55 protein-coding genes (2 of these 55 running past the window's edge) are annotated in these 56,038 nt (G+C 62.5%); 26 read left to right on the forward strand and 29 right to left on the reverse strand.

Annotated features, from left to right (window positions below):
* The 4 genes from ACIROY_RS23510 to ACIROY_RS23525 all read left to right on the forward strand — a co-directional run.
* Positions 1-456: the end of an acetyl/propionyl/methylcrotonyl-CoA carboxylase subunit alpha gene (locus tag ACIROY_RS23510; RefSeq protein ID WP_402278899.1), read on the forward strand. It extends 1,566 nt beyond the left edge of the window; 456 of the gene's 2,022 nt are visible here — the last part of the coding sequence; its start codon lies off the left edge, out of view; the stop codon is at positions 454-456.
* A gap of 24 nt (positions 457-480) precedes the next feature.
* Positions 481-1,416, forward strand: a complete 936-nt coding sequence (locus ACIROY_RS23515) for an MBL fold metallo-hydrolase (protein ID WP_402344587.1) — start codon at positions 481-483, stop codon at positions 1,414-1,416.
* A 65-nt stretch (positions 1,417-1,481) separates the two neighbouring features.
* Positions 1,482-2,411, forward strand: a complete 930-nt coding sequence (locus tag ACIROY_RS23520) for a 2-hydroxyacid dehydrogenase (protein WP_402344590.1) — start codon at positions 1,482-1,484, stop codon at positions 2,409-2,411.
* A gap of 78 nt (positions 2,412-2,489) precedes the next feature.
* Positions 2,490-3,398: a hydroxymethylglutaryl-CoA lyase gene (locus ACIROY_RS23525; RefSeq protein ID WP_402344592.1), complete on the forward strand. Its 909-nt coding sequence runs from the start codon at positions 2,490-2,492 to the stop codon at positions 3,396-3,398.
* A gap of 76 nt (positions 3,399-3,474) precedes the next feature.
* Here the strand turns inward: ACIROY_RS23525 and ACIROY_RS23530 are convergent, their stop codons facing one another.
* Positions 3,475-5,310 carry a methyl-accepting chemotaxis protein gene (locus tag ACIROY_RS23530; protein WP_402344595.1) on the reverse strand — a complete coding sequence of 612 codons (1,836 nt, stop codon included), beginning with the start codon at positions 5,308-5,310 and terminating at the stop codon, positions 3,475-3,477.
* A gap of 115 nt (positions 5,311-5,425) precedes the next feature.
* A complete protein-coding gene (locus tag ACIROY_RS23535; RefSeq protein WP_402278890.1) occupies positions 5,426-5,548 on the reverse strand; it encodes a hypothetical protein in 123 nt (40 codons plus the stop codon).
* Positions 5,549-5,790: 242 nt separating this feature from the next.
* Here ACIROY_RS23535 and ACIROY_RS23540 point away from each other — a divergent pair, with 242 nt between their 5' ends.
* Entirely contained in the window at positions 5,791-6,762 is a 972-nt protein-coding gene (locus ACIROY_RS23540) for an NAD(P)H-dependent flavin oxidoreductase (protein WP_402344598.1), read from the forward strand.
* A gap of 152 nt (positions 6,763-6,914) precedes the next feature.
* Positions 6,915-7,181, forward strand: coding sequence for a hypothetical protein (locus ACIROY_RS23545; protein ID WP_116435977.1), 267 nt, complete (start codon positions 6,915-6,917; stop codon positions 7,179-7,181).
* A gap of 194 nt (positions 7,182-7,375) precedes the next feature.
* Here the strand turns inward: ACIROY_RS23545 and ACIROY_RS23550 are convergent, their stop codons facing one another.
* Genes ACIROY_RS23550 through ACIROY_RS23560 form a run of 3 tightly spaced genes read right to left on the reverse strand, consistent with a single transcriptional unit; the run spans position 7,376 to position 9,752 of the window.
* Positions 7,376-8,071 (reverse strand): alpha/beta fold hydrolase, encoded by a 696-nt coding sequence (locus ACIROY_RS23550; RefSeq protein ID WP_402278885.1) that lies wholly within the window; start codon positions 8,069-8,071, stop codon positions 7,376-7,378.
* A gap of 27 nt (positions 8,072-8,098) precedes the next feature.
* Positions 8,099-8,551: an META domain-containing protein gene (locus ACIROY_RS23555; RefSeq protein WP_402344601.1), complete on the reverse strand. Its 453-nt coding sequence runs from the start codon at positions 8,549-8,551 to the stop codon at positions 8,099-8,101.
* A 22-nt stretch (positions 8,552-8,573) separates the two neighbouring features.
* Positions 8,574-9,752: an MFS transporter gene (locus ACIROY_RS23560; protein ID WP_402344604.1), complete on the reverse strand. Its 1,179-nt coding sequence runs from the start codon at positions 9,750-9,752 to the stop codon at positions 8,574-8,576.
* Between the two features lie 103 nt (positions 9,753-9,855).
* On the opposite strand from ACIROY_RS23560, the gene ACIROY_RS23565 reads away from it, so the two are divergent.
* Positions 9,856-10,443, forward strand: a complete 588-nt coding sequence (locus ACIROY_RS23565) for an HD-GYP domain-containing protein (RefSeq protein WP_402344607.1) — start codon at positions 9,856-9,858, stop codon at positions 10,441-10,443.
* 106 nt (positions 10,444-10,549) lie between these two features.
* Positions 10,550-11,770, forward strand: coding sequence for a YbfB/YjiJ family MFS transporter (locus tag ACIROY_RS23570; protein ID WP_402344610.1), 1,221 nt, complete (start codon positions 10,550-10,552; stop codon positions 11,768-11,770).
* Here the strand turns inward: ACIROY_RS23570 and ACIROY_RS23575 are convergent.
* Positions 11,767-12,222 (reverse strand): carboxymuconolactone decarboxylase family protein, encoded by a 456-nt coding sequence (locus ACIROY_RS23575; protein ID WP_402278876.1) that lies wholly within the window; start codon positions 12,220-12,222, stop codon positions 11,767-11,769. The two genes, ACIROY_RS23570 and ACIROY_RS23575, sit on opposite strands and share 4 nt — an antisense overlap.
* Positions 12,223-12,326: 104 nt before the next feature.
* Here ACIROY_RS23575 and ACIROY_RS23580 point away from each other — a divergent pair, with 104 nt between their 5' ends.
* The 3 genes from ACIROY_RS23580 (at position 12,327) to ACIROY_RS23590 (ending at position 16,041) form a co-directional block, all read left to right on the forward strand.
* Entirely contained in the window at positions 12,327-13,229 is a 903-nt protein-coding gene (locus tag ACIROY_RS23580) for a LysR family transcriptional regulator (RefSeq protein ID WP_402344613.1), read from the forward strand.
* A 120-nt stretch (positions 13,230-13,349) separates the two neighbouring features.
* Positions 13,350-13,961 (forward strand): glutathione S-transferase family protein, encoded by a 612-nt coding sequence (locus tag ACIROY_RS23585; protein WP_402344616.1) that lies wholly within the window; start codon positions 13,350-13,352, stop codon positions 13,959-13,961.
* A 25-nt stretch (positions 13,962-13,986) separates the two neighbouring features.
* Positions 13,987-16,041 (forward strand): pyridoxamine 5'-phosphate oxidase family protein, encoded by a 2,055-nt coding sequence (locus ACIROY_RS23590; protein ID WP_402344619.1) that lies wholly within the window; start codon positions 13,987-13,989, stop codon positions 16,039-16,041.
* Between the two features lie 36 nt (positions 16,042-16,077).
* Here the strand turns inward: ACIROY_RS23590 and hisC are convergent, their stop codons facing one another.
* Positions 16,078-17,145, reverse strand: coding sequence for a histidinol-phosphate transaminase (gene hisC, locus ACIROY_RS23595; protein ID WP_402344622.1), 1,068 nt, complete (start codon positions 17,143-17,145; stop codon positions 16,078-16,080).
* A gap of 216 nt (positions 17,146-17,361) precedes the next feature.
* Here hisC and ACIROY_RS23600 point away from each other — a divergent pair, with 216 nt between their 5' ends.
* Positions 17,362-17,940, forward strand: coding sequence for a DUF4337 domain-containing protein (locus ACIROY_RS23600; protein ID WP_402278867.1), 579 nt, complete (start codon positions 17,362-17,364; stop codon positions 17,938-17,940).
* A gap of 44 nt (positions 17,941-17,984) precedes the next feature.
* Here the strand turns inward: ACIROY_RS23600 and ACIROY_RS23605 are convergent, their stop codons facing one another.
* The 15 genes from ACIROY_RS23605 to ACIROY_RS23675 all read right to left on the reverse strand — a co-directional run bounded on the left by ACIROY_RS23605 (position 17,985) and on the right by ACIROY_RS23675 (position 34,134).
* Positions 17,985-18,572 carry a molybdopterin-dependent oxidoreductase gene (locus ACIROY_RS23605; RefSeq protein WP_402344625.1) on the reverse strand — a complete coding sequence of 196 codons (588 nt, stop codon included), beginning with the start codon at positions 18,570-18,572 and terminating at the stop codon, positions 17,985-17,987.
* A 116-nt stretch (positions 18,573-18,688) separates the two neighbouring features.
* On the reverse strand, positions 18,689-19,609 hold the full coding sequence (locus ACIROY_RS23610) for a bile acid:sodium symporter family protein (RefSeq protein WP_402278864.1): 921 nt from the start codon (positions 19,607-19,609) through the stop codon (positions 18,689-18,691).
* Positions 19,610-19,852: 243 nt separating this feature from the next.
* Positions 19,853-20,146 (reverse strand): hypothetical protein, encoded by a 294-nt coding sequence (locus ACIROY_RS23615; protein ID WP_402278862.1) that lies wholly within the window; start codon positions 20,144-20,146, stop codon positions 19,853-19,855.
* A gap of 121 nt (positions 20,147-20,267) precedes the next feature.
* Positions 20,268-21,425: a branched-chain amino acid ABC transporter substrate-binding protein gene (locus ACIROY_RS23620; protein WP_402344628.1), complete on the reverse strand. Its 1,158-nt coding sequence runs from the start codon at positions 21,423-21,425 to the stop codon at positions 20,268-20,270.
* Positions 21,426-21,634: 209 nt separating this feature from the next.
* Positions 21,635-23,302 (reverse strand): energy-dependent translational throttle protein EttA, encoded by a 1,668-nt coding sequence (gene ettA, locus ACIROY_RS23625; protein WP_402278858.1) that lies wholly within the window; start codon positions 23,300-23,302, stop codon positions 21,635-21,637.
* Positions 23,303-23,361: 59 nt separating this feature from the next.
* A complete protein-coding gene (gene rarD / locus ACIROY_RS23630) occupies positions 23,362-24,240 on the reverse strand; it encodes an EamA family transporter RarD (protein WP_402344631.1) in 879 nt (292 codons plus the stop codon).
* Between the two features lie 136 nt (positions 24,241-24,376).
* The gene (locus tag ACIROY_RS23635) at positions 24,377-24,901 is read right to left on the reverse strand and encodes an ureidoglycolate lyase (RefSeq protein ID WP_402344634.1); all 525 of its coding nucleotides are present in this window, start codon (positions 24,899-24,901) and stop codon (positions 24,377-24,379) included.
* Positions 24,888-26,099 (reverse strand): amidase, encoded by a 1,212-nt coding sequence (locus ACIROY_RS23640; RefSeq protein WP_402344637.1) that lies wholly within the window; start codon positions 26,097-26,099, stop codon positions 24,888-24,890. Before ACIROY_RS23640 ends, ACIROY_RS23635 begins: the two co-directional genes overlap by 14 nt.
* 61 nt (positions 26,100-26,160) lie before the next feature.
* Positions 26,161-27,165, reverse strand: coding sequence for an ABC transporter ATP-binding protein (locus ACIROY_RS23645; protein ID WP_402344640.1), 1,005 nt, complete (start codon positions 27,163-27,165; stop codon positions 26,161-26,163).
* Positions 27,158-28,207, reverse strand: a complete 1,050-nt coding sequence (locus ACIROY_RS23650) for an ABC transporter ATP-binding protein (protein ID WP_402344643.1) — start codon at positions 28,205-28,207, stop codon at positions 27,158-27,160. The genes ACIROY_RS23645 and ACIROY_RS23650 overlap by 8 nt, the downstream gene beginning before the upstream one ends.
* A complete protein-coding gene (locus ACIROY_RS23655) occupies positions 28,204-29,118 on the reverse strand; it encodes an ABC transporter permease (RefSeq protein WP_402344646.1) in 915 nt (304 codons plus the stop codon). Before ACIROY_RS23655 ends, ACIROY_RS23650 begins: the two co-directional genes overlap by 4 nt.
* Positions 29,115-30,068 carry an ABC transporter permease gene (locus tag ACIROY_RS23660; RefSeq protein WP_265215763.1) on the reverse strand — a complete coding sequence of 318 codons (954 nt, stop codon included), beginning with the start codon at positions 30,066-30,068 and terminating at the stop codon, positions 29,115-29,117. Before ACIROY_RS23660 ends, ACIROY_RS23655 begins: the two co-directional genes overlap by 4 nt.
* Before the next feature lie 98 nt (positions 30,069-30,166).
* The gene (locus ACIROY_RS23665) at positions 30,167-31,819 is read right to left on the reverse strand and encodes an ABC transporter substrate-binding protein (protein ID WP_402278843.1); all 1,653 of its coding nucleotides are present in this window, start codon (positions 31,817-31,819) and stop codon (positions 30,167-30,169) included.
* Between the two features lie 85 nt (positions 31,820-31,904).
* Complete coding sequence (locus tag ACIROY_RS23670; protein ID WP_402344649.1) at positions 31,905-32,591, reverse strand: FadR/GntR family transcriptional regulator; 687 nt, start codon at positions 32,589-32,591, stop codon at positions 31,905-31,907.
* A gap of 319 nt (positions 32,592-32,910) precedes the next feature.
* Positions 32,911-34,134 (reverse strand): Bcr/CflA family multidrug efflux MFS transporter, encoded by a 1,224-nt coding sequence (locus tag ACIROY_RS23675; RefSeq protein WP_402278839.1) that lies wholly within the window; start codon positions 34,132-34,134, stop codon positions 32,911-32,913.
* Between the two features lie 96 nt (positions 34,135-34,230).
* Between ACIROY_RS23675 and ACIROY_RS23680 the strand changes: the two genes are divergently transcribed.
* The 4 genes from ACIROY_RS23680 (at position 34,231) to ACIROY_RS23695 (ending at position 39,581) form a co-directional block, all read left to right on the forward strand.
* Entirely contained in the window at positions 34,231-34,419 is a 189-nt protein-coding gene (locus ACIROY_RS23680; protein ID WP_402344652.1) for a hypothetical protein, read from the forward strand.
* 112 nt (positions 34,420-34,531) lie between these two features.
* Positions 34,532-35,854, forward strand: coding sequence for an ABC transporter substrate-binding protein (locus ACIROY_RS23685; RefSeq protein WP_402344655.1), 1,323 nt, complete (start codon positions 34,532-34,534; stop codon positions 35,852-35,854).
* A gap of 47 nt (positions 35,855-35,901) precedes the next feature.
* Positions 35,902-37,629 carry a diguanylate cyclase gene (locus ACIROY_RS23690; RefSeq protein WP_402344658.1) on the forward strand — a complete coding sequence of 576 codons (1,728 nt, stop codon included), beginning with the start codon at positions 35,902-35,904 and terminating at the stop codon, positions 37,627-37,629.
* 224 nt (positions 37,630-37,853) lie between these two features.
* Complete coding sequence (locus tag ACIROY_RS23695) at positions 37,854-39,581, forward strand: methyl-accepting chemotaxis protein (RefSeq protein ID WP_402344661.1); 1,728 nt, start codon at positions 37,854-37,856, stop codon at positions 39,579-39,581.
* A 91-nt stretch (positions 39,582-39,672) separates the two neighbouring features.
* Here the strand turns inward: ACIROY_RS23695 and ACIROY_RS23700 are convergent, their stop codons facing one another.
* The 4 genes from ACIROY_RS23700 to ACIROY_RS23715 form a co-directional block, all read right to left on the reverse strand.
* Positions 39,673-41,217: a methyl-accepting chemotaxis protein gene (locus ACIROY_RS23700; protein ID WP_402278831.1), complete on the reverse strand. Its 1,545-nt coding sequence runs from the start codon at positions 41,215-41,217 to the stop codon at positions 39,673-39,675.
* 156 nt (positions 41,218-41,373) lie between these two features.
* Positions 41,374-41,919: a chlorite dismutase family protein gene (locus ACIROY_RS23705; protein WP_402344664.1), complete on the reverse strand. Its 546-nt coding sequence runs from the start codon at positions 41,917-41,919 to the stop codon at positions 41,374-41,376.
* Positions 41,920-42,001: 82 nt separating this feature from the next.
* Positions 42,002-43,048: an oxidoreductase gene (locus tag ACIROY_RS23710; protein ID WP_402344667.1), complete on the reverse strand. Its 1,047-nt coding sequence runs from the start codon at positions 43,046-43,048 to the stop codon at positions 42,002-42,004.
* A gap of 25 nt (positions 43,049-43,073) precedes the next feature.
* Positions 43,074-43,415, reverse strand: a complete 342-nt coding sequence (locus tag ACIROY_RS23715; protein WP_402278825.1) for a zinc ribbon domain-containing protein YjdM — start codon at positions 43,413-43,415, stop codon at positions 43,074-43,076.
* A gap of 142 nt (positions 43,416-43,557) precedes the next feature.
* Here ACIROY_RS23715 and ACIROY_RS23720 point away from each other — a divergent pair, with 142 nt between their 5' ends.
* The 3 genes from ACIROY_RS23720 to ACIROY_RS23730 all read left to right on the forward strand — a co-directional run bounded on the left by ACIROY_RS23720 (position 43,558) and on the right by ACIROY_RS23730 (position 46,409).
* Entirely contained in the window at positions 43,558-43,989 is a 432-nt protein-coding gene (locus tag ACIROY_RS23720; protein WP_402278824.1) for a hypothetical protein, read from the forward strand.
* Positions 43,990-44,111: 122 nt separating this feature from the next.
* A complete protein-coding gene (locus ACIROY_RS23725; RefSeq protein ID WP_402344670.1) occupies positions 44,112-45,095 on the forward strand; it encodes a sulfonate ABC transporter substrate-binding protein in 984 nt (327 codons plus the stop codon).
* A 9-nt stretch (positions 45,096-45,104) separates the two neighbouring features.
* Complete coding sequence (locus ACIROY_RS23730; protein WP_402344673.1) at positions 45,105-46,409, forward strand: LLM class flavin-dependent oxidoreductase; 1,305 nt, start codon at positions 45,105-45,107, stop codon at positions 46,407-46,409.
* Between the two features lie 79 nt (positions 46,410-46,488).
* On the opposite strand, the gene ACIROY_RS23735 is transcribed toward ACIROY_RS23730, so the two are convergent.
* Together ACIROY_RS23735 and ACIROY_RS23740 are read right to left on the reverse strand one after the other, a co-directional pair.
* The gene (locus ACIROY_RS23735) at positions 46,489-49,173 is read right to left on the reverse strand and encodes a DbpA RNA binding domain-containing protein (RefSeq protein ID WP_402278818.1); all 2,685 of its coding nucleotides are present in this window, start codon (positions 49,171-49,173) and stop codon (positions 46,489-46,491) included.
* A gap of 239 nt (positions 49,174-49,412) precedes the next feature.
* Positions 49,413-49,667 carry a hypothetical protein gene (locus ACIROY_RS23740; protein ID WP_402278816.1) on the reverse strand — a complete coding sequence of 85 codons (255 nt, stop codon included), beginning with the start codon at positions 49,665-49,667 and terminating at the stop codon, positions 49,413-49,415.
* Positions 49,668-50,140: 473 nt separating this feature from the next.
* Between ACIROY_RS23740 and infA the strand changes: the two genes are divergently transcribed.
* The 5 genes from infA (at position 50,141) to dapA (ending at position 53,284) form a co-directional block, all read left to right on the forward strand.
* Positions 50,141-50,404 (forward strand): translation initiation factor IF-1, encoded by a 264-nt coding sequence (gene infA, locus ACIROY_RS23745; RefSeq protein WP_007881321.1) that lies wholly within the window; start codon positions 50,141-50,143, stop codon positions 50,402-50,404.
* A gap of 25 nt (positions 50,405-50,429) precedes the next feature.
* The gene (locus ACIROY_RS23750; RefSeq protein ID WP_402278813.1) at positions 50,430-50,741 is read left to right on the forward strand and encodes a hypothetical protein; all 312 of its coding nucleotides are present in this window, start codon (positions 50,430-50,432) and stop codon (positions 50,739-50,741) included.
* A gap of 231 nt (positions 50,742-50,972) precedes the next feature.
* Complete coding sequence (locus ACIROY_RS23755) at positions 50,973-51,185, forward strand: cold-shock protein (protein ID WP_016836527.1); 213 nt, start codon at positions 50,973-50,975, stop codon at positions 51,183-51,185.
* Between the two features lie 217 nt (positions 51,186-51,402).
* The gene (locus tag ACIROY_RS23760) at positions 51,403-52,089 is read left to right on the forward strand and encodes an HD domain-containing protein (RefSeq protein WP_402344676.1); all 687 of its coding nucleotides are present in this window, start codon (positions 51,403-51,405) and stop codon (positions 52,087-52,089) included.
* Positions 52,090-52,414: 325 nt separating this feature from the next.
* Positions 52,415-53,284 carry a 4-hydroxy-tetrahydrodipicolinate synthase gene (dapA, locus tag ACIROY_RS23765; RefSeq protein WP_402344679.1) on the forward strand — a complete coding sequence of 290 codons (870 nt, stop codon included), beginning with the start codon at positions 52,415-52,417 and terminating at the stop codon, positions 53,282-53,284.
* An 8-nt stretch (positions 53,285-53,292) separates the two neighbouring features.
* Here the strand turns inward: dapA and ACIROY_RS23770 are convergent, their stop codons facing one another.
* Positions 53,293-54,231 carry a LysR family transcriptional regulator gene (locus tag ACIROY_RS23770; RefSeq protein WP_402278807.1) on the reverse strand — a complete coding sequence of 313 codons (939 nt, stop codon included), beginning with the start codon at positions 54,229-54,231 and terminating at the stop codon, positions 53,293-53,295.
* Between the two features lie 109 nt (positions 54,232-54,340).
* On the opposite strand from ACIROY_RS23770, the gene ACIROY_RS23775 reads away from it, so the two are divergent.
* Together ACIROY_RS23775 and ACIROY_RS23780 are read left to right on the forward strand one after the other, a co-directional pair.
* Positions 54,341-55,588: an MFS transporter gene (locus ACIROY_RS23775; protein WP_402278805.1), complete on the forward strand. Its 1,248-nt coding sequence runs from the start codon at positions 54,341-54,343 to the stop codon at positions 55,586-55,588.
* 103 nt (positions 55,589-55,691) lie between these two features.
* Positions 55,692-56,038, forward strand: the beginning of a protein-coding gene (locus ACIROY_RS23780) for a ferritin-like domain-containing protein (protein WP_402344694.1). 490 nt of this gene lie beyond the right edge of the window; the window shows 347 of its 837 coding nt (coding positions 1-347); it begins with the start codon at positions 55,692-55,694; the stop codon falls past the right edge of the window.

Raw genomic sequence — 56,038 nt, forward strand, 5'->3', positions numbered from 1 at the left:
CGGATCGGCGTCGAGTATCGCAGCGAAAAACAATGGATCCTGCATCGCGACGGCGTACAGCATGCCCTGCACTTTGAACGCCAGGGCGACACCGGCCTGCGCGTGACATTGGACGATCAGATCATCGCCGGCAACGTGGTGCGCGACGGCGACATTTTCCACGCCTTCCACCAGGGCCGGCATGCCTTGCTGACCTGGGATGATCCGCTGGCGCACGCCGGTCATGTCGAAAGCGAAGGCGGCCGCCTCACCGCGCCGATGCCGGGCAAGATCGTCGCGGTGCTGGTCGGAAAAGGAGACAGCGTGACCAAAGGCGCGCCGCTGCTGATCATGGAAGCGATGAAGATGGAGCACACGATTGCCGCACCGGCCGACGGCGTCATCGATGAGCTGCTGTACGCAGTCGGCGACCAGGTGACGGAAGGCGCACAGTTGCTGGCGTTTACGCCGGGCTGAGCGGTCACTGATCACTGATCCCCGATGAGAGCCCATCCTTACGGTTTGCCATCCAGCGTGTATGTGTTGGAACGCGGCTGGTTGTCTTCCAACAACGTGCTGTTTCTGGGCACGCACGAGACCGCGCTGGTCGACACCGGCTACGTCACCCATGCGGCGCAGACCCTGGCGCTGGTCGACCACGTCCTCAACGAAAAAGGTCGCGCGCCGCAACTTGACCGCGTGATCAACACCCATCTGCATTCCGATCATTGCGGCGGCAACGCCGCCTTGCAGGCGCGTTATGCCTGCCGCACCAGCATTCCGCACGCCGATGCCGACAAGGTGACGCGGTGGGATGAAGATGCACTGAGCTATCGCGCCACCGGCCAGCAATGTCCGCGCTTCGCTTTCGACGACACTTTGCAGGACGGCGATACGCTGATGCTGGGCGATCTGGAATGGTCTGCGCTGGCCGCGCCGGGACACGATCCGCATTCGCTGATCCTGCATTGTGCGCACGAGGGCATCCTGATTTCAGCCGATGCGCTGTGGCAAAACGGCTTCGGCGTGATCTTCCCCGAACTGGAAGGCGAATCCGGTTTTGCCGAGGAACGGGCGACGCTGGATCTGATATCGGGACTTGATGTGCGCGTGGTGATTCCCGGTCATGGCGCGCCGTTCACGGACGTGAAGCAGGCGCTGGCGACGGCGTATTCGCGCCTCGATTATCTGCAGGCGGAACCGATGCGCAACGCGCAGAACTGCGTCAAGGTGATGCTCAAGTTCCTGCTGCTGGAAAGACAGGAGATTCCCCTGCCCGAGGTGGCGGCGCTGATGGCTGGCGTTCCCTTGCTGGCGCTGTGCAACCGTCGCTATTTCCATCTCTCCGACGATGCACTGGCGCAGTGGGCGAGCGCGCAACTGATCAAGGCTGGCGCAGCGAGCAGCGACGGCGTCTCGCTGCTGAACGCCGGCTGACGACGACCGGTTTGCGTTGCAGGTAAAATCACCGGCTTACTCCACTCACTCCCCAGCCCGCTCCGATGCGCATCCTTTTCCAGACCGCCGATCCCACCAACCAGGACGCCTGGCTGCACGACCTTCGCGCGGCCCTGCCGCATGCCGAGATTCGCATCTGGCAATCCGGCGACACCGCACCGGCCGATTACGCCATCGTGTGGAAACCGCCCTTCGAGATGCTGCAAGGCCGTCCTGATCTGAAGGCGGTATTCAATCTCGGCGCCGGCGTCGACGCCATCCTGAAGTTGAACGTGGTGCCGGACCATCTGCCCCTGGTCCGCATCGACGACGGCGGCATGGCGGTGCAGATGGCGGAGTTCGCCACGCATGCGGTGCTGCGCTATTACCGTCGCCTGGATCAATACGAACGGCAGGCGCGCCTTGGCCAGTGGAAGCCGCTGCCGCCGTTCGAGCGCGCCGACTTCGGTATCGGCGTGCTGGGTCTGGGCGTGCTTGGACAATGCATCTGCGAGAGCCTGCAGCATTTCGGGTTTCAAGTCAGCGGCTGGAGCCGCAGTCCGAAAGCGCTGCCCGGCGTGAAGGCCTACGCCGGCAGTGAGCAGCTCGACCAATTCCTGCGCGGCGCGCGCGTGCTGATCTGCATGTTGCCGCTGACACCCGACACCGCCGGCATCCTCAATCGCGAGACCTTGTCGCACTTGCCGCGCGGCGCCTATCTGGTCAACCTGGCGCGCGGCGGCCATCTGGTGGAGGCGGACCTGCCGCCCTTGCTGGACAGCGGCCAGATCGCCGGCGCCACGCTGGACGTGTTCCAGGAAGAACCGTTGCCGCCGCACCATCCGTTCTGGCAAGATCCGCGCATCGCCATCACGCCACATATTTCGGCACTGACCGTGCGTAGTGAAGCCGCACGGCAGATCGCCGAAAAGATCGTCGCCTTGCAGCGCGGCGAACCGGTGGTCGGACTGGTCGATCGCAGCAGAGGTTATTGAACGGCGTCAGCCGACGCGAAGAACTCAAACTGATATCATCAAAAAAGCCGCCAGGCAGATACGTCGAGGAGACAACCCATGAGCTTGCCCAAGAAAGTCAAAATCGTTGAAGTCGGTCCGCGCGACGGCTTGCAGAACGAGAAGGAAACCATTTCAGCCGAGGTGAAGATCGAGCTGGTCAATCGCCTGACTTCGGCCGGTTTCGTCAACGTCGAAGCGGCGTCATTTGTTTCGCCGAAATGGGTACCGCAAATGGCGACCTCCGGCGAAGTCATGCGCGGCATCGCCCGCAAACCCGGCGTACTCTATTCAGCGCTGACGCCGAACATGAAGGGCTTCGAAGCGGCACTTGAAGCCGGCGCGGACGAGGTGGTGATTTTTGGTGCGGCCTCGGAAGCGTTTTCGCAAAAGAACATCAACTGTTCCATCGCCGAATCGATTGAACGCTTTCGTGAAGTCGCTCTGGCGGCCAAGCAGCACAAGATTCGTTTGCGTGCGGCGGTCAGCTGCGCGTTCGGCTGTCCATACCAGGGTGAGGTGCCGCTGTCGTCGGTGTCTGATGTGGTGGGCCGTTTTCGCGATCTTGGCTGCGATGAAATCGACATCGCCGACACCATTGGCGTAGCCACGCCCAACAAGGTGGCGCCGGTGATGCAGGCGGCGATCCGTGAATTCAACATCGACGGCTTGTCGGGACATTTCCACGACACCTACGGCCAGGCGCTGGCGAACATTTACGCCAGCCTGGAAGTCGGCATCACGATTTACCACTCGTCCGTGGCCGGTCTGGGCGGCTGCCCTTACGCCAAGGGCGCGACCGGCAACGTCGCCTCGGAAGACGTGCTGTACATGATGCAAGGCCTGGGTATCGAGACTGGCGTCGATCTCGACATCGTGGTCGACGCCGGCCAGTTCATTTCCCAGCATCTCGGCCGCAAGGCCGTCAGCCGCGCAGGCAACGCCATCGCGGCGAAACGGTTGGGATAGCCGGAAAGACACTGGTCGTAAAAAAGCGGCATGATCGGTGCGCGATCATGCCGCTTTTTTCATGTCACGGCCGGCGTCAGAACTCTTCCCAGGAATTGCCGTCATCCGCACCTGCCGCAGCCGGCTTGAGAGCGCCAGACGATGCCGATGCTTTGCTCTGCGTCAGTTTTGGCGCCGACGTCGGCGCCTTCACAGGTTTGGCTGCAGGCGCCGGTGTGAATTTCCGCGCTGCAGGCGATGCCTTTGCTGCGGCGGCAACCGGAGCGGAGTGCCTGACCGGCTGCACATGACCATGGCCATGATCGCTCCCGGACAGCTTGAAGACACTGACGGCCTTCGCCAGCAAGTCGGCCTGTTCCTGCAGACTCTCGGCAGCAGCAGCGGCCTGCTCCACCAGCGCGGCATTCTGCTGCGTGATTTCATCCATCTGCGTGATGGCGCGATTGACTTCCTCGATGCCCGTGCTCTGCTCCTGGCTGGCGGCGGTGATCTCGCCCATGATGTCGGCCACGTGTTTGACCGACGTCACGATCTCGCCCATGGTGGCGCCCGCTTCGTCGACCAGCTTGCCGCCGGCGTCGACCTTTCCGACCGAGTCGCTGATCAATTCCTTGATCTCTTTCGCCGCTGACGCCGAGCGTTGCGCCAGGCTGCGCACTTCACTTGCCACCACGGCAAAGCCGCGGCCCTGCTCGCCGGCGCGCGCCGCTTCCACCGCTGCATTCAGGGCCAGGATGTTGGTCTGGAAGGCGATGCCGTCAATCACACTGATGATGTCGACGATCTTGCTCGAGCTTTCCTTGATCGAACCCATGGTGTGCACCACGTCGCCGACCACCTTGCCGCCCTTGACGGCAAGTTCGGAGGCCGAAGTTACCAGCGAGTTGGCCTGCCGGGCATTGTCGGCGTTCTGGCGTACGGTCGAGGTCAACTCTTCCATGGAGCTGGCGGTTTCTTCAAGGCTGGAGGCCTGCGATTCGGTGCGGTTGGACAGGTCGGCGTTGCCGGTGGCGATTTCGCGCGAGGCGACATTGATGGTTTCCGTACCGGTGCGTACATTGCCCACTACGCTGGCCAGTCCCTCTCCGATACCGTTGATGGCACCCATCAGGCGGCCGATTTCGTCGTCGCGTTCGACTTCCAGTTCGGCAGTGAGATCTCCGGTGGCGAGACGTTCAGCAACCGCGAGGCTGCGGTCGAGCTGCTTCTTGATCAGTACGTACAGCGCATACAGCACGGCGACCGAAATCACCACCGTCAAGGCCAGCATGGCCAAACCGACGGCGTAGGCAATGCTGCCGTCGCGGCGCGCCTTGTCGAGTTCGCCGTTGGTGCGCTGATCCATCAGTTTTTCAAAGTCGTTGATCGGGCGCATGATGGCGGCAGCGTTCTTTTCATAGACGTCGTCGTGCACCAGCTTGCGTGCCTTTTCGAGATCGGGCGCATCCTTTTTGGTGAACTTCCCTGCGCCGTCGTCATACTCGCCCTTGACGGCGTGCATGGCGATCTCTTCCGTCTTGATCAGCGCGGTGGAGAGCGATTGCGCCTCATTGAGCTTGGCGAATTCCTGGTCGGTGAAGCCGGCCTGTTTCATGAGATCCGTCATCGAGACGGTGCGGCCGTCGGCGCGCGGTTTCTTACCGGTACTGATGGCGACGATGTCCCAATAGATCGCTTCGTAGCGGGGATCGCCGGTGACTACATAGCTGCGTACTGACTGGGTCAGGTGTTCGGAGTTGCTGCGTACTTCATTGGCCAGTTTGTAGGACTCGTAGCGCGAGTCGCCGGCTCTTTCGATTTCGTGTTGCGCTCGCAAGATCATCTGCAATGCGCCGAACATCAGCAGCGATAACGCCGCAAGGATGATGAAGAAGAAGAAAAAACTCCGCTTTAGCGTAAACAATTTGCGCATTGCCGTTCCCCTATTTCCGTGAGAAATCCCGCCCGTAAAAAGTACAGGCGTGTGAAGGCATCGTGGCGCCGTGCGAGACGGCGCCACGTGTCAGATGGCGATCAGATGAAAAGCGTCAGTGTTTGTAGCGACTGCGGGTGCGCACGTGTCGGAGGCGCGCCTGCAGATGGCGACTATGAATGGTCGCTGCGACGATGAGTCCGCCGGCGATGGCGGCCACGATCAGGAAGGTATCCATATATCCCCCTAGGAAAAGATTACCTTTTATAGGCCAGAACGGCACTGCTACGCACCTGTGGATAGGCATGACATACGGATGCGTAGAACTGTCTTCGACTGGCTTGTAGAAAACATAACATGTTTACAAAATAATATGTCTCGGCAAAAGTAAAAAATATTCTAAGCAACAACATAAAAAGCACGGTCGTAATATTTTATGTCCTATAATCTTTCGATTACCTACAACAATGAGACGCCGCCATGCCTACTTCCGCCCTTCCAGCCGTGCTGCAGAACCTGCGCCTTCCCGTGATCGCTTCGCCGATGTTCATCGCCAGCAGCCCGGCGCTGGTGGCGGCGCAGTGCAAGGTGGGGATTGTCGGCTCTTTCCCGGCCCTCAACGCGCGCCCGGCAGAACAACTCGACGTCTGGCTGACGCAATTGCAGACCGAACTGGCGGCGTACAAGGGGGCTCATCCCGACGCCATCATCGGTCCGATTGCGGTCAACCAGATCGTGCACCAGTCCAATGACCGCCTTGCCCACGATGTGGAAGTGTGCGTGAAGCATCGCGTGCCGATCATCATTTCCAGCCTGCGCGCGCCACCGAAGGAAATGCTCGATGCCATCCACAGCTACGGCGGCATCGTGCTGCATGACGTAATCTCGATCCGTCATGCACAGAAGGCGCTGGAAGCCGGCGTCGACGGTCTGATCCTGGTGGCCGCCGGCGCCGGCGGCCATGCCGGTGCGCTGTCGCCGTTCGCGCTGGTGGGCGAGGTGCGCAAGTTCTTCAAGGGTCCGCTGATCCTGTCCGGCGCCATCGCCACTGGCGACGCCATCCTGTCGGCGCAGGCCATGGGTGCCGACCTGGCCTACATCGGCTCACGCTGGCTGGCGACCCAGGAAGCCAACGTCAGCGACGAGTATCGCCAGGCCATCGTCGACTCCAGTGCAGCCGATGTGGTCTACACGAATCTGTTCACGGGCGTGCACGGGAACTACCTGAAGAAGTCCATCGTCAACGCCGGGCTCGATCCGGACAATCTGCCGGAAGCGGACAAGACCAAGATGAACTTCGGTTCCGGCGGCGACACCAAGGCCAAGGCCTGGCGCGACATCTGGGGCGCCGGCCAGGCGGTCGGCCTGATGGACGACGTGCCGACCGTGGCGCAGATGGTCGATCGTCTGGAAGCGGAGTATGCGGCGGCGCGACAACGCTTGGCGCTGTAGTTCAACTGTAGTTCAACGACGGTTTCGAAGCCGCTCCGACAGACAGGTTCTGTCGGACAACGCCGCTATTTGCAAATGACTTTGTAACTAATGGCACTTCTCACGCACTTGTATGTCGTACGGTCTCAGACACCATACAACGTGAGGACTTTATGACCAGCTTTCTGCGCACCAGAAAAGATCGCCATCCAAAACCGGAAAACAAGGCGCGTCTGCCCCATGAGCATGACCAGTCCGGTGACAGCCAGCGCAGCGATGTCGACCAGAAGGAAATGCGACGCGCCTATCAGGACATCCGCGAAGGCCAGGTGGACACCGATCTGCGCGGCAGCGGCGGTCTCGACGAGATGAACAAGGGTCCCGGCAAACGCGCCAGCGAAGCACCGCGCAAGGATGACCCGTTCGACAAGTCACATTGAACCTTGCGCATGCATCGGACGTACTCAGCAGCGCGGAACAGCGCGCATTGACAGAAAATCAAGAGACGAAATTTTCCGGTAAATTGGCCTGAACAGGCTGCCATGCCGCCAAACGATACGCCGCTGATCAGCGGCGTATTGCATTTGGGCGGTCCGTTTTTGCCGGGCCCGGCGCGGTAACGCCGCAGCGTCAGTCAAAGCCGGGAAGCGGCAATCCAGTCGCGGATGATGGTGAATAATTCCTGCGGCTTTTCCATCGGCGTCATGTGGCCGCAATCGCGGACGATTTCAAAATGCGCTGCCGGAATGCGCTGCGCCATTTCTTCCGACTCTTCCACCGTACGCAAACGGTCGGCATCGCTGGCCACGATCAGCGCCGGGCAATCGATGCGGTGCAGGTCGGCATAGCTGCCGTCGCGCAGCGTCGACAACTGGCGCAGGAATACTTCCTTGCCGTTTTTCAGCGCCATCGCTTGCAGGCGTTGCAACAGCGCAGCGTCGCCGGCACGGTCGGGATGCAGCGACGACGCCAGCGCACGCGAAGTCAGCCCCTTGAACGGCGCCTTCTCCGCCAATGCAATCTGCGCCAGCGTAGCGGCCGATTCCTGCGCGCTTTGCGGACGCGACGAAGTATTCAGCAAACCCAGGCCGAGCACCCGCTCCGGCGCTTTCAGCGCAATCGCCTGGGCCACGAAACCACCCATCGAAAATCCGAACAGCACAAATTGTTCCGGCGCATTGGCCAGCACCCGATCAGCCATGGCGTCCAACGAATTGTCCTGGCCGAGGTCGCCGAAATGCAGCGTGCCGAGCGTGGCCAGATCGCTGCGCATGTCGTCCCACAAGGACGCGTTGAGCATGAAGCCCGGTAGAAAAACCAGATCCCGCATGTTGTTGTTCTCTTCCCAATCAGCTGATTATTTTGGCATCGCCGGTTTCTCGCGCGCCTGCAACGTCATGACATCGCCGTCCGCAGCAAACAGCTCGAGCGTGCGGCCGGTGATCTTGTAGCGCTCCAGCGCCTGCAGCCAGTCGAGGAAAGTCGCCTCGAATTCCATGGCCTTGCCCGGACAGGCCATGCGTGTTGCCGCGGCATGCCCGATAGTCAGGCGACCGCCGTCGCGCAGCACGTATGGGGCGTTAAACGGATTGCACCAGGCGCGGCCGCTGACACTTGCCTGGGCGCCGTCGTCCTGGAAGCTCAGGATCACCGGCGCGCTGCCCTCGCCGCCGCGCGGGATCTCATGGCCCGGCCAGCTGGTCAGTTCCCAGCGCACGCTGGTCAATGCGGCGCCGTCGGCACCGCTCGGTTGCGAAGCGCAGCCTGCCAGTCCAAGCAGCGCCGCCAGCATTGCAATATATCTTTTCATGATGCCCTCTCCATGGTGAAAATCATTCCAGCCATTTGGCCCGGCTGGCCGCCAGCGCCACCGCGATGCACAGCGTGCCGATGAATGCCAGGCCCGCCTGCAGGCCGAAGCCATGCGCCAGGAAACCGACTACCGGCGGCCCGATCAGGCCGCCGCTATAACTGAGCGTGGCGACACCGGCCAGCGCGATCGCGCCATGCCGTCCGGCCGCGCTGAACACGAACGGAAACACCATCGCCACGCCGGTGCCGGCGATCGCGAAACCGACGATGACCAACGGTATATTGATCGCCGCGACCGCAATGAACACGCCCACCGCCGCCAGCAACGAACCGAAGCCGACCACCTTGCGCGCGCCCCAGCGCTCCTTGAGTCGGTCGCCCACCAGCCGCGCCAGCAGCATCATGCCGGCAAACCCGGCATAAGCCAGCGGCGCACCGCCGTCGCCGGCGAGCATGTGATCCTTCATGTACAGACCGCTCCAGTCGGCAATCGATCCCTCGACAATCGCACCGCAGAAGCCGATCAGACCAAGCGCCACCAGGTGGCCGTGCGGAATGGCGAAGATCTTCTTGTCGGCGCTCGGTTCCGGCCGGTCGTTCGGCATCGCCTTGTACCCCAATCGCAGCGGCAGCAGGAACACCGCGGCAAGTGCCGCGAAATGCCAGAACGGCGTGACTTCAAGCGCCGCCACCGCGCTACCCAGCAAGGCGCCGCTGAAGGTGCCGACGCAGAACCACGCATGCAGCAGCGACATGATGGAACGCCCGGCCTGCTTTTCCGCCACTGCGCCCAGCGCATTGATGGCGACGTCGAAGCAACTTGACGCAGCGCCATAGATCGCGCTGAACAACATCAGCAGCGCCAAGTTGGGGGCAATGCCGAGCGCCGGCAAGGTCAGCAGCAGGACGAGGCCCGCATACCACGCGGTACGTCGCGGCCCGTAATGCGCGTTGAGCCATGCCGCCAGCGGAAACGAGCCGACCGCGCCGATGCCGCCGCACAGCAAGACCATGCTCAGCGTGGCCGCGTCGAGCTGCAGGTTGTCGCGGATTGACGGGATGCGAGCCGCCCAGCTGGCGTACAGCAGGCCCAGCAGGAAAAAGAAAAATGGTATGGCGCTGCGGCGCCAGCGAGCGCGCAATGTCGATATGTCGGAAGTCACGTCGAGGGTGGGGCCGAGAGTCTGGTCGGTTGTCATGCAATCAAGAGAGGAATAAACTTCGGTCAGCTGCCATTATCTCCCATCCCGCATGCGCGATGATGTACATTCCATTCACCATAGCAGCGGTTTCAACTTTTGCATGCCCAACCTCTCCGACCCGACACTTACACTCCAGACCCAGGCCCTCGACGCGCTGCTCGCGCTGCAACACCTGATCGACGATTACACGCCGCTGCATGAAGACCGCGTCGCCACCCTCGCACTGCAGATCGGCCGTCGCCTGCAACTCGCGGCGCCGCGTCTGGAAGCGCTGCACATGGCGGCGCGCGTGCATGACATCGGCAAGGTCGACATCCCGCTGGAGATCCTCAACAAGCCCGGCAAGCTCAGCGATGCCGAATTCACCGTGATCCAGACGCACGCACAGACCAGCTACGATGTGCTCAGCCGCATTTCGTTCACGCTGCCGGTGGCCGACATCGTCCATGCGCATCATGAATACCTGGACGGCTCGGGTTATCCGCGCGGCCTGCGTGGCGACGACATCCTGCTGGAGTCGCGCATCCTCACCGTCGCCGACATCGTGGAGTCGATGTCCGAAGACCGCCCCTATCGCAAGAGCCTCGGCATGCCCGCCGCGCTTGAAGAAATCAGCCGCCTGCGCGGCATCCGGCTCGACCCGGACGCGGTCGACGCCTGCCTGCAGGTCTGCGGCAACGCGCCCTGACAAGTTCCGCTACACTCTTGGCATTGCCGCGACAGTACGGACGCGCGGCGCCATAACAATCAGGCAGCGCCTCACCGGTAGCCGCCGATATCCAAGAGACAATCTCATGCCAGAACCGATCGCCGCCACACAGCGGGATTTCATCGTGCGCCATCCATTGCTGACCGCCCTCGCCCTGTCGCTGGGCACCGCCATCGCACTCGGCGTGGCGCGTTTCTCCTACGCGCTGCTGTTGTCGCCGATGCGCGCCGACCTCGGCTGGCCCTACCTGATCGCCGGCGGCATGAATACCGGCAACGCGCTCGGCTACCTGCTCGGCGCGCTCGTCACGCCGCCGCTGATGCGTCGCTTCGGCACCCACAAGTTGCTCATCGGCGGGGCGCTGGCGACGGCCTTTTTCATCATCCTGTCGGGATTGTTCACCGATACCGCGACGCTGCTGGCGCTGCGTATCGTGACGGGCGCGGTGAGCGCCTTCATCTTTATCTCCGGCGGTATCCTGATCAGCCGACTGGCGGCGCTGCATCCGCAACGCGCAGGATTTCTGCTGGGCCTGTTCTACGGCGGCAGCGGTATCGGCATTGTCGCCTCGGCATGGCTGGTGCCGGCCACCATGGCCGCCGCCACGGCGCACGGCGTGGCTCATAGCTGGCAGTGGGCATGGCTGGCGATGGGACTGCTGAGCCTGGTGGCGACCGCTTTCATGGCGCCGCCGGCGCTGCGCATTCCGGCGTTGCCGCCGCAGGCGCATGGCGCAGGACACTTCCGCATGCGCACGCTGAGCTTCGGCCTGACCGGCTATTTCATGTTCGGCCTTGGCTACATCGGCTACATGACGTTCGTGATTGCGCTGCTCAAGGAACAAGGCATGGCGGCGCCGATGATCACGCTGTTCTACACCCTGCTGGGTCTGGCAGTGATGGCGTCGTCGCGACTGTGGGCCGGCATGCTGGACAAGTTCAAGGGCGGCGAATCGCTGGCCATCCTCAACGCGCTACTGAGCGTGGCGACGCTGCTGCCGGCGGTGACGGCAGCGCCCATCGCGGTATTCATTTCGGGCTTGCTGTTCGGCGGCGTGTTCCTGTCGGCGGTGGCGTCGACCACCGCGCTGGTGCGCCACAACCTGCCGCCGGCCAGCTGGTCGCTCGGCATCAGCGCCTTCACGATTGTGTTCGCGGCGGGCCAGATCGTCGGCCCGAGCATCGTCGGCTGGATCGCCGACCGCAGCGGAGGGCTGCAGCAGGGCTTGCTGTTTTCGGCGCTGTCGCTGCTGGTCGGCGCGCTGCTGGCATGGCGCCAGCGACCGCTGCACATGCTTCAGAATTAAGCACCCAGTTTCACACTGACAGTGGGGAAAACTATCTCCACCTGGCTTGCCTTGCCCAGCATGTCGGTCAGGAAGTTCAGGCCGACGTGGGTGATGATCTCGACAATGTCGGCATCGCTGTAACCGGCGCTGCGCACCTCGACCAGGTCCAGCGCGCCGATCTTTCCCTTCTTCTCCAGCAGGCTGCGCGCAAACTTCACGGCGGCTACCACCTGCGGGTCTTCTCGCGCGACGGTTCTTTGCGCCGAGGCAATGCGTGCACGCACCGGCGTAGCCAGCGTGCCGCCGTCGGTAATGCCATGCAGGCCGAGGAAAGCGCGCAACGCCGCCGGCGAGTTGGCGAAGACCTTCAGAAAATCCGGCACCATGCCGAGCTGATCCTCGATGGCGGCCAGCAAGGCGGCCTGTTCCGGACTGGCGTCGGCGGTGTCGACGAGTTTGATGCGTGCCATGCGGGCGGCCTTGACGATGGTAGAGATGCGAGAAGTGTCCCCGATCTCGGGCATAATCCGAATACCCTGAAATCACAATTAGCCATTACAAAAACAGGAACAATATGGACCGACTCGAGTCGATGGCGATTTTCCTGGCGGTGGTCGATGAAGGCGGATTCGCCGCCGCCGCGCGCAAGATGAAGATCTCGCCGCCCGTCGTCACGCGCGCCGTGAGCGACCTGGAAGCAGCCATCGGCGTGCGCTTGCTGACCCGCACCACGCGCATCGTGCGCGTCACCGACGTCGGCGCGCGCTACGCCGAGGATTGTCGCCGCGTGCTGGCCGACGTCACCGAAATGGAAGACCTGGCCGCCGGCGCCCACGGCGCGGTACGCGGCCGGCTGGTGGTCACGGCATCGGCCATGTTCGGCCGCATGTACGTCACGCCGATCGTGATGGAATATCTGCGGCGCTATCCCGAAGCCGAAGTCGAATGCCGTTTCGCCGACCGCATCATTAATCTGATGGACGAGGGCATTGATGTGGCGATCCGCATCGGCCAGTTGGCCGACTCCAGCTATCAGGCGATCCCTGTCGGCACGGTGCGACGTGTTGTCTGCGCCTCGCCTTCCTATCTTGCCGAACACGGCACGCCGCAGACGCCGGACGAGCTCCGGCAGCACGTGATCGTCTCCTCCAACGGCATCTCGACCTCGCCGGACTGGCGTTTCACCAAGGGCGATGCGACCACCATCGTGCGCATTCAGCCGCGCATGACGGTCATGTCAAATGATGAGGCCATCATCGCCGCGCTCGACGGCTTCGGCATTACGCGCGTGCTGTCCTACATGGTGGCCGCGCCGCTCTCGGACGGCCGGCTGGTGGAAGTCTTGCGCGGCCATGAAACGCCGACGCTGCCGGTGCATGTGGTGCACCATGAAGGCCGCCACGCCGCGCGCAAGGTGCGCGCCTTCTTTGACCTTGCTGTCGGGGAACTGCGCGGAGAGCGACCAGGCGTGGATTGAGCGGCTAGGGAGAGGGATTATTCTCGAAACGGGAATAGTCCATTGTCCCGGGCGGCGATTCTCATCATCTGCGTTATCAGCAACACTGGTGACTCCTACAACACACCACCTGGAGCTGCCATGAAACTTTACTACCATCCCCTGTCCGGCCATTCGCACCGTGCCCGCCTGTTCCTCTCGTTGCTGGGCGCGCAACATGAACTGGTGCTGGTCGACCTGAAGAAGGGCGAGCAAAAATCGCCTGAACTGCTCAAGCTGAACCGCTTCGGCCAAGTCCCCGTATTGCAAGATGGCGACACCGTCGTCAGCGATTCCAACGCCATCCTGATCTACCTGGCCAAGTCGCTCGGACGCACCGACTGGCTGCCGGAAAACCCAGCCACCGCAGCCGCCGTGCAACGCTGGTTGTCGGTCGCCGCCGGTGAAATCGCCCGCGGTCCGGCTGCCGCCCGCCTGGTCACCGTGTTCGGCGCACCGATCGATGCCGACGATGCCATCCGCCGCGCCCACGCCATCCTGACTCTGGTCGAGCAAGAACTGGCTACACGCACATGGCTGGCGGCGGACCAGGCCACCATCGCCGATATCGCGCTCTACTCTTATATCTCCAGCGCACCCGAAGGCAATGTCGACCTGAGCGCCTATCCGCACACCCGCCAATGGCTGGCGCGGATCGAAGCGCTGCCGGGCTTCGTCGCATTCCAGAAAACTGCCGTCGGCCTGGCCGCTTAACCCATAAGGCATAAGGAGCGCCATCATGACTTCGACACAACCGACGCCCACAGCATCGACCCCGCCGTCCGCCTCTCCGTGGCATGAGGGCGAGCTAACCATGCAGCGCAGCGTCGGTGTCGTCGAACGCATGGTCGGCCCCGGCCGCAACCAGATGGGGCGGACCTGGATGCCCGACCAGCATCGCGAGTTCTATGCGCAGTTGCCGTTCGTGATCCTCGGCGCCGTCGATACCGAAGGTGAAGTGTGGGCCACCTTGCGCGCCGGCCGGCCAGGCTTCATGCACGCCGACGTCGCAGAGAAACTCACCCTCGAACTGGCGCGCGATCCGCGCGATCCTGCCGACGCCGGCATGGAAGACGGCGACGGCATCGGCATGCTCGGCATCGAACTGCATACGCGCCGCCGCAACCGCATGAACGGCCTGGTCAGCCGGCAGTCGGACGAACGTTTCAATATCGACGTGACCCAGGCCTACGGCAACTGCCCGCAATATATCCAGTTGCGTCAATATGAATTTACCGATGCGCCGCCCGGACCGGTGAGCAAGCTGTCGGCGCTGGATGCCGACGCCGCTGCCATGATCCGCGCAGCCGATTCGTTTTACGTCGCTTCGTATGTGGTGCGCGACGGCAAGAAACAGGTTGATGCCTCGCATCGCGGCGGCAAACCGGGCTTCGTGCGCATCGACGACGACGGCGTGCTGACGATTCCGGATTTCTCCGGCAATCTGTTCTTCAACACGCTGGGGAATTTTTTAGTGAATCCACGCGCCGGTCTGGTGTTTGTCGATTTCCGCAACGGCGATCTGCTGCAACTGAGCGGACGCGCCGAGGTCATCCTCAATGCGCCCGAAGTGGCTGCCTTCATGGGTGCGGAGCGCATGTGGCGCTTCACGCCGCAACAGATCGTGCGCCGCCCCGCCGCGCTGCCGCTGCGTTGGATCGACGTTGCTGCCGGAGCGTCGCCTAACGCACTGATCACCGGGAGCTGGGAAGACGCCGCCGCACGGCTGAAGGCGGCAGAACTGGCCACGCAATGGCGGCCGTTCCGCGTCAGCAAGATCGTCGACGAGACTGCGGCCATCCGCTCGTTTCATCTGCAGCCGAACGACGGCGCCGGCATGCCGGGCGTCTTGGCCGGACAGCATGTCTCGGTGCGGCTGCCGCTTGCCGGAGGTGACACCCAGATCCGTCAATACACCTTGTCGAGCGCGCCCTCGGATGCGTTCCTGCGCATCAGCGTCAAGCGCCAGGGATTGTTCTCCGAGCACCTGCATGCGGCGATCAAGGTCGGCGACATCATCGAAGCGCGTGCACCAGCCGGCAATTTCGTCATCGATGCGTCGGCGCGCCGTCCCGCCGTGTTGCTGGCGGCAGGCGTCGGCGTCACGCCGATGCTGGCAATGCTGCGCCACCTGATCCACGAAGGCATGCGCAAGCGTTACCAGCGGCCGGTGTGGCTGTTCCAGTCGGCGCGCAGCAAGGCCGAGCTGGCCTTCGGCGAAGAGATCGCGGCGCTGGTCAATGCCGGCAAGGGCGGCGCGCGTCACGTGCGTGTGGTGAGTCAGGCCGACGACGGGATCGGGGCCTCGGGGCGTATCGATATCGCCTTGCTCAAGCAGACGCTGCCTTTTGACGACTACGATTTTTATCTGTGCGGACCCGCGTCATTCATGCAGCAAATGTATGACGGCTTGCGCACCATGAACGTGACCGATGCGCGCATCCATGCGGAAGCCTTCGGTCCTTCCGGCTTGCAACGTCAGGTCGACGAACAAGCAATACAAGTCCCGTTGAAACCAGCTGCGACCGACGCGGTGCCGGTGCTGTTCATGCGTTCGGCCAAGGAGGCGCGCTGGACCACCGAGAGCGGTTCGCTGCTGGAGCTGGCCGAACAACGCGGCCTGAATCCCGAATCAAGCTGCCGCGACGGCCGCTGCGGCACCTGCCGTACACGTGTGCTGCAAGGAGAAGTGACTTATGCGAAAACGCCTGAGTTCGCAGTGGCGGAGGATGAAGCGTTGATCTGCTGCGCCATGCCGGCGCAGGGTTGCACGACGCTGCATCTGGAGCTGTAATCAGCCCTCGTGCAGCATCGATGCCTGGTCAATGCATCAGGTCAGATGCTTGCGCAGCGAATCGGTCAGCGCACCGCAGGCTTCATCGGTGCCGATCGTGATGCGCAGGAACTGATTGATGCGTGCGCTGGTGAAGTGGCGCACGATGATGCCGTCGCCGCGCAGCTTGGCGGCAAGGCCGGCGGCGTCATGTTGCGGATGGCGCGCGAAGACGAAATTGGCGGCCGACGGCAGCACCTCGAAACCAAGCGCCGTCAGTTCGCCCACCAGCTTGCCGCGGCTGGCAATGACGGCGTTGCGGGTGCTGTCGAAATGCGCGTCGTCTTCCATCGCGGCCGTCGCGCCGGCAATCGCGATGCGATCCAGCGGATAGGAATTGAAGCTGTTCTTGACGCGTTCCAGGGCACTGATCAGGTCGGCGTGCCCGACCGCAAAACCGACCCGCAGGCCGGCCAGCGAACGCGACTTCGACAGCGTTTGCACCACCAGCAGATTCGGATGCTGCGCCACCAGGTCGATGGCGCTGTCGCCGCCGAAATCGATATACGCCTCATCGACAATCACCACGCGGTCCGGATTGCCGGCCAGCAGACGTGCGACTTCGTCGAGCGCCAACAGGCAACCGGTCGGCGCGTTCGGATTCGGGAAGATGATGCCGCCGATGGCGTCGCCCTGGCCGAGATAATCGTCGACGCGGATCGTGAAATCCCCGGCCAGCGGCACTGCCCGATAATCCACTTCATACAGGCTGGCGTAAGTCGGATAAAAGCTGTAGGTGATGTCCGGGAACAGGATCGGCGCGCCATGCTTGAGCAACGCCTGGAAGGCATGCGCCAGCACTTCATCGGAACCGTTGCCGACGAACACCTGCGCCGGCGACAGACCGTGGCGCTTGGCGATGGCCAGCTTGAGCGGTTCGGCATCCGGATTCGGATACAGGCGCAGGTTGTCGCCGATTTCCTGCGCCATCGCGGCGATCGCCTTGGGCGACGGACCGTAGGGATTCTCGTTGGTGTTGAGCTTGACCAGCTTGCTGATCTTGGGCTGCTCGCCGGGGGTGTAAGGCGTCAGGCGGCTGACGATGGGGCTCCAGAATTTGCTCATGGGAATGGTTTTCGCGCTGGTTCTGCAATAAAACAGCAATGGTAACAAACCCGGGCGCGACGCGCGTCAACTGGGAAGCCTGCTGGCGCATTAAGGGCATGCGCAAGGAGGGTTGCGCGACGTGCCTGGGAGCAACTGCGCATTCAAAAAATGCGATGCCGGGCTCGACATAACAATTCGATAACAATCGATAACGATACCGAAGGAAGCACCTGCATGGCCACAGAATACGAAGTCCCAAGCCCGCACGAACATCACCTGGAACACGTCGCCGAACATAATCACGGCAGCGGCGACAACTTCGCCGGCAAGATCGCCGTCATGACCGCCATCATGGCGACCGTGGGCGCGTTGTTCAGCTACCAGGCCGGCTCCACCGAGAGCGCGGCCGCGATGAACAAGAACAACGCCGCCATCAAGAAGACAGAGGCCGCCAACCAGTGGAATTACTACCAGGCCAAGTCCAGCCGCCAGAACCTGGCCGAACTGGCCGCAACGATTCCCGGCGTGGATTCAGCGAAATACAACGCCGCCGCGGAGCGCTACAAGTCGGAGAAGGAAGACATCCGCAAGATCGCCGAAAAGCTGGAAGCGGAATCGAAGGAATGGGACGAGCTGTCGGAAGTCAAACTTCACCAGCATCACCGCTGGGCGCAGGCCATGACAGCGATCCAGATCGCCATCTCGCTGGCGGCGATCACCCTGCTCACGCGCAAGGACTGGCTCAAGAAGATTTCGTACACCGCAGCAGGCGCCAGCGTGATTCTGGGCTCGCTGGCGGCGATGCATATCTGAGCCACTGAAACGGCTCTGCTCTCGCTGCGCGGCGAGAGCAGGGCTCAGGTCTTTGCTTCGATGTGATACATGCCCCACGGGCACAGCGCGAAGCGCGCGCCGATCGGCCTGTCCATGATCTCCGAAAAACTGTCGGCGTCATACACCGCCCACAAGGGGCCGAGGCCGCCCAACGGGATCGCCTTGCCGTCCAGATGCGTGGCGACGATGAAGCGATATTTGCGGATGTCGGCGGTCGCCACCTGCACGGCGTAGCCGTCGACGGCGCGCAGCAGCACATCGCTTGCCGCACCGGCGCCGGCGGATTTCAACACCTCGCTCAACAAGGGACCGCTCAGCACATGCTGCTTGTTGTCGTATTCCAGCGTGGGCTTGATGGTGGTTTGCGGCAAGGCGTTCAATGCCGCGAAGTCAAAGGTGTGCGCACGGTTGAATTGCAGCTTCTGCTTGGCCATCATCTGGTCCAGCGCCGGATCGAGCGCGCCGCGATTGCCCGCGCCGATGGCGCCGGTCACCGTCAGCAACACCGGACCGATGTCATTGCTGCAAGCTGCATCGCGCTTTTTGCTTGCCGCCATGGCAACGCTGCTCATGCCGAACAAGCCGGTGACGAGGAACTGTCTTTTCTTCATTGCTGGCTCTCCTTTTTTCCTTTGACGATGCGCAGCATGATGCACGATAAACGCCGGCGGGGGATATAAAAAAAACGGACCGGAGTCCGCTTTTTTCACTTATATCAGAGACCGTCTCAGGCCTGGTCCTTCGGCGGACGACCGCGCCAGTAGCCGGCCAGCATCGAACCCGACAGGTTGTGCCAAACCGAGAACAACGCGCCCGGCAATGCCGCCAGCGGCGTGAAGTACAGCTTGCCCAGCGCAGCCGCAAGACCGGAGTTCTGCATGCCGACTTCGATGGCCAGCGTGCGGCAGATGGCTTCGTCGAAGCCGAGCAGACGACCACCCCAGTAACCGCCCAGCAGGCCGATGGCGTTGTGCAGGATGACGCCCACCAGCACCACCAGGCCGACTGAAGCAATACTTGCCTGGCTGCCGCCGACCACCGCTGCAATGATCAGCAGAATCGCCACCATCGACACCAGCGACAGGTAAGGTTCGATGCGGCGGATCAGCTTGCTTGCGAACAGATTCAGCACCAGGCCGACCACGATCGGCACCACCACGATCTGCACGATGCTCATCAGCATCGCGTGCGCGTCGAAGTGGATCGAGGCGTCGACATACAGTTCAGTCAGCAGCGGCGTGGCGAATACGCTCACCAGCGCCGACAGCGTGGAGATCGTCACCGACAGCGCGACATCGCCGCGCGACAGATAAATCATCACATTCGAGGCCGTGCCGCTGGCGACGCTGCCGACCAGCACCATGCCGGCGGTCAGGTCAGGCGGCATGCGCAACAGCTTGGCGATGACCCAGGCCGCCAGCGGCATGACCAGGTAATGCAGGATGATGCCGGCGGCCACCGGCGCCGGGCGTTTGACGATGCGTTTGAAATCGTCCAGCGTCAGGGTGACGCCCATGGTCAGCATGATCAGCGTCAGCAACAAGGTGACGTGAGGTCCGATAGGCGTGAACGTGGCGGGAGAAAAATAGGCGGCGGCGGACAGCAGCAGCGCCCAGAGAGGAAACAGGCGGGTAAGACTGGCAAGCATAATTGAGATCGATTCAGCGGAGTAGAGAGTTTGTTATTGGAAGTAGCTCCGCGGATGGCGCGCGAGTGGTGTACAAGGAAGCGGCGGATGCGAGGAATAAAAACCTGTCATGCGATCGCGCCGGCCTCGGCCGTGCGTCTTGTGGAAACACGAAGGCGACATTTTACCCGCGCGCGCAAATCCTTGCCGGCTGGCGCTTTGCAGGGCAGACACTGACGTATTGCTGACGCCGTTGCACACATGTCATGCGACGCATTTGAACATCACCACGCTCTTCGACGGCCATATGCCGATGACACCGTCGGAAGTTTCGGCGCCGGTCATCTGCATGCGCCTGCCGCGTTCCTTGCAATAGGCGTCGGCCTGGCGCACGCCGGCGGCCGCGCCCTCGGCGTTGCCCAGGCGCGATTGCGCGGTGACCATGTAGGTGTCGCGGTCAAGTTGCGTGACGACGCCGCCGGCGCAGCCGCTCAGGAGCACACACAGGATGGCGGCAGGCAGCAAGAGGCTGGAGCGATTCGGCAGAGGGAATGACAAGTTGCGCTCCGTGGCGATGAAGGTGCGCCAGACTATCCCGGAAATCCATGCCGTGCGCAGGTGTAAAGGCCGAATTTACCTTCCCCTGCACTTGCTTTACAAAATACGCGGCAGCCTCGTCTCAGCGTGTCGTGTTCGTCCTCTGCGCCATCCATTTCTGGTTCTGCGCTTCGTAGATGGTGTAGGACGGCGAACGCGGGTTGCCGCCGGCGTCAAACGCGATGGTGCCGGTCAATCCCTTGAAGCTGATCTCGTGCAAGGCGCTGGCGATCTTGCGCGGGTTGAGCGAATTGGCCTGGCGCACCGCGGCCATCAGTACATGGGCGGCATCGTAGGCGTACGGCGTCATGCTATAGACCTGGAAATCGAAGCGCTGGTTGAAGTCGGCTTCGAACTTCTTCCAGCCCGGCATCTTGTTGAACGGAATGCCGGCTTCCTGTGCGACTGCACCATTGGCCGCGACACCGGTGGAGATCAGGAACGACGAGCCGACGATGCCGTTCATCGAGGTCACCAGTCGCGCCTTGACGTCGAGGCGCAGCATGCTTTGCGCCAGCATGCTGGTCTGGGCCGAATAACCGCCGAAGAACACGGCGTCGACGTCCTGCTGTTTGACCCGCCGCAGGATCTCGCCGAAATCGATCAGTACGTCGCTGACCGAATCGCGGCTGACGACCACCGCGCCATGTTCGCGCGCCACTTCGGCGAATCGCGTGCTGACGCTGACGCCGAAGGCGGTGCCGTTGTCGACCACCGCGATGCGCTGGGCATGCAGTTCCTTGACGACATATTCGCCCAGATAGATGCAGGCCTCGTCGTCGATGCCGACCATGCGGAAGGTAGTGCGGAACCCTTGCTCGGTATATCTGCGCAAGCTGGAGGTAGGCGAGATCTGCGGGATGTCGGCATCGGCCAGGATCTTCGAGGCCGCGATGCTGGTGTTGCTGTTGGTGCCGCCGATCACGCCGACCACGCCGGCCTGCACCAGCGCGTGCGCGACACGTTGCGTGCGCTCGGCATCGTTGCGGTCGTCCATGCGCAACAGGCGAAACTGTATGCGCTTGCCGTCCAACTTGAAAGGAATGCGATTGGCTTCGACGATCGCCAGCTCGGCGGCATTGGCGAGGCTCTTGCCGAAACTTTCCGACACGCCGCTCAGCGCGCCCACAAAGCCTATCGTCACGGTCTGGATTTCATCGCCGGCAACCGCCCCGGTGGAGTGCAACGCCAGCGACAACACGCCAAGCATCAGCATGCGTCGATATTTGAGGAAATGCATGTCACCTCCGTAGGAACTTTGTCTTAGCAAACGCTGTTCTTATACCTTACGCCGCGTTAGGACACGATCAAAAAAATACGAAAAGGCAGCATCATTGCATCGCGACGCCATCGTCACGGCCAAAACGACAATGCCCCGCATGGCGGGGCATTGTCACAGGGAAATCAATACGCGGTACGGTGAACGCGTCGCGATCGTTGCGTCGTCGCTTAGCGCGTCACCGGCTTGTAGCGGATACGCTTGGGCTTGGCGCCTTCTTCGCCCAGGCGCTTCTTCTTGTCGGCTTCATATTCCTGATAGTTGCCGTCGAAGAAGCTGACCTGCGAGTCGCCTTCAAACGAGATGATGTGCGTGGCGATACGATCGAGGAACCAGCGATCATGGCTGATCACCAGCACGGTGCCGGCGAATTCCAGCAAGGCGTCTTCCAGCGCGCGCAAGGTTTCCACGTCAAGGTCATTGGACGGTTCATCGAGCAGCAGGACGTTGCCGCCTTGCAGCAGCGTCTTGGCGAGATGCAGACGGCCGCGTTCGCCGCCGGACAGATTGCCGACGATCTTTTGCTGGTCGCCGCCCTTGAAGTTGAAGCGGCCCAGATACGCACGCGACGGCATTTCGAAACGACCGACCGTGAGGATGTCGGCGCCGCCGGCGACGTCTTCGAACACGGTCTTCTTGTTTTCCAGGTCTTCGCGCGACTGGTCGACCAGCGAGATGCGCACGGTAGGTCCGAGCACCAGTTCGCCGCTATCCGGCTGTTCGCGGCCCGCCAGCATGCGGAACAGTGTCGATTTACCGGCGCCGTTGGGGCCGATGATGCCGACGATGGCGCCCGCAGGAATCTTGAAGTTCAGGTTGTCGATCAGCAGGCGATCGCCATAGCCCTTGCTGACGCCCTTGAACTCGATGACTTCATTGCCCAGGCGCTCGGCCACGGGGATGAAGATTTCCGAGGTCTCGTTGCGTTTCTGGTATTCGTGTTCGGAGAGTTCATTGAAGCGCGACAGACGCGCCTTGCTCTTGGCCTGGCGACCCTTGGGGTTCTGGCGCACCCATTCGAGTTCCTTGGCGATGGTTTTCTGGCGCGCAGATTCAGTGGCCTCTTCCTGCTTCAGGCGCGCTTCCTTCTGCTCCAGCCAGGACGAGTAATTGCCCTTCCATGGAATGCCGTGGCCGCGATCCAGCTCCAGGATCCATTCGGCGGCGTTGTCGAGGAAGTAGCGATCATGGGTGATCGCCACGACGGTGCCGGGGAAGCGCAGCAGGAACTGCTCCAGCCAGTCCACCGATTCGGCGTCCAGATGGTTGGTCGGTTCGTCGAGCAGCAGCATGTCGGGCTTGGACAGCAGCAGCTTGCACAATGCCACGCGGCGCTTTTCACCACCGGACAGCACGGCGATCTTGGCGTCCCATGGCGGCAGGCGCAGCGCGTCGGCTGCCATTTCCAGCTGCTGGTTCAGGCTGTTGCCGTCGGAGGCGGAGATGATCGCTTCCAGGCGCGCCTGCTCGGTAGCGAGCGCGTCGAAGTCGGCGTCTTCTTCCGCGTAGGCGGCGTAGACGGCGTCGAGCTTGGCTTGCGCTTCGAACACTTCACCGAGCGCGCTCTCGACTTCCTGGCGCACGTTCTTTTCCGGATCGAGCTGCGGCTCCTGCGGCAGGTAGCCGATGTTCAGGTTGGGCGCCGGCGTCGCTTCGCCTTCGATTTCCTTGTCGATGCCGGCCATGATCTTGAGCAGCGTCGATTTGCCGGAACCGTTCAGGCCGAGCACGCCGATCTTGGCGCCGGGGAAGAAGGACAGCGAAATGTCTTTCAGGATCTGACGCTTCGGCGGCACGATCTTGCCGACGCGGTTCATAGTGAATACGTATTGAGCCATGTTTGGATGCCAATAATGAGGATAAAAATGAGGGTAAGACTACTTGCCGGATTCCGTGATCAGGCGCTGAGCGCGCGGCCCTTGGCGGACCACAGGCACCACAATCCTTCCACGGAGTATACAGCCAGCGCGGCCCAAATCACCACGAAACCTGTCAGGCGCGGCCCGTCGAACGGTTCGTCATAGATGAAAACCCCGGTCAGCAACTGCATCGTGGGCGAAATATACTGCAGCAATCCCAACAAGGACAAGGGAATCCGGCGCGCTGCACGGGCGAACAGCAGCAGCGGAATCGCCGTCACCGGCCCCGACAGCGCCAGCAGGATCTGCGAGGTCGGCGAGGCCTGCAGGAAGCCGTTGTTGCCGTGCACCGCAGTGACCGCCAGGATCGTCAGCACCAGCGGCGCCAACAGGATGGTCTCCAGCGCCAGGCCTTCCAGCGCACCGAGATGGGCGATCTTGCGCAGCAGACCGTAGATGCCGAAGGTGGCGGCGATGACCAGCCCGATCCACGGCAGCGCGCCATTGATCCAGGTCAGCCACAACACCGCGCCGAGCGCCATGAAGACCGACAACCATTGCAAGGGACGCAATTTTTCCTTGAGGATCACATAGCCCAGCAGCACGCTGATCAGCGGACTCATGAAGTAACCGAGGCTGGCGTCGACGATGCGGCCACTGTTGACCGCCCACACGTACAGCACCCAGTTGCCCGACAACAGCAGCGCGCTGATCAGGAAACCAAGCAGCACGCGCGGCTTGCGCGCCACTTCGCCGAGCCAGGCCCACTGGCGCTTCCACGTCAGCACGGCGACCAAGAAAAGCAAGGACCAGAAGATGCGCTGCACCACGATGTCGAACGACGAGACGTCCTGCAGCAGCTTGAAGTACAGCGGGAACAATCCCCACAGGAGGAAACAGCTTATCGCGTAAAACATGGCGACCTAAAGGAAGGAAAGTGGAATCGCAAAAATGGAAGCGCCGCGAAAACTCGGTAAAGTTTCGCGGCAGGACGCCATTATTGCAGGATTCTTCTTTTCCGACCGGCAACGCCGAAGTTCAGATGCGTGAGGATTACAGCGTGACGACGAAGCGGCCCTTGATCCGCGCAATCTCGCAATCGACTTGCGCCGCGCGGCGTTCGATCACGAACACGTCGGCGCCACCGATGGTGATCATCGGATGGTGCCAGACGCCGCGCCGCAATGTGACGCCCTGGCCCGGTTCGACGATGAAAGCCTGGATGGCGTCTTCATCGGGCGTGTCGTCGCCCTGCGTCACCACCGCCAGCACCCGCCCCTGCGCCATCGGCACAAAGCTCTGGCTGCCCAGCAGGTGCCGCTCGAACATGGTCAGCGCATAGGGCGCCACATGCGTGCCGTCCTGCGTGCGAAAGATCGCCACGCAGGCTTCGCCGCCCTGCTCGTTCACATCCAGCTGCGTCAGGTCGTCGAAGCGTTGGGCAGTGCCTTCGTTGATCGGCGAGCTGTTGCCGTTCCGCGCAGGCACGATGACGTCGCCGAAGGGCGCGAACGCCGCCGGCGTCAGCGCCTGTGCCGTGATGAACCGGTGCGACGATGACGATTCAGGCGAGTTCATCGATGAACTTTCTCGACAGGCGGATCAGCGCCTGGTCGCTGCCTTGCGGGCCGATGATGGAGAAGCCGAACGGCGCGCCGTCCAGTGTCATCAGCGGCAGCGAAATCTGCGGGCAACCGGACAGGCCCGCCAGACACAGCATGCGCACCGCCTGGTTGCGATAGTCCTCCAATACCTCTTCGGAATCACTCAGCAACGGCGCGATGTCAGGCATGCTCGGCAAGACGATTACGCGGTCGTTTCCGAGCAGGCGCAGGAAGTCTTCCGTGAAACGCTGACGCACGTTGCTGTGCTCTTCCATCTGCTGCGGCGTGATCCAGCTCGACCAGGAAAAACGCTCGGCCACGCCGGGGCCGAGTTGCAGGCCATGGCGGGTGATGGCGTCGCCGTGGTTCTGCCATGCCTCGTATCCCTGGATGTGACGGAACGCCCAGTACAGGGCGTCGAACGACGGCGTCGCGGTCTTGACCGGCAGCGGCGTGCCGATCAGACCGGACAGGCGCTCCAGCGTCTGCATGAACACGTCCTGCACGCGCGGCTCCAGCAAGGCCAGCACGTCGGCCGCCACCAGCACCTGCGGCATCGCCGGTGCGCCGTCGGGCAACAGGCAGGTGTCGTCGCGCAGCAGCACTTCGCCGACGCGCGCGAAGCTGTCGATATCGCGCGCGAACCAGCCGCAGGTGTCGAACGACGGCGCCAGGTCCATGCAGCCCTTGAGGCTCACGCGCGCATGCGTCGGACGCAGGCCGATCAGCCCGCAGTGGCTGGCGGGAGCACGTACGGAACCGCCGGTATCGGTACCGAGTGCAACATCCGCCAGCCCGTTGGACACCGCAGAGGCCGACCCCGAACTGGAACCGCCTGGAATCCGGTCGGGCGCGCCGCCGTTGCGCGGCGTGCCGAAGTGGGCGTTCTTGCCGTTCATCGAAAACGCCAGCTCGTCGGTGTAGGTCTTGCCCACGAAGGTGGCGCCGGCCTGCGCCAGCGCCACCACCGACGGCGCCGACGCGGTCTTGACGCCCGACAGCGCCAGCATGTGCGGATTGCCGCAGCCGGTCGGATAGCCGGCGACGTCGAAGATGTCTTTCACCGCAAATCGCAGGCCCGACAGCGGGCCCGACGAAATCGCCGTCAACGTCGGCGCAGGATAGGGAACGAAACAATGTGCTGCAGAGCTTGCTGGCGCGTCGACTGGCATGGATGGTTCTTTCGGACGGGAAGAGGAAGTATCGATCTGATCGTTCATGGCGAGGGATGGTTCAAAGCGCCGCTGCGGCGATCGGATTGATCAGAGGAATCTGATGCACGCGCAGGCAACTGACAACATGCCCCGGCGACAACACCTCGTCACGCGGTTGCACACTGCTGCATTCGGCGACGGCGTATTTGCAGCGTTCGGCAAATGCGCAGCCGGCCGGCAGGTTGCACAGGTCCGGCGGCGCGCCGCCGATGGTTTCCAGGCGCTGGCCTTTTTGCATGGCGCCGTGGCTGCGGCTCTTGAGCAGCGACAAGGTATAGGGATGGCGCGGGCGCGTCAGCAACTCGGCCGCGGGGCCTTGCTCGATGATCTTGCCGGCATACATGACGGCGATGCGATCGGCCACTTCCGCCGCCGCGCCGATGTCGTGCGTGACGAAGACGATGGACAGGCCGAGTTCCTTTTGCAGGTCGCGCAGCAACAGCAGGATCTGGATCTGCACGGTGGCGTCGAGCGCCGTGGTCGGCTCATCGGCCAGCAGGACTTTGGGCGAGCACGACAAGGCCAGCGCAATCATTGCACGCTGGCGCATGCCGCCGGACATCTCGTGTGGATACGCATCGAGGCGGCGCTCGGGGCTCGGGATGCGGACTTTCTCGAACAGGCTCAGCGCCTGCTTGTGCGCCTCGGCTTTCGACACTTTCTTGTGGCGGCGGATCGCTTCGATGATCTGCGCGCCGACGGTGTAGACCGGATCGAGTGCCAGCAGCGGTTCCTGGAAAATCATCGCGACCGTGTCGCCGCGCAGCGCCGCCAGCTCGCGCTGCGACATCTTCAGCACGTCCTTGCCGTCGACTTCAAGGCCGCCGCTGATGCGCGTCGAACGTTCAGAATGGAGACGCATGATGGAGCGCAAGGTGACGCTCTTGCCTGAGCCGGACTCGCCGATCAGGGCCACCACTTCGCCCTGGCCGACGGTGAGATTGACGCCGTTGACGGCGCGTATCAGTTTCTTCGGCGCGAAGAACTGCACCTGCAGATCGCGCAAGGTAATCATGTCATGCATGGCTGGCCTCGCTGGAAGCATGGTCAAACAGAGATGCGGTATCGGGTTCGTAACGCAGGCAAGCGACGCCGTGACCCGTGTCATCACTGGCGAATACCGGCGCGCGCTGGCTGCACACCGGCTGGGCATAGGCGCAGCGCGTATGGAAACGGCAACCGCTCGGCGGGTTGATCGGATTGGGCGGATCGCCGGCCAGCGGCGCTTCCATCGTACGTTGCAAGGGATCCATGCTTGGCATCGATTTCAACAGGGCGCGCGTGTAGGGATGCTTGGGCTGATCGAACACCTGGTCGGACGAACCGATCTCCACCACCTGGCCGAGATACATTACCAGCACACGGTCGGAGATGAAGCGCACCACATTGAGGTCGTGGCTGATGAACAGATACGTCAGGCCGAACTCCTGCTTGAGGTCGAGCAACAGATTGAGCACCTGCGCCTCGACCGACTTGTCGAGCGCCGAGACTGCTTCGTCGAGTATCACCAGGCGCGGCTCCAACGCCAGGGCGCGCGCGATATTGACGCGCTGGCGCTGGCCGCCGGACAGCTCGTGCGGATAGCGGCCGGCGAAACGTTCGGGCTGCAAACCCACACGCGCCAGCAAGTCACGCGCACGGGTGATCGCCTCGCGCGGCGGCAAGCCGTGCACAGTGGGAGCAAAAGCGATGGAATCCTCAATCGTCATACGCGGGTTGAGCGAGGAGTAACTGTCCTGGAACACCATCTGCGTCTGCCGGCGGAATTGCCGCAGCGGCAGGGCGCGCGAACCGACCGTTTCACCATCGAACACCAGCTCGCCGCTGTCCTGATTGATCAGCTGCATCAGCACGCGCGCGGTGGTCGACTTGCCGCAACCGGATTCACCGACCACGCCCAGCGTCTCGCCCTTGAGGATGTCGAAGTTGACGCCATCCACCGCGCGCACCGCACTGCGTGGTGAAGCAAACGGCAAGCCCTTGCCCTTGAGCGGAAAATGCTTGAGCAGATCGCGCACCTGCAGCAGAGGCTGGCGCGGTCCGCCGATGTCGCGTTCGTCTGTCATTGCTTGACCTCCATCGCCGAACGCAAACCGTCGGACAACATGTTGAACGAAATCGATGTGATGAAAATGAATGCGCCCGGCAACGCCGCCACCCAAGGCTGGGTATAGATCGCCGTGCGCAGCGTGTTGAGCATCAGGCCCCACTCCGGCTCCGGCGGCTTGACGCCGAGACCAAGGAAGGACAAGCCCGAGGCCAGGATCATCGACACCGAAATCAGACTGGTCGAGTACACGAAAATCGGCCCGAGCACATTGCCCAATACGTGGGCGCGCACGATGGTGAAGGCACTTGCCCCCGACGCCCGCGCCGCATCGACGTAGTCACTGCGGCGCACTTGCGTGGTGACGCTTTCGGCAATGCGCGCGATCTGCGGAATGAAGACGATCGTCAGCGAGGTCAGCGCATTGACGATGCCGGCGCCGAGTGCACCGGACAGCGCAATCGCCAGCAGCACCGACGGGAACGCATACAGCACGTCGATGGTGCGCATGATGGCGGTGTTGATGAAGCCGCCGGCATAGCCGGCGAGGATGCCGATGCCGCTGCCGATGACGAACGCCATCAGCACCGGCGTGATGCCCATGAACAGCGACAGGCGTCCGCCCAGCATCAGGCGCGACAGCAGATCGCGGCCCAGTTCGTCGGTGCCGAATACATGGCCGGGCGTGCCGATGGGTTTCAGGCGCGTGAACATCGACGTGGCGAAGGGATCGGCCGGCATGATCCAAGGCGCGAACACGGCGATGCTGATCAGCGCCAGCAGGATGACGGCGGCAGTCATCGCCAGCGGATTGCGCACGATGCGCGCAGCGACGTTGGCCCAGTGGCCGCGCGAACGCTTGTATGCCGGCGGATTGACGGCGGAAGTTGCGGGAGTTGCAGCAGTTGCTTGCAAGGTCGACATGGTCATGCCCTTTCTATGCGTGGGTCGAACACGGTTTGCAAAATGTCGACCAGCAGGTTCAGCGACACGAAAAACAAGGCCAGCACCAGGATCGTGCCTTGCAGCAGCGGCAAGTCGCGCTGGAAGATCGCCTGGTTCAGCAGGAAGCCGGTGCCGGGCCAGGAGAACACGGTTTCAATCAGGATCGAGCCGCCCAGCAGGTAGCCGAGTTGCAATCCCATCACCGCCATCGCGGTCGGCGCGCAGTTCTTGACCACGTGGCGGAACACGCCGAACTCGCCGAGGCCGCGCGCCTTCAGGCCGATCACGAATTCCTGCGACAGGATGTCGGCCACCAGCGCGCGCACCGTGCGCGCGATGATGCCCATCGGGATGAAGGACATCGTCACGGCCGGCATGATCAGGTATTTGACGTGCTCGAAGTCCCAGATCCATGCCGCCGATCCGTCCGGCCCGGCGCCGGTGGCCGGCAGCCACATCAATTGCGACGAGAAGATGATGACCAGCACCATGCCGAGCCAGTAGTGCGGCACGCTGACGCCGACCACGGAAATGAAGGAGGCGATCTTGTCGACCCAGGAGTTGCGGAAATAGCCGGCGACGAAGCCGAACAGCGAGCCGAAGAAGAAGCCGATCAGCGTCGCCAGTGCAGCGATCATGAAGGTGTTGCCGACCGCCTTGAAGACTTCCTGCGCGACCGGTCGTCCGGTGGCGATGGAGCTGCCGAGGTCGCCGTGCATGGCACGCCAGACCCAGCTGAAAAATTGTTCGGGATAACTGCGATTGAAGCCGTAGAGCTCCATCAGCTGCTTCTGCAAATCGACGGACGCATCCGGCGGCAAGATCGCCACCAGCGGATCGCCCGGCGCGATGTGGACCAGCATGAAGCACAGGAACGCGACGCCCAGCATGATGGGCATGGCATACAGTACGCGGCGGATCAGGTAGGAAATCATGGGCGGTCTTCGGTAAGTATTGCGCTGCTTCTCTTGCTTGCGTCCGGCGCTGCCCTCGCAGTACCGGACGCAATGTTCATTGCATCAGTTCAACCTGCTCAGTCCATCGTCATCGTGGCGATGTCGATGAACCAGCTTTGCGGCTGCACTACGCCCTTGACCTTGGCCGAGATGGCGCGCGGACCGGTGTCGTGCGCCACCCAGACGAACGGCGCTTCGTCGACGATCTTGGCGTGCAACTGGGCCAGCAAGGCGTCGCGCTGTTTGGCGTCGAAGGTGGTGCGCGCCTTGGCGATGATGGCATCGACTTCAGGGTTGCTGTAGAAGCCCCAGTTGTTCGATACCGGCGGCGCCGCCTTGCTGCTGACAAAGCGCACCATCGCGAAGAACGGATCCATCGCGGCGAAGCTGATGTTGACGGCGTCCGAACCGTGCGCGCTCGGATCCTTGGCGCCGATGCGCCAGTTGGTGTACAGCGTGTTCCACTCGATCACGTCGAACTGCACGTCGATGAAGCAGGCCTTCAGGTTCTGCTGCATGAATTCATTCATCGGCAGCGGCTGCATCTGGCCGGAACCGGACGCCGAAATCTGCACCTTCACCTTGAGCGGCTTGGCGGCCGAATAGCCGGCTTCGGTCATCAGCTTGCGCGCGCCGTCCGGGTCGTACTTGATGTGGAAGCTCGGGTTGCCGCGCCATGGATGGCCCGGCTCGACGGTGCCGGTGGCTTCGCCCATGAGGCCGCCCAGCAACTGCTTCATTGCAGGACGATTCACGCACAGGTTGGCGGCGTAGCGCACGCGCTTGTCGAGCCACGGCGAACCTGGCACGAAGGACAACTGCCACGGCCACACGTGCGGCTGCGGGTTGGAGTAAATCTTGAAGCCGCGCGCCTTGATGGTGTCGAGCGCATCAGGCGCCGGCGCTTCGATCCAGTCGACCTGGCCGGACAGCAAGGCGGCGGTGCGCGAGTTGGCTTCCGGCAGCGGCAGCATCACGACCTTGTCGATTTGCGGACGGCGCTTGGCATCCCAGTACTCGGGATTCTTGGCCAGCTCGAGACGCTCGCGCGGCACGAACTTGGTCATCTTGAACGGGCCGGTGCCGGAGGCGTCCGCAGCGAAAGCCGCCCAGGCCTGCTTCGATCGCTCGGCCTTGTCGCTCACCGAGCCCGGCACGGCGGCCAGCTTCTTGGCCCATTGCAGCGGCGAGGCCATGAACAGGTTGGTCAGGTTGATCGGCAGGAAGGAGTCCGGCTCGGAAGTCGTCAGCTCGACGGTAAGGTCGTCGATCTTCTTGGCAGTGCGCAGCGTCGGCATGCGCGACGCGGTGACACCGACCTGGCTCGGATCGAAGTTGGGCGCATCCTTGTCAAGCACCTTGGCGACGTTCCACACCACCGCGTCGGCGTTGAAGGCGGAACCGTCATGGAACTTGACGCCGGGACGCAACTTGAAGATCCATTTGGTCTTGTCCTTGCCGTCGACCGCCCACGACACAGCCAGGTCGGGAATCACTTCGCTGGCCTTGTCGGCTTTGGAAAGGTCCCATTGCGTCAGGCTGTCGTACATCGGGATGCCGGTGAAGCGATTGCCTTCGAAGCCCTGGTCGGGCTGGCCCAGCGTGCGCGGAATGTCGCCCGCGGTCATGGCGATGCGCAGCACTTTTTCTGCGTGCGCGCCGACGGATGTCAGCAAGCCAAAGGCCAGCGTACAGGCCAGGGTGATTGCGCTTGGTTTGGTCAGTTTCATGTCGATGCTTCCTTTTGTTGTTGAGGACGACGAGGGGTGATGGGTGATGCTTACGGGCTTGAGGTCGGTGCAGAAAATCGGTTGATCAGGGTTGGAGAAACTCGATGCCGGCGCGCGCCGCGGTGTGCAGCAAATGACGTTGCATGGCGACACGAGCGCCCTCGGCATCGCCCGCTGAAATGGCGGCGGCGATGGCGCGATGTTCTTCCGCGCTCTCCCAGATGCGCGCGTGATCGGCAAACGGCAGGCGCTGGCTGTGGCTGATGCGCGTCTCGAAATCGCGCACTACCTGCATCAGCCCGCCGTTGCCGGACAACTCCGCGAGCAGTTGGTGGAACTCGAGATCGGCTTGCGAGGCGGTGACCAGATCGACGTTTTTCAGCGCTTCTTCAAAGCGCGCCTGCACGCCCCACAAGCGCGGCGTGGTGTGGGCATTGATGACGCGCGCAGCCAATGCGGCGGCGGCCGGTTCGAACACATAGCGCAGCTGGAAGGTGGATTGCAACTCGGCCGACGACGGCAGCGCCGCGCCGGTGCGCGCAGGGGCGGTGGCTGTGCTGCTGCGCCCGGAGGTCACCAGCGTGCCTTTGCCGGGCATGGCGCGGATGAAGCCGAGCGCTTCGAGCATCGACAGCGCTTCGCGCAACGACGCGCGGCTGATGCCGAGCGACTCGGCGAGGTCGCGCTGACCCGGCAGCATCTGGCCGGTCTTGTACGTTCCGGACAGGATCTGGCGCTGCAAAGTCTGTGCGGCGATATTGGGCATGCTCATCGGTTTCCCCTTTTTGGTCTGACTGGTCAGACCGCAAGAGGCGATATAGCAATTGACATGCCACCTGTCCGCAAAAACGGCGATTGCGCAGCGGCGGCGGAGCTTACGGGGGAGATTGCGGGTGGGTTTCCAAACGCCGTGGGCAACCGGAAATATGCTTCGGAACAAACCACTGCACGAATTTCATGCAGGCGCATGCAGCGAAAATGTGCACGCTCTGAAAAATGGAAAATGAAGAGAACGCCCTGCACGTCCGGGCGCGGTTTTCAGCGCCCAGTGACGATCAGTCAACTTGCATCGTCACCGGCGAAGAAGAGATTCAGGCGGGAGTCGGCGTCTGCGTCGTGTGGCGCGCAACGTAGCGGTACAACAGCAGCGCAGCGATACCGCACACCGCCATCAGCGTCGTCAGCGGCAAGGCGGTGCCGTCGTGCCATACGCCCATGATCACGCCCGACAGCATGCCGATGCCGAACTGCAGCGTGCCCATCAGCGCTGCGGCCGTGCCGGCTTGCTTGCCTTGCTGCGCGAGTGCGATGGCCGACGCGTTGGGACCGACGAAACCATGGCAGGACAGGAAACCGAAGAAGCCGACCAGCAACAGCGGCAGGCTTTCATACCCACAGGCCACCAGCACCGCGACGATGGTGGTCAGGATGGCCGGGATCCAGATGATCTTGCCGAGCACGCGATCGGCGCTGCGCTTGATGACCAGGCGCGCATTGATCTGCGAACAGGCGATCAGGCCGATGGCGTTGGCGCCGAATACGAAGCCAAAGTTTTGCGGCTTGATGCCGTGCAGTTCGATCAGTACGAACGGGCCGCCGGAAATATAGGCGAACAGTCCGGCCTGGATCAGGCCGCCGCATAATACATAAGCCATGAACTGGCGATGGCGCAGCAGGTCGAGGTACTGGCGCAGCACGCGCCCGAGATGCAGCGGCACCACGTGCGCCTGGTCGCGCGTCTCTTCCATCACGCGATGGGTGCAGATCAGGCAGATCGCGCCGAACACGGTCAGCGTCGCGAAGATCGCGCGCCAGGTTGAAAACGTCAGCAGCAGGCCGCCGATGAACGGCGCCAGGATCGGCGCCAGGCCGAACACCAGCATCAGCATCGAGAACGCGCGCGCGGCGCCGTCGGCGCCCATCTTGTCGCGCACCACCGCGCGCGGGATCACCATGCCGGAGCTGCCGCCCAGGCCCTGGAAGAAACGCAGCACCAGCAGCGTTTCAATATTGGGCGCGAAGGTACAGCCGATCGAAGACACGACATACAGGCAGATGCCGAAATACAAGGGCGGTTTGCGACCGAAGCGATCGCTGATCGGTCCGTAGAACATCTGCCCGAGCGCAAGGCCGATCAGGAACGTCGACAGGGTCAGCTGGATGGTGTTGCTGGCCACGCCGAGGTCTTTGGCGATGAAGGAAAAACTGGGCAGGTACATGTCGATCGACAAGGCGCCCATCGCCGTCAGCGCGGCCATGAGGATCAGCCAACCGGGAAGGCGTTTGCCCTGAAAAGGCGAAGAATCTGTTTGCATGAGGAAAGTACAAAAAACCGTGTCCGGCCGATAAAAGGCACGGCAGGAAACGATCAGAGCATGAGAGGGGGAAGCGTGGCGCGCAGGGAAGCGCGCATGCCGCATTATACCGGTTGGCGACACTTCCTTCAGGCGGCGGTTGCGGCAAGGCAACGTGGCGGAGACAAATACGGCGCGCCTTGCCGACTGTTGCAGCCGGGCCTGGCGGTTACCGCTCCCGCAATCTTTTTTTTTGAAGATCACTCAACATTCGTTCAGCAATTCAAGAAAAAGATGGCACACTGATTGCAAACAATAATTCGACGAAATGCCGTCAAGAATTCGCAAATTTGGCCGACATTTTCATACTACTCAGAATATTTTTGTTGTCATCTTGGGGAAGTGTTCAGGAAGATTCATGGGCGAGGGAAGAATAAAAAGAATCGCGGCGCGGGCCGTCTTTTACGTTTCCCGCTTGCTTCCCGGTTTCCTGTTGTGCCTGCTGGCGGCGTGCGGACAAGACAATACCGCCTCCCCCCAACGGAATGCATTTGCGCAAACGCAAATCACCGCACTGGTGTGGGCGCCCGACTGGCCCGACGAAATGCATCGCATCGCCGACGAGTTCCACCGCGCCCATCCGAACATCAGCGTCGACGTGCAATTCATGATCGGCAACTCGGTCGAGGAAAACCTCAAACCCAAAGTCGCCACCCACAACCTGCCCGACCTGGTGTCGGTCAATCCCAACGCCTACAGCGCCGAACTGGCTGAGCAGGGACTATTGGCAGACCTCGGCGAGACCGCAGCGTGGGGCAACATGCTGGAGTCGCTCAAGCCCGACTGGACCAGTCGCCGCGGCAAGCGCTTCGGCATTTCAGGCGGCGTCGCGGCGACGCTGATCTACTACAACAAAGAGATGTTCAAGCGTGCCGGCATCACCGCGCCACCGGGCAACTTCGAGGAATTCCTGGCGGCGTGCGCCAAGCTTAAAAAAGCCGGCTTCACGCCGATGGTCTGGACCGGCGCCTTTCCCAATACGCTGGCCAACGGGCCGTTCAGCTACGGCTTCGCCAACGGCGTCGCTGCGCGTCATCCGCATGACTGGAAGCAGCGTATCGCCGATGGCAGCCTTGACCTCGGCAACGGCGACGCCGTCGACATCTTCGCCAAAATCAAGTTGATCGCCGACAAGGGATACCTGCAGCGCGGCTACATGAACACCAGCTACGACGAAGGCATACAGCTGTTCGCCGACGGCAAGGCGGCGATGGCGTTCCAGGGAACCTGGTCCTCGGGCGCGCTGATGCACGGCAAGGACTTCAACACCGGCGTGTTCGTGCCACCCTGGAATGCGCGCGGCAAAGCGGCGGTGCCGGTGGTCGGCAGCGAGACCGGCTTCGCCGTCTGCGACACACGCAACAAAAAGGCGGCGCTGCAGTTCCTCGAGTTCATCTACGGTCCCGGCTTTGCGATCCAGCAGAACAAGCGCCAGAACATCCCGCCGCTCAAGCAGGCCAGCGGCCAGGTGGTGAGCGACCCGCAAATCGTCGATTATGTGCGGCAGGTGACGCAGGCGCCGCTGACGGCGCCGCTCTATTACTCCTACCTGCCGACCAACACCATCGACTTGCTGCATCCGCTGCTGCAGGAAGTCCTGCTCGGCAAGGTCTCGCCGCGCCAGGCGGCCCTGACGCTCGACAGATCGATCCGCCATGAAGCGCGTACGGAGAACAAGTAAGCCATGCACTCACCTGCTCCCGACCAACGCCGGAAGGACATCGCCGCATGAAGAAGATGCTCGACCTGCTGTCGCTCAAACTGTTGCGCCGGATCGAGATCCGCTATCGGCTGATCAATTCATTTTTGCTGGTGTCGATGCTGCCGCTGCTGATCGCCGGCATCGTGGCGTATCGCGAATCGAGCAACGCCTCGCAGGAAAAAGTCCGCATCTTCGCCGGCGAAGTGGTCAAGCAAGTCGCGCAGAACATGTTGCAGCAGATTGAAAAAATCGAATCCTCGAGCGAAGAACTGGCGATGTCCGAACGCATGCAGCATGCGCTGGCCGCCTACTACAGCAAGAGCCCGTCAGAGCGCGCCGCCGGCCACGGCGAGATCATTCGCCTGCTGCTGGAGAACTACGGCTCCTTCGAATACGTCAACCAGAAATACGTGCTCGACCGCCGCCATCGCATCATGGATCCGCAGGTATTCGCCCGGCTCGGCGACGGCGTGGCGCGCTTCGCCGAAGATGCGCCCGACATGAAAGGCCGGCCATACTGGGACGTCTACAGCACTGCCGCCGGGCAGAAGAGCGTGGTGATGTTGCGCGACATCCTGTTCAAGAGCAACAACCGCATCGCCGGCACGCTGTTCGTCGGCTTGCGGCCGCTGCACTTCTCACGCATCTTCGAGTCTGTCAACCTCGGCTACGGCTCGCGCATGCTGGTGATCGACGCCCGCGACGGCCACGTCATCGTCAGCGCGAATGCAGCGAACGCGACGAACGACGATGCGCCGGAGTCTGGTCTGGTCGCCGCGATCGCGCGTAGCTTGGCGGAAGGGCGCGACAACTTCGTGTCTTACCGCGATGGCGACAACAAGAAACAGCTCGCCGCTTTCGCGCCGGTTCCGCGCACCAGCTGGATGGTAGTGAACATCACGCCGCTCAATGCGCTCAACACCGAGGTACGTTCGATCCGCAACAAGATCATCGTCATCGGCGTGTTGTGTTTCATCCTGGCGGTGGTGCTGTCGTTCATCATCGCGCGCAGCATTTCGCTGCCGCTCAAGCAACTGGTCGGTGTGATGAAGGCGACCCGCACCGGCAACTATCTGATCCGCATGGATTACGAAGGCAAGGATGAAATCGCGGAGTTGTCGCGGCGCTTCAACGATATGGCCAGCAAGGTGCATCAGCACAATGAACGATTGGAAGAGCTGGTGGCCGAACGCACCCGCGAACTGGAGCAGGCCAACCAGCAACTGGAAGCCCTCAGCGCCACCGACAGCCTGACCGGCATCGCCAACCGGCGCCGTTTCGATGAAGCGCTGGGCGGTGAATTGCGGCGCGCAGTACGCTCGTTGAAGCCGTTGTCGCTGATGATGCTCGACGTCGATTATTTCAAGAATTACAACGACCGCTACGGCCACCTGGCCGGCGACGATTGCCTGCGCGCCATCGCCCGCGTGCTGCGCACCAGTTCGCGCCGCGCCACCGACCTGGCGGCGCGTTACGGCGGCGAAGAATTCGCCGTGATCGTCGCCGAAAGCGACAGCGCCAACGCCATGCAGCTCGCCGAAAACATCCGCAACGCCGTCGCCGCATTGCAGATCCCGCACGAGGATTCACCCTTCGGCTGCGTCACCTGCAGCATCGGCGTCACAGCCTTGCAAGTGGATGAGAGCATGAGCACCGACACCCTGCTGCGCCTGGCCGATGTCGCCCTGTATCAGGCCAAGGCGCTCGGCCGCAATCGCGTGGCGTTGAGCGATCATGCCGGCGCAACCGGTTAGCACGCCGCGCCGGCGCGCGAGAACGTAGACGACCCGACAACTTTGCTGCACTGCGCTGCCGCAGCGATCGCCGACAGCGTTTGCCGACGTCCTTAACTGGCGTCCATTTCCCGGCCTTTTCCTGCGATTGCAGACCGCCGCAGCGGACTACCATGCAGTGCTGGTCCTGCCCCTCCCCTTGCGCAGGTTGCACAAAAAACAATATTGAGACGAAAGAAAATCAAATGAAAAATATGCGCATCGGCTCGCGCCTGGGCCTGGGTTTTGCATTGGTGTTGTCGCTGCTGGTATTGATGACGATCATCGGCGTATGGCGACTGCAGGACATCGGCGGTCGCACCGCCACCATGATCGCGCTGGACTTGCAGAAAGAACGCCTGGCCACCGAATGGGCCGCCAACATCGACGCCAACGGCGTACGCACAGTGGCGGTCATCAAGAGCAACAACGCCGATCACCAGAAGTTCTTCAAGGACCAGATGGCGGGCACGGTCGACCGCACCAGCGCGGTTCAGAAACAGCTCGATGAACTGATCAAGTCAGAGGAAGGGCGCAAGCTGTTCGACTCCCTGCTGGCGCAACGCAAGGTCTACAACGACCTGCGCAACAAGCTCATCAAGATCAAGGAGAGCGGCGACGAAGCGGCGGCGCTGAGCGCACTCGAGGGCGAACTGATTCCCGCAATGAAGGAATACTCTGCGCGCGTGAGCGCCGTGGCGACGCATCAGCGCGACGTCATCAACCGTAATGCGACGATCGTCGACCAGCAATATCGTTCAGGCCGCGCAATCCTGATCGCGGTCGGTGTGCTGGCGCTGCTGGTCGGCATCATCGCGTCGTGGCGCCTGTCCGACGGCATCACCCGACCGTTGCGCCGCGCGGTGCAGGCCACTTCCGCAGTCGCCGCGGGCGACCTCAGCACGCACGTGGTGGTCGATCGCAAGGATGAAATCGGCCAGTTGCTGCAAGGCCTGCACGACATGTCGCAGAACCTGCTCAAGACCGTGCGCGAAGTGCGCAGCGGCGCCGACACCATCGCCACCGCGTCGTCCGAAATCGCCACCGGCAATCTCGACCTGTCGTCGCGCACCGAACAACAGGCCGGCTCGCTGGAAGAAACCGCCTCGGCCATTGAACAACTGGCATCGACCGTGAAGCAGAACGCCGACAATGCGCGGGAAGCGAATCAACTGGCGCTGACCGCCTCCAACGTCGCCGTCGAAGGCGGCGCCGTGGTCGGCCAGGTAGTCGACACCATGGGCGCCATCAACGAATCCTCGCGCCGCATTGTCGACATCATCAGCGTGATCGACGGCATCGCGTTCCAGACCAATATCCTCGCGTTGAATGCCGCGGTGGAGGCGGCGCGCGCCGGCGAACAGGGGCGCGGCTTCGCGGTGGTGGCAAGCGAAGTACGCAGCCTGGCGCAACGCTCGGCTTCGGCCGCCAAGGAAATCAAATCGCTCATCGACGACTCGGTCGACAAGGTCGGCTCGGGCACGCGCCTGGTGGAACAAGCCGGCAAGACCATGACCGAGGTGGTCAGCAGCGTCAAGCGCGTAAGCGACATCGTCGCCGAAATCAGCGCCGCCACACAGGAGCAGAGCACCGGCATCGGCGAAGTCAACCACGCCATCACGCAGATGGATCAGGTCACGCAACAGAATGCGGCGTTGGTGGAAGAAGCGGCTGCGGCAGCCGGTTCGCTTCAGGAACAAGCGGCAAAGCTGGCGCAGGTGGTGAGCGTATTCAAGCTCGACGACAATCAGGTAATGGCTGCGCCGAAGCAGGCAGCGGCGATGCGCAACATCACGCCGCAGCGGCCGGTCATCGCCACCGCGAAACCGGCGCCGGCAGGCAGCAGCAATGCGCCGAAGACCCGCGCCATCGCCGCGCCGCAGCCGCGGCAGGCGCCGGCCAAGGAAAACGCCGATGACTGGGAAACATTCTGATACGCGGCGAGCGCGTGCGCTCATGACGCAGCACTAAACAAAAAGGGCGCCCGACTCACATCGGGCGCCCTTTTGATTTTCTGCTGCCAGCTTACAGTTTGAAGTGCCGCCCGGCTTCCGCCAGTTTGCCGGCCTGCGTCTGCAACAGTTCCGACGTCGCCGACGCCTGCTCCACCAGCGCCGCGTTCTGCTGCGTGGTGTTGTCCATTTCGGTGACGGCCTGGTTGATCTGCTCGATACCCTGGCTTTGTTCCTGGCTGGCGGTGGCGATCTCGCTCATGATGGCGGTCACGCGCTTGACGCTTTCGACCATCTCGCTCATGGTCGCGCCGGCCTGCTCCACCAGCTTGCTGCCGGAACCCACTTTTTCCACCGAATCGCCAATCAGCTCCTTGATCTCCTTGGCGGCCGCTGCCGAGCGTTGCGCCAGGCTGCGTACTTCGCTTGCCACCACCGCGAAGCCGCGGCCCTGTTCGCCGGCGCGCGCCGCTTCCACTGCCGCATTCAGCGCCAGGATATTGGTCTGGAAGGCGATGCCGTCGATCACGCTGATGATGTCGACGATCTTGTTGGAGGACGCGTTGATCGCGCCCATCGTGTCCACGACTTGCGACACCACGCCGCTGCCCTTGACCGCGACGTCGGAAGCGTTCTGCGCCAGCTGATTGGCCTGGCGTGCGTTCTCCGCGTTCTGCTTGACAGTGGAGGTGAGCTGTTCGATCGAGGCGGCGGTTTCTTCCAGCGAGCCGGCCTGCTGTTCGGTGCGCGACGACAGGTCGAAGTTGCCGGAAGCGATTTCGTTGGCTGCCGTGGAAATCGAATCGGTGCCGATCTGCACTTCCGAGACGATCTTGCGCAGCCCGGTATTCATGTCGTCGAGCGCTTGCATCAGTTCGGCGATTTCGTCCTTGCCCTGCTTCTGGATGGTGGCGGTCAGGTCGCCGGCGGCCACCATCTTGGCGACCTCCAGAGCACGCTTCAACGGCGTCGTGATGCTGCGCGAAATGATCAGCACCGCGACCACGCTGATGAGCACCAGCAGCACGCCCAGCGCCATCATCAGTTGCATGCCGCGTGTACTGGAGCGGTCGATGTCGACGGCCATCTGGTCGATGGCTTTGCGCTGCATCGCCAGCAGCGCATTGACCTTGTCCGCATAGGCCTTGGACGCCGGCTCGAACACCTCCTTGTAGGCTTTCTCGGCTGCGGCGGCGTCACCGGTCTTGCGCGTATTCATCACCAGTTCCTTGGCGGCCTGGTATTTGTTGCGCGCTGCGATGATTTCCTTGAACAAGGCCTTCTCGTCCTCCGAACTCAGGAGTGGTTCGATCTTCTTGATGATGCCGCTGCCGGACACGACGCTGGCGGCGATCGCCTCCTTGAAGGTGTCTGCCAGATTGGCGTCAGAACTGCGCGCGATCATCGACGTACGCACGATCGCCGAATACGTCAGCACGAACCAGTCGGCGACCAGCCTTTCCTTGGCCAGCGGCAATTCCATCATGGTGCGAGTGGATTCTGCATTGCGCCTGGCATTGATCAATCCCATCGAAGTGGAAATGGTCGCCAGAATGAGAACGATGGCAAAGCCGAAAATCAGGCGGCTGGAAATCCGCATGTTGGAAAGTTGTTTCATGATGGCTATGGTCCCCGCGTGCTGTCGTTGTGTTTATATTTCCCCGGCCCGGTAGTACCCCGGACTCTTATGCAGGTTACCGTGTTTTGGCGATGCGGCAAACACAAGTTGGAGCGAAAGCAACACTGCTGCGCAGCAGCATCCAAGACGGTCCGTTCAGCGTTCCATTCGCACCTCGACTTCGCGCTCGACGTAGTCCCATTCCGGAGTCTCGCGCAGCGCCGCCAGCAACGCGTCGAAGGCGGCAGCATCGGCCGGGGCAAACTCGAACCAGGTGAGGAAATCGAAGGGCTGCACCGCGGCCAGATCGCGGCAATGGTGCAGGCGGCGCGCAATGGGTGGCAGGTAACGCAGGCCGATCTCGATGTGGCGCGAGCGGGTTTCGAGGATGTCGCGCCGTTCCTGCTGGGTCAGCACCCACCAGGCCGCGCTCTTGCGGATGGGGATCAGCGCGGCGCAGGTCGAACCGGGCCGGTGCAAGCCTTGCTGGACGGCAAGCAAGCGTTGTTTTTCAGCCTGTTCGGTATAGCGCTCGTTGCTGGTGACGCCCTGCAGGGCCCACGTGCCTGCTGCAGCGGATTCGCCGTTGGCGATGGCGAGGTGTGTCGCCGACGGCAGCGTCGCGCCTTTAACGGCGCGGATTGCAGTGATGAGCCATGCACCCTGTGCGCCGCCCGCGAACGTCCACAAGCGTTCATTCATTTCCGCCTCCCTTGGTGCATTGTTCATGGCAGATTGGTCGCGCGGCGACGGCGTTTCTTACAAGGGAGACGAATCGCTATCGCTATTCCAGACGCGTGAACGGCACACGCACGCCTTCGGCGTCGCTGCGCAGCGCCAGGTCGATGATGGTCATGACGTCGACCGCATCCTGCGCCGGCACCGGGAACGCCTTGCCGTCCAGCAGAGTGCCGGCCAGCGCGCGGTAGAAACCGGCGTAGTCGCCGTCCAGCGTGGCGTGCTCGCCTTGATGATCCCGCTCGCCATCGACTTGCCGCAACCATCCCGGAGGATTCTTGCCGAAGCCGGCGTCGCCGGGACGCAAGCCTGCCTTCAGTTGATCTTCCTGCACGTCGAGGCCGTTGATCAGGTAGCTGCCGCGCGTGCCGTGCACGGCAAAGCGCGGCGGCGGCAAAGCGCTCAGCGCACTGGCGTGCAGCACCACTTCCTTATCGGCGTAATGCAATTGCAGATGGACGTAGTCCGGCACCTGCGCGTTGTCGCGCTGCTGCCGCACGGTGGCCGACAGCGACTGCGGCGCGCCGAACAAGGCCAGCGCCTGATCGATCAGATGCGGGCCCAGATCGAACAGCAGGCCGCCGCCGTGGGCCGCTTCTTCGCGCCAACGTTTTGGAATGACCGGACGGAAGCGATCGAAGTGCGATTCGAAATGCGTCACGCGGCCGAGCCCGCCGTCGGCAATCAGTGCGCGCAGCGTCATGAAGTCGCCATCCCAGCGACGATTGTGGAACGGTGCAAATAGCAGGCCGCGCTGCACCGCCAGCCGCGCCAGTGTTTGCGCGTCGGCGGCGGACAAGGTGACCGGCTTGTCGATCACGACATGCTTGCCCGCTTCCAGCGCACGGTGCGCTAACGCGAAATGGGTGTCGTTGGGCGTGGCGATGACGATGCAGGCGATGTCGTCACGCGCGATCAAGGCGTCGAAATCCGGCACGATGTCGGCTGCGGGGAAATCGGCGCGAGCGCGTTCCGCCTGCGAGGTGGCGATCACGGCAAGTTCAGTGCGCCAGCTGCGGGCGATCACCGGCGCATGGAAGGTGGCGCCGGCGAAGCCGTAGCCCATCAAACCCAGTTTCAATTTCCCGGACATGGAAGCGCTCCTCGTTCTGTGTGCTTCAGACTTTTTTGACGAACTCGGTCTTCAGGCCCATCTGGCCGAAACCGTCGATCTTGCAATCAATGTCGTGGTCGCCCTCGACCAGGCGGATGTTCTTGACCTTGGTGCCGATCTTGACCACACCGCCACCGCCCTTGAGCTTGAGATCCTTGATCACGGTCACGGTGTCGCCGTCCTGCAGGATGTTGCCGGCGGCATCGCGCCAGACCTTGCTGCTGTCTTCCGCGGCTTCGGCCGGCTTGATGGACCATTCATGGGCGCATTCGGGACAGACGTACAGGGCGCCGTCTTCGTAGGTGAATTCGGACTGGCATTGGGGACAGGGTGGCAAGGTGCTCATGATGACTTTCGTGACGATGCGGCGGACACGCCGGATGCGTGTCGCCAGGTGCGCAGTATACCGCCCGCACATCGACGCCAACCATGTTCGCCAACCGCTATACTAGCCATTGTCGTTGAATGACTTTTTAGCAGGAGTTGGCATGCTGCAGTCGCTTTCCGGTATTCCCGTCCATACCTTGCGCAAGGAATGTCCTCCGGGCGCCTGTGTGTGTGATCGCGAGAGCCTGCTCGACAGCGCCGCAGCAAACCCCGACACCGACGTGCGCGTGCTGATGCTGACGCAGGAACAGGAGCGCAGGCTGCTCGAACGCATCGAGCAGATTTCCAGCTACGACGATTTGCAGCACGTCGCCGGCCTGCTCTACAAACAACTCGGCGTGGTCTTGCGCATTGCGCCGAGTCCGCGCGAGGTGCGCACCGTGCGCGGCTTCCTGATCCTGCTGGAAGAACGTCCGGGCCTGTGCAAGAAAACCCGCCAGGCGGTGCCGGCGGCAATCCGCAAGTGCCTGGAAAGCAATCCCGACATCGCCTTTGCCATCCTCAATGCCCACGATCTGCTGGGCGGCGCCTGATCCTGGTTCTTCCATCGCGCTGAGATATTCAGAAATCGCGTAAGCATCATCGAAAGCATTCGTTCTGCTAAAACGTCGCTTTGTTTAGTCTTGATCCCTTGATAATTTTTCCGGGGCAGGGCATGACAACAACATCCATCACATCCACAACGTCGAACAAACGCCGCCTGGTATTGCAGGGCGCCGCGGCTGCCGCACTGGCCGGCGCGGCCGGCTGGGGCAATGCCGCCGAAGAACGCACGCTGCGCATCGGCTATCAGAAGTTCAACACGCTCAATATCCTCAAGGGCACCGGCAACCTGGAAAAGGCGCTGGCGCCGCTGGGCTGGAAGGTGAAGTGGTTCGAGTTCGCGGCCGGGCCCCAGCTGACCGAAGCGCTCAACGCCGACGCCATCGACTTCGGCCACGCGGCCGACACGCCGTCGGTGTTCGCCAACGCCTCCGGCGTGAACGCAGTGTATCTGGCCGCCGAACAACCGTATCCGAAAGGCATCGGCATCTTTGTCGCGCAGGATTCGACCATCCGTTCGATCAAGGAACTCAAGGGCAAGAAGGTCGCGCTGGGTCGCGGCTGGAACGTGCAATACCTGCTGGTGCGGGCACTCGAAGAAGCCGGTCTCAGCTACAACGACATCGTGCCGGTGTATCTGTCCAACGCCGCCGACGTGCGGGCGACTTTCCAGTCGGGCAATGTTGACGCCGCCGGCTTGTGGGATCCGTTCCTGGCCGGCCAGGAAATCTCGACGCGCCCGCGCATCCTGCGCGACGGCACCGGCTTGTCGAACAACCGCACCTTCCATCTGGCCACGCCGAAGTTCGTCGAACAGAACAAGAACATCATCCGCATCCTGTTCACCGAACTGAAGAAGACCAACAACTGGACCCAGGCCCATCCGCAGGAAACCGCAGACCTGCTGGCGCCGCAGCTGGGCGTCGATCCCAAGGTGCTGCGCCTGGCGACCGAGCGCCGCAACTACACCACGGTGCCGATCGACGCGGGCATCATCCAGGAACAACAGCAAATCGTCGAAGCCTTCTACAAGCTCGGCCTGATCAAGAATCAGGTGCAGGTCAAGGACAAGGTTTACGGCGAAGCCCTGCTGTAAGAACGCGTCATGACGATACATCTTGCGGCCTTCCTGATCGCCGGCAATGCGGCCCACAGCCAGGTGCTGTGGCGCCATCCTCGCAGCACGCCGGGCGGATTCCTGACGCTGGACTATTACAAGCGCATTGCGCAGACGCTGGAACGCGGCAAGTTCGACCTGCTGTTCTTCGCCGACCGGCTGGCGGTGTCGACGCGCTTCGGTGGCAGCCATCGCTACGGTGTGGCGCATGGCGACCAGGATGCGACGCGCATGGATCCGCTGCCGGTGCTGGGTGCGATTGCCGCAGTCACCTCGCATATCGGACTCGGCGCCACACGCTCGACCACCTATTCGCAACCGTACAGCCTGGCGCGCGAATTTTCCACGCTCGATCATTTGTCGGCAGGACGCGCGGCGTGGAATGTGGTGACCTCAGTGAACCAGGGCGAGGCCGACAACTTCGGCCTGCGTGAAACCCTGGGACACGACGAACGCTACGACCGCGCCGACGAGTTCCTCGAGGTCACGCACAAGTTGTGGAACAGCTGGGATGCGGAGGCGCTGTTGCTGGACGCCGGCAGCGGACGCTACGCCGATCCCGACCACGTCCATGCGATCGATCACCACGGTACGCATTTCGACGTGCGCGGTCCGCTCAACATCCCGGCCTCGCCGCAGGGAGGACCGGTCATCATCCAGGCCGGTTCATCGCATCGCGGCCAGGATTTTGCGGCGCGCTGGGCTGAAGTAGTGTTCGGCATCCAGCCCGACCTGGCGCGCATGCAGCGCTTCTACCAGGACCTCAAAAGCCGCACCGGAAAATTCGGCCGCAAGCCTGCCGACATCAAGGTGCTGACCGCGCTCATGCCCTTTGTCGGCGCGAGCAAAGCGGAGGCCGAAGACAAGCGCACGCAGCACAATGCGATGGTCGATCCCATCGTCGGCCTGTCGACCTTGTCGAGCCACATGAACGTGGATTTTTCGGCGCACGCGCTGGACGCGCCGATCGACGATATCCAGGTGGCGGGCATGCAGGGCCTGTTCGGACTGGTGAAGCAATTGTCCAGCGAAGGCAGCCTCACGCTGGCCGATATCGGCAGGCTGTACGCGAGCGGCGTGCTGGTGCCGCAGGTGGCGGGCACCGCTGCGGACATTGCCGACTGGATGGAACACATCGTGGCGCAGCAAGGTGCGGACGGTTTCGTGATCACGCCTGCGCATTTGCCGGAAGGCTTTGACGACTTCGTCGATCTGGTAGTGCCGGAGCTGCAGCGGCGCGGACAATTCCGGCTGGATTACGAGGGCGATACCTTGCGCAGTTATCTGCGCTGAAGACCGGTTGCGGCATCAATGAAAAAACGGCGCGAATCACTTCGCGCCGTTTCCATTTCATCATGCCAATTACTGCAAGTTACTCAGACTTGCCGCCCTTGCGATGCGGTTTGGCCTGGCCAGACACGCGGGTGTCCGGGCCGCGGCTGTCACGCTTGTCCGAGCGTTTGTCGCCGGGACGACCGGCACGCGCGCTGCTGTTGACCTTGGGCGGCGTAGCGTTCTTTGCCGGGGTCTTGTCGTGATGCTCGGTGCCGGTGCCGATGATGCTGATGTTCATCTTGCGACCGTCGATTTCCACCACTTTCAACTGATGCAGCAATGGCTTGGGCATGCCGGCAGGCAGGTCCAATGTGCTGTGGTCGTCGTGGATGTCGATGCGGCCGATGTGCTTGGCTTCGAGTCCGGCTTCGGTGGCGATGGCGTTGACGATGCTCGCCGGCGTCGCTGCATGGGCGCGACCGATCTCGATGCGGAAAGTCTGCATCTGGAACTCGGGCTTGCCTTTTTCCTTGCCCTTGGTCTTGCGCGGCTCTTCAACAGGACCCGAACCGGAAGCACGAGCGGGAGCGGACTCGGCGCGTTCGTGACGGTTGCCATGCTCGCTGCGCTCCGGACGATCGCCACGTTCAACACGTGGGCCGCGTTCGGCGCGCAGCATCGGCGGACGTTCGTCGGTGATGCTGATCTTGAGTTGCTGGCCGGCGACCCAGACCTTCTTCAGGTGCTGCAGCAAGTCGTCGGGCATGTCGCCCGGCAGGTCGAGCACGCTGTGGTCGTCGAAGATTTCGATGCGGCCGATATGTTTGGCGTCCATGCCGGCTTCGTTGGCGATGGCGCCGACGATGTTGCCGGGCTTGACGCCGTGTTCATGGCCGACTTCGATACGATAGGTCTGTGTCGTGTGGGCGGCGAAATCGGCCTTGGTCGGACGGGCACGCTCGGTGCGCTCCGGGCGTTCAGTACGCTCGGCACGTTCGACACGCTCAGGACGTTCCTTGCGCTCGCTGCGCTCCGCACGCGGTGCGGCGCCTGCAACGCCGCCGTCACGGCTGATCTGCAATTGCTGGCCGGCTACACGTACCGACTTCAGGTGATCGATCAGGTCCGGCGGCATGTCGTCCGGCAGATCGAGGACGCTGTAGTCGTCATAGATTTCGATGCGGCCGATATGCTTGGAATCCATGCCGGCTTCGTTGGCGATGGCGCCGACGATGTTGCCCGGCTTGACGCCGTGCTGATGGCCGACTTCAATGCGGAAGGTCTGCATCCCGGGATCGGCGGCGCGGACGATGCGCTCCTTGGGAGCGTAGCCTGGACGTTCGCTGCGGTCATTGCGGTCACCGCGCTCAGGACGGTCGCCACGCTCTGCACGCGGCGAACGATCAGGACGTTCGCGCGGTGCACGGTCGTCGCTGCGCACGAACTCCGGCTCGCGCTGGTTCTTGTCGAGCAGCAGCGGCACGTCGCCGCGGGCCATCTTGGCCAGCGCAGCGGCGATGTCGACGGCTGTGACGTTCTCTTCGCGTTCGTAGTCTTCGATCAACGAGCGGAACACGTCGAGATCGCCGGCGGCCAGCGTTTCACCAATCAGCTCCTTGAAGCGCGCCACACGCACGTCGTTGACGGCCTGCACGCTCGGCAGGTTCATTTGCGTGATCGGCTGGCGGGTCGAACGCTCAATGCTCTTGAGCAGGTTCTTTTCGCGCGGAGTGATGAACAGGATGGCTTCGCCGCTGCGACCGGCGCGGCCGGTGCGGCCGATGCGGTGGGTGTAGCTTTCCGGATCGTAAGGCACGTCGTAGTTGATGACGTGGCTGATGCGCTCGACGTCGAGGCCGCGTGCGGCGACGTCGGTGGCGATCAGGATATCGATCTGGCCGTCCTTCAGTTGCTGGATGGTGCGCTCGCGCTGCTGCTGCTGGATGTCGCCGTTGATGGCGGCGGCGGCAAACCCCCTCGCCTTCAGTTTGCCGGCGAGCTCTTCGGTGCCGAGCTTGGTGCGCGCAAAAATGATCAGACCGTCGAACGGTTCGACTTCCAGGATGCGCGTCAACGCGTCGAGCTTGTGCATGCCGCTGACCAGCCAGTAACGCTGGCGGATGTTTTCGGCGGTGCCGGTCTTGGCGGCGATGGTGACTTCGGCCGGATCGCGCAGGTAGGTCTGGGCGATGCGCTTGATGGCCGACGGCATGGTGGCCGAGAACAGCGTGGTCTGGCGTGAGGCCGGGGTCTTTTGCAGGATCGATTCGACGTCGTCGATGAAACCCATGCGCAGCATTTCATCGGCTTCGTCGAGCACCATGGTCTTCAGTTGCGACAGGTCGAGCGAGCCCTTGTCCAGATGGTCGATCACGCGGCCGGGGGTGCCGACCACGACGTGCACGCCGCGGCGCAAAGCGCTCAGCTGCGGGCCGTAGCTCTGGCCACCGTAAATCGGCAACACGTGGAAACCCGGGATGTGGGTGGCGTAGCGCTGGAAGGCTTCGGCCACCTGGATCGCCAGTTCGCGCGTCGGCGCCAGCACCAGCGCCTGCGGCGCAGTCTGGCGGATGTCGATGCGCGACAGGATCGGCAGCGCAAACGCGGCGGTCTTGCCGGTGCCGGTCTGGGCCTGGCCCAGCACGTCGCGGTTGCTGAGCAGGATGGGGATGGTCGCGGCCTGGATCGGCGACGGCGATTCGTAACCGAGCTCTTTCAGTACGCGCAACAGCGGTTCACTGAGATTGAGGTCGGAAAACAAGGGAAGGGGGGCTTCGGACATGAGGACTCACTGGTTCTTTTTTGGGACCGCAGGGCGCGGCCGCATGGGGATGCAGTTTACCCGCTTGTGACGCGCTGGGCGATGTTAAGTTGCAGCCGCGCGTACGCCGGCAGCGGAAAATGGGCGCTTTCTGGGCCGACGGCAGGGGAAGATGTTGCCCGGAAGACAAACAATTCCCGGCGACAAGAAACGGAAAGCCGGGCGAACATCGGACGGCAAAACCGCCCGCCGGGATAAATTTACTGGAAGGTGTTCGGTGTCAGCTGCAGCGGCGAGCCTTGCACGCCGGCATGCACCAGGCGGCGTGCAACGCCGGTAATGTTGGCTTCCAGTTCGCGGAAGGTGCGCATCGGTCCGATTGCGTTGAACATCTGCGAGGCCAGTTTGATCAGCGCTTCATTGGAGATGAAGCACTCGCGGTCGACGAACTCCACGCATACAGAAAAAATCACGCCGGCGTTGGTCAATTTCACTTCGGTAACAGACTGCGACATGGCTTTTCCTTTAATCGGACTATCGACCTATAGTGCGCGTAAGTCCGGCGAATAGCAATCAAAATCGGCGATCACGCCGGGCTGGCGCGGCTTCCGAAGGGATTGGCGGGGTTCACTGCAGACAATGTATAATAGAGGCTCGTTGGGCGGTTTCGCCCTTTTTCGGACCGGCCCGCAATATCATCTCAAAGCGCGCCAGTCTCCACTCTTTCCGGCCGCGCCAGCCTTTCGTTTCACTTGTTTTCCGGCACGCGGCCCGTCCTGTAGCAGTCCTGCCGCCGGCGACATTGTGCATCCGGCGCCAAGTCTCTCCGCATGTCTGCACGTGCACGCGGCGCTGCTCCCGGGGCGAAAAGCAAAACGCACTGGTCCGCTCAGGCGGTAACCGGCCTCTTTTTTCTGCGATCTTCGGCGGATGTTGTTGCAGCCTCTTGCGAGCTGCCGCCTGCCGGTCGCCTTATTTGGAAACCACCATGGCTAAAGAAGAACTACTTGAAATGAACGGCCTCGTCGAAGAAGTCCTGCCCGATTCGCGCTTCCGCGTGAACCTGGAAAACGGCCATCGACTGATCGCCTACACCTCCGGCAAGATGCGTCAGAACCATATCCGCATCCTGGCCGGCGACAAAGTCACACTGGAACTGTCTCCTTACGACCTGAGCAAAGGCCGCATCACTTTCCGTCATCTGGAAAAGCGCGGACCGGTCGGCGGCGGACAGCAACGTCGTCGCTACTGATATCTCGATCCGTAACGAGATTGCGATGCCGACCGCAACACCTCTAGAGCGCAGCAATGGCGCTGCGGCGATTTCCGCCAAGGCGGTCGCGTTGGCGGCTGCGCTGGAAGTCGAGCTGGTCGAGTGCGTCTGGGATATCGGTGCCGACCTCACGCATGAACATGCGCATCGGCTCGATCTGATCACGGCGGCCAAATCCGTGCGCGTGTATTTTCCGGATCTGGAATTGACCTCGTCCGGCAATGCGTCACGCACCAAGCGCATCGAAGAACGCCTGCAACGTGCCATCGTCCAACTGCAGCAGCGCACGCCGGCGCCGACCTACGGGTTTCGCTGAACGCTGCAGCGCTCCTGGACGTATCGCGAATTAAATCTCGATATGTTTAGGTAATCTTCAGGTTTACCTGTATATTTAAATTTGCACTTACATCAAGTCGTCGTTATTGTTGGTCTCTTCTCTTGAGCTCGCTTGCGAGCCTCCTCTGTCGGACTCTCTTCGGTTACATCTTTCTTGGTCTCGGGTGCGCTTCGGGCGTTGTCCCTCATTTTTTTTCAAGGAAGTAATAACATGTCTACAAGTCAAACAGGTACGGTCAAGTGGTTCAACGATGCCAAGGGTTTCGGTTTCATCACGCCTGATCAAGGCGGCGACGATCTGTTCGCGCATTTCCAGGACATCCAATCGAACGGTTTCAAGAGCCTGGCCGAAAACCAGCGCGTCTCGTTCGAGCGCGGTACTGGCCCTAAGGGCGAAAAAGCTACCAATATCAAAGCGATCTAATCGCTTGATCTGACGTGAAGGCCAAGGTCTTCACGACATCCAAGTCCGGGATCGACAAACCGGCGGCACCACGCAGATAGCATGGGTCGCTGATGGAAAAATCCCCGGCACCGCAGGTTCTGCGGAATGACAAAGCTCGCTACGGCGGGCTTTGTTGCATTTGGACCCGGCATGCTTCGGCTATCATCGCAGTTCCGCGATTTTCTCCGGCGACGCCATGCACCCTGCTTCACAAAATCCCCTGCAAGATCTCCCAAAAAATTCCCGGCAAGACTGGTCTGAGCGACTGACTGCGCTGGCCGGCGCAATCAGCGACGCCGACGACGGTGCGCACGACATCAACCATCTGCATCGCGTCTGGCAGGCCGCACGCATTTTGCTCGACGATTACCCGGCCGCCAATGCGCTGGTGGTGCAAGCCGCCTGTTATCTGCACGATCTGGTCAATCTGCCCAAGGATGATCCGCAACGCCATCTCGCCTCGCGCCAGGCAGCGCAGCTTGCGCGCCGGCACTTGCAGCAACTTGATTTCCCGGCGGGCCAACTCGACGCGGTCGCACACGCCATCGAAGCGCACAGTTTTTCCGCCGGCATTGCCCCGACCACCATCGAAGCACAGATCGTACAGGACGCCGATCGTCTCGACGCGCTCGGCGCGGTCGGACTGGCGCGCATGTTCTACACCGCGGGCCGCATGGGTAGCCTGCTGGCGCATGCCGACGATGCGCGCGCCACCCATCGCGCGCCGGATGATCGCCGCTATGCGCTCGACCACATCGCCTGCAAACTGGAAACCCTGCCGGCGACGATGCAAACCGACGCCGGACGTCGCCTCGGCGAACAACGCGTGCAATGGCTGCGCGACTTCCGCACACGCTTTCTGGCGGAATGGGAAAGCGCCTGAAACCATTTTTTGGAATGCTGCTAGAATTAATCCATCGCATCAATTCATCGTTTTACCTTGCCTTCATCCTTCATGTTCATCGCCGCCCTGTCCTGCCTGTTGTCGCTCAGCCTGTATGCCCTGGCTGCGCGAGCGCGTGCACGCACCGTCGCGGCCGGTAAACAAAAGAAACAGTCGCTCATCTGACCGGGGCGCGCTGTCCTGTCAGGTGGGCTGACAGGATGGCCAACGCAGACCGGACACGTTCCCCTCGCTACTTCTCTCCTTGCAACCTGCCGACAGACATTCACGGTCTGTAATGCAGTAAATTTTATGGAGAGCAGCAATGCGTTCTTTCGACGGTATCTGGATTCCCCTGGTCACGCCCTTCCACGACGGCAAGATCGATTTCCCCGCTTTGCAGGCGCTGGCGCGCAGCATGTTCGACGCCGGCGTATCCGGCCTGGTCGCCTGCGGCTCCACCGCAGAAGCGGCCGCACTCGACGATGCTGAACAACTGGCGGTGCTCGATGCCATCCTCGATGCGGTGCCCGGCTGTCCGGTGGCGATGGGTCTGGCCGGCAATCGGCAGGTGGCGATGCTGGAGAAGATGCAGAAAATCCAGCAGCGCCCGGTCGCGGGATTGCTGATTCCGGCGCCGTATTACATCCGCCCCTCGCAGGAAGGCTTGCGCGCGTTTTACCTGGCCATGGCCGATGCCGCCGAGGCGCCGGTGATCGTCTATAACATCCCGTACCGCAGCGGCATCAACATCGACGCCGCCACCATCCTCGCGCTCGCCGGCCATGAACGCATCGTCGCCGTCAAGGATTGCGGTGGCAGTGCTGCGGCCACCATGGACCTGATCGCGCATGGCGGTTTGCAAATTCTGGCGGGAGAAGACGAACAGATTTTAACCACGCTGTGTCTCGGCGGCAGCGGTGCGATCACGGCGGCGGCGCACATTCGTCCCGACCTGTTCGTGCGTGTGGCGCAGCTGGTGCAGGCGCAGCGTCTGGTCGAAGCGCGCGAGCAATTCTATGAATTGCTGCCACTGATCCGCTTGTTGTTCGCCGAGCCGAATCCGGCCGTGATCAAGACCGCGCTGGCGATGATGGGCATGCTGCGCGATGAATTGCGTGCCCCCATGCAAGCCAGCTCACCGGAGCTGCATGAGCGCTTGCACCGCGAGCTGTCGCGGCTCGGTTGCCTGTAAGCATGCAGCTAAGGCAAGCCCGTCACGGCAGCGCCGCTGGCGATGCCCTGCTCGCGCAGGATGTCGGCCAGGCTGCTGCGAAAGCGCAGCAGCGGCGCCGCCAGACGGCCGCTGGCCAAACCCGGTGCGTGCACCAGCCAGACGCCCATGCCGTTGTCGAACTCGGGCACCGCCAGCACGCGGATCTGTTTGCGGAACGCACTGCGCTTGAGCGCACTCGGCGTGGTGATGCCGATGCCAACGCCGCGCGCCACCAGCGACAATTGCAGCTCGGCGCCGAAGGCTTCCACCGCTACCGTGAACGGTTGGTGGCGCGCTTCGACGGCCAGCCGGATCGCACTGCGCAAACCGCAACCATCCTGATTGAGCACCCATGAATGCTGCGCCAGTTCGGTCAGCGTGAGTTCGCCGCGCGGCAGCTTCAGCGACTTACCTGCCACGACCAGAGCCGGCTCGCGACCCAGCTTGTGAACCTGGAAACGCTCCGGCGGCGGTACGCCGTCCGGCACGATGATGGCGGCGGCATCGATCATGTTTTTCTCCAGCATGTCCATCAGGCCGGGCGACCAGGCAGCGGTCACGCGCACGCTCAGCTTCGGGAATTCGGTGCGCAGGCAATCGAGCGGCGTGGTCAATGCGGCCTCCGACAAAAACGGCGGCACGCCCAGGCGAAGTTCACCGATGGCATCGGCATGCGGCGACACGCGATCGATCATGTCGTCGACTGAAGCCAGCACGCGGCGCCCCATTTCGTAGACATCGCGTCCAGCCGACGTCGGCTTGAGCGGCTTGGACTGGCGATCCAGCAGCTCGACGCCAAGCATGCTTTCCAGGCTTTGGACACGGCGCGTGATGCCCGGCTGCGTCAGATGCAATCGCGTGGCGGCGGCGACGATGGAGCCGGTTTCAATGACGGCGACGTAGGCTTGCAGGTCTCGCGTGTTCAAAACAATCTCGCATATTGTTTATGATAATAATTCAATTGTCGCATAGTTTGCCGCTACCTATACTGGCCTCCCGCAAACCTCTACCGCATCAGCGACACCTGGAGCCGCCATGGAACAATGCAGCAAGCTTTCCCCTCCGCCTGCGAAGATCGTCGCACCGGCAACGCACATGAGCGCGGCGATGACGCTGCTGTTCGCTGCCGCGGTCGGCGTGATCGTCACCAATCTCTACGCCGTACAACCTTTGCTGGCCGCCATCGGCGCGACCATGCACATCCCCGGCGGCGCCATCGGCCTGATTGCAATGCTGCCGCTGCTGGGCTATACCTGCGGCCAGTTCCTGATCGTGCCGCTGAGCGACCTGCATGAGAATCGCCGCCTCATCGTACGGCTGCTGACGGGTTGCGCCGCATGTCTGGGCATCGCCATGTTCAGCGCGCAAACATGGTTGTTCCTGACCACGATTTTCCTGGCCGGCGTCTTGTCGAGCGCGATCCAGATGCTGGTGCCGATGGCGGCTTTCATGAGCGAGGAAGCACATCGCGGCCGCGTGATCGGCAACGTGATGAGCGGCCTGATGCTGGGCATCATGCTGTCGCGCCCGGTGGCCGGCTGGCTGGCGAGTGTGGCCGGATGGCGTGCGGTGTACGGCCTGCTGGCGCTGATCGTGGCGCTGCTGGCGCTGGTGCTGTCGCGCGTGTTGCCGGAACGTCATCCGCAACAAACCCAAGGCTATCGCGACATCCTGAAATCGCTGTGGCAATTGCTGTGCAGCGAACGCGTCCTGCAATACGGCGCGCTGACCGGCGCGCTCAGCATGGCGGCGTATATGTCTTACTGGACCACGGTTGCGTTGTTGCTGGTGCAGCAGCCGTTTTTGCTGGGTGCGGGCGGCATCGCGGTGTTCGCACTGGTCGGCGCCAGCGCGGTATGCGCAACGCCGTTCGCGGGCCGGGCCGGAGATCGTGGACGCGGACGCCTGGCCTCTCATCTGAGCCACCTGGGGATGTTGGCGGCGGCCTTGATCGCAGGCGTCGCCGGCAGCGGCTGGGGTGGCTTCGACGTCCATCTGCACGCGGGCCTGGCGCTGGTGCTGCTGGGTGTCGCCGCGATCCTGCTGGACGGCGGCGTGGCGGCCGACCAGACGCTGGAACGCCGCAAGATCAACCTGCTGTCGCCACAATTGCGCGGCCGCCTGAACGGCCTGTTCGTCGGCTTCCTGTTCATCGGCGGCGCGATCGGCGCGGCGCTGTCCGGATTCGCATGGAAGCTCGGCGGCTGGAGCGCGGTGTGCCTGCTGCAATTGCTGTTCTCTGCGACGATCACCTGCTTGGCATACGGACAAGATCGCCGCTGAGTCTGGTGCGCTGTTACAAATCGCCAACATGCGGCAGCGAACCAAGGCTTGCACGTTTCGTCATACCGTTATCGCAATCTGTCGAGGAGGTAACGTGGCAAGCCTGGAATCGCAGCAACCGCATCAACAATACCGACCACGCTGGCGTATCGCCGATCTGGATTTTTCGCGCATCGATCTGCAGCGCGTGCGTCACGATGAAAACACCTTCTACCTGGTGACCTGCGCCTCGTTCGTCGAAAGCGGCTCCGATCTGTATACCCACAACCTGATCGACTTCTTCCATGACAACGAGGAAGTGGCGACCTGGCTGCGTGAGCAATGGGAAGTGGAAGAGTTGCAGCACGGCGCGGCGTTGCGCGCCTACGTCGGGCATGTCTGGCCCGAATTCGACTGGCAGCAAGCCTACGACAGCTTTCTCGCCGAGTACGCAGGCTACTGCAAGGTCGA

Source organism: Herbaspirillum sp. NPDC101396 (genome assembly GCF_044767365.1).
Taxonomy (GTDB): Bacteria; Pseudomonadota; Gammaproteobacteria; order Burkholderiales; family Burkholderiaceae_D; genus Herbaspirillum.

Bases quoted from the DNA above. Each gene is read 5' to 3' on its own strand.
- ACIROY_RS23515 (WP_402344587.1), top strand. From the start codon at position 481: ATGAGAGCCCATCCTTACGGTTTGCCATCCAGCGTGTATGTGTTGGAA.
- ACIROY_RS23520 (WP_402344590.1), top strand. From the start codon at position 1,482: ATGCGCATCCTTTTCCAGACCGCCGATCCCACCAACCAGGACGCCTGG.
- ACIROY_RS23525 (WP_402344592.1), top strand. From the start codon at position 2,490: ATGAGCTTGCCCAAGAAAGTCAAAATCGTTGAAGTCGGTCCGCGCGAC.
- ACIROY_RS23530 (WP_402344595.1), bottom strand. From the start codon at position 5,310: ATGCGCAAATTGTTTACGCTAAAGCGGAGTTTTTTCTTCTTCTTCATC.
- ACIROY_RS23535 (WP_402278890.1), bottom strand. From the start codon at position 5,548: ATGGATACCTTCCTGATCGTGGCCGCCATCGCCGGCGGACTCATCGTC.
- ACIROY_RS23540 (WP_402344598.1), top strand. From the start codon at position 5,791: ATGCCTACTTCCGCCCTTCCAGCCGTGCTGCAGAACCTGCGCCTTCCC.
- ACIROY_RS23545 (WP_116435977.1), top strand. From the start codon at position 6,915: ATGACCAGCTTTCTGCGCACCAGAAAAGATCGCCATCCAAAACCGGAA.
- ACIROY_RS23550 (WP_402278885.1), bottom strand. From the start codon at position 8,071: ATGCGGGATCTGGTTTTTCTACCGGGCTTCATGCTCAACGCGTCCTTG.
- ACIROY_RS23555 (WP_402344601.1), bottom strand. From the start codon at position 8,551: ATGAAAAGATATATTGCAATGCTGGCGGCGCTGCTTGGACTGGCAGGC.
- ACIROY_RS23560 (WP_402344604.1), bottom strand. From the start codon at position 9,752: ATGACAACCGACCAGACTCTCGGCCCCACCCTCGACGTGACTTCCGAC.
- ACIROY_RS23565 (WP_402344607.1), top strand. From the start codon at position 9,856: ATGCCCAACCTCTCCGACCCGACACTTACACTCCAGACCCAGGCCCTC.
- ACIROY_RS23570 (WP_402344610.1), top strand. From the start codon at position 10,550: ATGCCAGAACCGATCGCCGCCACACAGCGGGATTTCATCGTGCGCCAT.
- ACIROY_RS23575 (WP_402278876.1), bottom strand. From the start codon at position 12,222: ATGGCACGCATCAAACTCGTCGACACCGCCGACGCCAGTCCGGAACAG.
- ACIROY_RS23580 (WP_402344613.1), top strand. From the start codon at position 12,327: ATGGACCGACTCGAGTCGATGGCGATTTTCCTGGCGGTGGTCGATGAA.
- ACIROY_RS23585 (WP_402344616.1), top strand. From the start codon at position 13,350: ATGAAACTTTACTACCATCCCCTGTCCGGCCATTCGCACCGTGCCCGC.
- ACIROY_RS23590 (WP_402344619.1), top strand. From the start codon at position 13,987: ATGACTTCGACACAACCGACGCCCACAGCATCGACCCCGCCGTCCGCC.
- hisC (WP_402344622.1), bottom strand. From the start codon at position 17,145: ATGAGCAAATTCTGGAGCCCCATCGTCAGCCGCCTGACGCCTTACACC.
- ACIROY_RS23600 (WP_402278867.1), top strand. From the start codon at position 17,362: ATGGCCACAGAATACGAAGTCCCAAGCCCGCACGAACATCACCTGGAA.
- ACIROY_RS23605 (WP_402344625.1), bottom strand. From the start codon at position 18,572: ATGAAGAAAAGACAGTTCCTCGTCACCGGCTTGTTCGGCATGAGCAGC.
- ACIROY_RS23610 (WP_402278864.1), bottom strand. From the start codon at position 19,609: ATGCTTGCCAGTCTTACCCGCCTGTTTCCTCTCTGGGCGCTGCTGCTG.
- ACIROY_RS23620 (WP_402344628.1), bottom strand. From the start codon at position 21,425: ATGCATTTCCTCAAATATCGACGCATGCTGATGCTTGGCGTGTTGTCG.
- ettA (WP_402278858.1), bottom strand. From the start codon at position 23,302: ATGGCTCAATACGTATTCACTATGAACCGCGTCGGCAAGATCGTGCCG.
- rarD (WP_402344631.1), bottom strand. From the start codon at position 24,240: ATGTTTTACGCGATAAGCTGTTTCCTCCTGTGGGGATTGTTCCCGCTG.
- ACIROY_RS23635 (WP_402344634.1), bottom strand. From the start codon at position 24,901: ATGAACTCGCCTGAATCGTCATCGTCGCACCGGTTCATCACGGCACAG.
- ACIROY_RS23640 (WP_402344637.1), bottom strand. From the start codon at position 26,099: ATGCCAGTCGACGCGCCAGCAAGCTCTGCAGCACATTGTTTCGTTCCC.
- ACIROY_RS23645 (WP_402344640.1), bottom strand. From the start codon at position 27,165: ATGCATGACATGATTACCTTGCGCGATCTGCAGGTGCAGTTCTTCGCG.
- ACIROY_RS23650 (WP_402344643.1), bottom strand. From the start codon at position 28,207: ATGACAGACGAACGCGACATCGGCGGACCGCGCCAGCCTCTGCTGCAG.
- ACIROY_RS23655 (WP_402344646.1), bottom strand. From the start codon at position 29,118: ATGACCATGTCGACCTTGCAAGCAACTGCTGCAACTCCCGCAACTTCC.
- ACIROY_RS23660 (WP_265215763.1), bottom strand. From the start codon at position 30,068: ATGATTTCCTACCTGATCCGCCGCGTACTGTATGCCATGCCCATCATG.
- ACIROY_RS23665 (WP_402278843.1), bottom strand. From the start codon at position 31,819: ATGAAACTGACCAAACCAAGCGCAATCACCCTGGCCTGTACGCTGGCC.
- ACIROY_RS23670 (WP_402344649.1), bottom strand. From the start codon at position 32,591: ATGAGCATGCCCAATATCGCCGCACAGACTTTGCAGCGCCAGATCCTG.
- ACIROY_RS23675 (WP_402278839.1), bottom strand. From the start codon at position 34,134: ATGCAAACAGATTCTTCGCCTTTTCAGGGCAAACGCCTTCCCGGTTGG.
- ACIROY_RS23680 (WP_402344652.1), top strand. From the start codon at position 34,231: ATGCCGCATTATACCGGTTGGCGACACTTCCTTCAGGCGGCGGTTGCG.
- ACIROY_RS23685 (WP_402344655.1), top strand. From the start codon at position 34,532: ATGGGCGAGGGAAGAATAAAAAGAATCGCGGCGCGGGCCGTCTTTTAC.
- ACIROY_RS23690 (WP_402344658.1), top strand. From the start codon at position 35,902: ATGAAGAAGATGCTCGACCTGCTGTCGCTCAAACTGTTGCGCCGGATC.
- ACIROY_RS23695 (WP_402344661.1), top strand. From the start codon at position 37,854: ATGAAAAATATGCGCATCGGCTCGCGCCTGGGCCTGGGTTTTGCATTG.
- ACIROY_RS23700 (WP_402278831.1), bottom strand. From the start codon at position 41,217: ATGAAACAACTTTCCAACATGCGGATTTCCAGCCGCCTGATTTTCGGC.
- ACIROY_RS23705 (WP_402344664.1), bottom strand. From the start codon at position 41,919: ATGAATGAACGCTTGTGGACGTTCGCGGGCGGCGCACAGGGTGCATGG.
- ACIROY_RS23710 (WP_402344667.1), bottom strand. From the start codon at position 43,048: ATGTCCGGGAAATTGAAACTGGGTTTGATGGGCTACGGCTTCGCCGGC.
- ACIROY_RS23715 (WP_402278825.1), bottom strand. From the start codon at position 43,415: ATGAGCACCTTGCCACCCTGTCCCCAATGCCAGTCCGAATTCACCTAC.
- ACIROY_RS23720 (WP_402278824.1), top strand. From the start codon at position 43,558: ATGCTGCAGTCGCTTTCCGGTATTCCCGTCCATACCTTGCGCAAGGAA.
- ACIROY_RS23725 (WP_402344670.1), top strand. From the start codon at position 44,112: ATGACAACAACATCCATCACATCCACAACGTCGAACAAACGCCGCCTG.
- ACIROY_RS23730 (WP_402344673.1), top strand. From the start codon at position 45,105: ATGACGATACATCTTGCGGCCTTCCTGATCGCCGGCAATGCGGCCCAC.
- ACIROY_RS23735 (WP_402278818.1), bottom strand. From the start codon at position 49,173: ATGTCCGAAGCCCCCCTTCCCTTGTTTTCCGACCTCAATCTCAGTGAA.
- ACIROY_RS23740 (WP_402278816.1), bottom strand. From the start codon at position 49,667: ATGTCGCAGTCTGTTACCGAAGTGAAATTGACCAACGCCGGCGTGATT.
- infA (WP_007881321.1), top strand. From the start codon at position 50,141: ATGGCTAAAGAAGAACTACTTGAAATGAACGGCCTCGTCGAAGAAGTC.
- ACIROY_RS23750 (WP_402278813.1), top strand. From the start codon at position 50,430: ATGCCGACCGCAACACCTCTAGAGCGCAGCAATGGCGCTGCGGCGATT.
- ACIROY_RS23755 (WP_016836527.1), top strand. From the start codon at position 50,973: ATGTCTACAAGTCAAACAGGTACGGTCAAGTGGTTCAACGATGCCAAG.
- ACIROY_RS23760 (WP_402344676.1), top strand. From the start codon at position 51,403: ATGCACCCTGCTTCACAAAATCCCCTGCAAGATCTCCCAAAAAATTCC.
- dapA (WP_402344679.1), top strand. From the start codon at position 52,415: ATGCGTTCTTTCGACGGTATCTGGATTCCCCTGGTCACGCCCTTCCAC.
- ACIROY_RS23775 (WP_402278805.1), top strand. From the start codon at position 54,341: ATGGAACAATGCAGCAAGCTTTCCCCTCCGCCTGCGAAGATCGTCGCA.